The sequence below is a fragment of the Streptomyces sp. NPDC037421 genome (assembly GCF_055602105.1).
Map to the genome: position 1 here is coordinate 289819 of NZ_JBVJWV010000002.1, position 50664 is coordinate 340482.

Here is a 50664-nt window from a genome sequence, read left to right on the forward strand (position 1 = left end):
TGGCCCGAACCCCCCCCTGGCGTCATCGGGGGCGCTGCGTCCCCCACCCCCCCCCCCCCGCCCCCCCCCGCCCCCCCCCCCCCCCCGGGCGCGGCGGGCGGCCGGCTACGCCACCTCCGCGTCCTCCGTGTCGGGGATGCTGACCAGCCAGCGCGAGTCCTTGCGCGGCCGCAGGTACAGCGCCCAGTAGAGGGTGGCCACGGCGGTGATGCCGCCGGTCCACAGCAGGTACACGGTCTCCTGCTGGGTCAGGATGTACGCGAACACGAGGATCAGCGCGACCGGCACGGCCGGCCACAGCGGCATCCGCCAGGCGGCCTTCTCGCCGTGCGCCCCGCGCCGGCTGAACAGTGCGGCCACCGCGACCAGCAGGTACATGCCGGTCACCGACACGCCGGTCACCCCGTACAGGGTGTCGAGGTTGACGAAGCACATCGCTGCGCCCGGCAGGCCGACCAGCAGGGTGGCCACCCACGGCGAACCGAAGCGGCCCAGCCGCGACAGGCCGCGGTTGACCGGCTCGGGCCAGGCCTTGTCGCGGGCCGAGGCGAAGAGCACCCGGGAGTTCTGGATGACCATGACGATGCCGGCGTTGACGATGGCCAGGGCCACGCACAGGCTGACGAAGGTGCCGACGGCCGAGTTCGACCAGGCCGTCACCATCGCGCCGAGGTCGCCGGAGGTCAGGGCCTCCAGGTCCGGGGCGCCCATGGTGATCGCGATGACCGGGACCAGGATGACGGCGGAGGAGATCGCGAGGGTCGCGAGCACGGTCCGCGGGACGTTGCGGCGCGGCTGCTCCAGCTCCTCGGAGAGGTAGACGGCGGTGGAGAAGCCCTGGGTGACGAACAGCGCGATCGCCAGCCCGGAGACCACCATCATGGCCGTCACCGTGGAGACGCCGCCGCCCTCGGCGGCCACCGAGCCGTGCACCAGGGCGTCGGCGCCCCGCTCGCTGTGGGCGAAGCCGAGCACCGCGACCAGCGCGGCGGCGACCACCTCCAGCACGAGGAAGACGCCCGTGATCCAGGCGTTGGCCCGCAGGTCCAGCAGGCCGGCCAGGGTGGCGAGCAGCATCACGCCGGCGCCGGCCGCCGGAGCCGGTATGTCGATCACCGGGGAGAGGTAGTCGGCCGTGCCCATGGCGATCACGGGCGGCACGATCATCACCACGAGCAGGGACAGCACGAAGACGAGCCAGCCGGCGAGCCGGCCCGCGAGGGTGGAGACCATGGCGTACTCGCCGCCGGCGCTGGGGATGAGGGTGCCCAGCTCCGAGTAGCAGAACGCCACGCCGACGCAGAGCAGCGAGCCGATGGCGATGGTGAGCGCGGTCCAGGTGCCGAGACCGGAGAAGAGGTCGGGCACGACGACGAAGAGGGTCGAGGCGGGCGTCACGCACGACAGCGTGAGCAGGGTCCCGCCCACGACGCCGATGGAACGCTTGAGCTTCTGCGGGGTGGGACCGGTGGCCGGGGCGAGGGCCTGAGGTGCGCTGATCGTGTCAGTCATCGGTGCGGTGTTCCGATCGGCAGTGTGGTGAAGGAGTGCGGGAGCGGTATCGCCTCCGGGGCGGTGGTGGGCACTTCGTTCGCGGGGCTCCCGGGCCGCTATGCAAGCTCCACGAGATCCGCAGGTCAATAGCTGTTCACCTGCGGAATCCATCGTGGATCACGCCTCCGGCGCGCCGATCCGGGTGTTAAGACCGCGTAAATGTTGAGCGGGCGGGGGGTGCGGGAACCGCAGCGAGATCCAATGAATTTCCCTCCGCTTTGCCGTGCCCGACCGCGCACGGAGACCGCGCCCGCCCCCGTGCCCGTCCCGGAGCCGCTTCTCAGGAAGGTCCTGCGGGCGGTTCCGGCCGAGGGGCCGCAGGGGCCGGCGGGGCCGGATCCCGGGAGGCCAGCAGCAGGGCGATGTCGTCCGGGCGGTCCGGCGTGCGGGCCGCCTCGGCGACCAGCCGGTCGGCCGTCTCCGCCAGCGGGGACGGCCGGGCCGCGGCCAGCGCCGCCCGCAGCCGCTCCACACCGTCGTCGATGTCCGCCCCCGGCGTCTCCACCAGCCCGTCCGTGTACAGGGCCAGCACCTCGCCGGGTGCCAGCGCCAGTTCCGTCACCGGGTACCGCGCCCCGGGGTCGATGCCGAGCACCACCCCGCCCGCCAGGTCCAGCACCTCGGCCCGGCCGTCGGCGTGCCGCAGCAGCGGCTGCGGGTGCCCGGCGCGGGCGGCCAGGGCGCGGCCGGATCCCGGGTCCAGCAGGATGTAGCAGCAGCTGGCGAACTGACCCGGGTCCAGGTCGATCAGCAGCTGGTTCGTGCCCCGCACCACCTCGTCCGGGGCGTTCCCGCTGAGCGCGAAGGCCCGTACCGCGCTGCGCAGCTGGCCCATGGTCGCGGCGGCCGCCACCCCGTGCCCCTGGACGTCCCCGATGACCAGGGCCAGCCAGCCCGGGGCCGTCTCGATGACGTCGTACCAGTCGCCGCCGACCTCCATGCCGTCCGTCCCGGGCAGGTACCGGCCCACCGTGGTCACCTCCCCCCGCACCGGCAGCCGGTGCGGCAGCAGCGCCGCCTGGAGCCCCCGGGCCAGCGCCGCCTCGCTGTCGTAGCGCCGGGCCCGCTCCAGGGCCTGCGCGATCAGGCCGGCCAGCGCCGTGAGGACCGTGCGCTCCTCCGGGCTGAAGCCGCGCCGCTGGTCGAAGCCGAGGATGCAGGAGCCGACCGGGCGGCCGGAGGCGATCAGCGGCAGGAAGGCGCGGGCCCCGACCTCGGCGTCCAGCGGGATTCCCGGATAGGCCGCGGCCAGGTGCTCCATCGACTCGAAGAACAGCGGCCGGCCCGAGGTCAGGGTCTCCACCCCCGGCAGCCGCTCGTGGAGCGAGACCCCGTCGAAGCGGCGCAGGAACCCCTTGGGGAAACCGGTCTCCCAGGCGAGGTACAGGTGCCGCTCGTCGAGCATGTAGATGGCCAGCTGCCGGCCGCCGAACGCGGGCAGCAGCTCCTCGGTGACCACGGCCGACACCTGGCGCGCGGTGACCGCCTCGGTCAGCGCGATGGCCAGGGCCACCGGCCGGTACAGGGAGGAGGCCCGGTCCGCGGGCGAACCGAGGCCGGCGCCCGGCCGGGCCACCGACCCGGGCGCGTAGGCGGGCGGCTCGGCGGCCTCCAGGGTCACCGTCACCCCCGAGCGCCCCGGATACAGGCCCACCGACAGCCACTCGGCGGCCGGGCCGGCCCCGGAGCCCGCGTCGGCGGGCGCCCGCCGGGCCGCGAAGCGCACGGGCTCGCCGGAGATGAACACCCCGCGGAAGTGGTCCTCGTACGCGGAGTGGCCGAGCCAGGGCAGCACCTCCCACAGCACCCTTCCGAGCAGGAGGGGAGCGGGCCGCCCGAGCAGCTCCTCGGCGGCGGTGTTGGCGAAGGCGACGGCGCCCTGCCGGTCCACGGACAGCACCCCCGTCCCGAGCCGGTCCACGGCCTCCCGGGCCTCCTCCGCACCGGCCGCGGGCCAGGGCACGCACAGCGGGTCGCCGTCCCACAGGACCGCCTCCCCGGCGGCGCGCAGCGCGGCCAGCTCCCCGGCCAGCCCGGCGGCGGCCTCCCGCAGCCGCTCCCGCTCACCGGCCCCGAGCACCGCCCCCGGCGTCGCCGGCCGCAGCACCAGCAGCACCCCGAACCGCTCCGGCCCGGCGCCGACCGGCTCGTAGAACGACCCGAAGGGGAAGGGGAGCCCGGCCATCAGCTGGGGGAAGCGCCGCATCGCCGCCTCCGCGTCCGGCAGGTGCACCGACTGCCCGGTGCGGTACGCCTCGGCGACCGGGTACGGCCGGTTCACCTGCATCCGCCACCAGGGCCGGAACAGCCGCCCCGGCAGGCCCGTGAGCACCGCCATCCGCAGCAGCCCGTCCGTGCCCGAGCGCAGGTAGACCCCGCCCGCGTACCCGCCGACGGCCTCCACGGCGCCCACCGCCGCCCGCGCGAGCGCCAGGTCCCGGGCGACGGGGGTCTGGCCGAGGCTGTCCGCTCTCGCCGTCACACAGTCAGGATGCGCCCTCGCCCCCGGCGGCTGCACCCGTTCGCCCCGGGCCGCCCCCGCGGTACCCCCGGACCACCGCCGCGGAGGCGACGAGCAGTACGACCGCCACCGTGCGCAGTGCCACCCCCATGGCGTCGGTGAAGGCGGCCGCCTGCGCGGGATCCGCCGGGTTCCCGTGGAAGCGGGAGGCCAGTACCGTGCCGACCACCGCCACGCCCAGCGCCGCGCCGATCTCCCGGGCGGCGGTGTTCAGCCCCGAGCCCAGCCCCGCCTGGTGCGGCGGCAGCTGCGAGACCACCGTCAGGGTCAGCGAGGGCGCGCACAGCCCGGTCCCGACCGACAGCACCAGCAGGTAGCCGCCGTAGACGGCGTACGGGGTGCCCGCGTCGGCGGTGGACACCAGCAGCAGCCCGGCCGCGATCAGGAGCAGTCCGGCCCCGACCGGCAGCCGGGGTCCGGTCCGCTGGGCGAGCCGCGCGCCCAGCCTGGGCACCACCGCCATGCCGACGGTGAGCGGGACGATCGCCAGTCCCGCCAGGGCCGGTGAGAAGCCCTTGGCGTACTGGAGGTACTGGGCGTTGACGAAGAACAGGGAGAACAGCCCGAAGAAGGCGGCGCCGATGCCCAGCGTCCCCGCCCGCAGCCCGCGCGAGGCGAAGACCCGCGGATCCAGCAGCGGGCGGGCGGCGCGCAGCGCGTAGGCGGTGAAGGCGGCCAGCAGCACCGCCCCGGCCCCGAAGGAGCCCAGGACGCGGACCGAGGACCAGCCCTGCGAGGGCCCCTCGATGATCCCGTGGACCACCGCGAACAGCGCCCCGGCCAGGACCAGGGCCCCGAGCGGATCGACGGCCGCGTCGGCGCGCGCAGGGGTGCGCGGCACCGCGAGGGCCACGGCGAGGGCCAGCAGCGCGCCCAGCGGGACGACCGCCCAGAACAGGGCGCGCCAGGTCAGGAACTCCCCGGCCAGACCGCCGAACACGTTGCCCGCCAGGCCCCCGAGGCCGGCGGACAGCGTCCAGGTGGCCAGCGCCTGCCCGCGCCGCTCGGGCGGCGTCAGGTGGACCAGCACGGACATGGTGGCGGGCATGACCAGCGCCGCTCCGGCCCCGGACAGTCCGCGTCCGGCGATCAGCGCGGCGGGGCCGGCGGCGAGGGCGCTGAGGGCCGCGCCCGCGGCGGACAGGCCGAGCCCGGCCAGCAGGGCGCCCTTGCGCCCGTACCGGTCGCCGAGGGCCCCGGCCGGGATCAGCAGCGCGGCGAAGACGATCACGTACGCGTCGACCGTCCACAGCAGCTGGCCCGGGGTCGGGTGCAGGGCGGAGGCGGCGAGCTCGGGGATCAGCAGGTTCACGGCGGCGACCATGCCCTGCGCGACGAGCACGCAGGCGCACAGCACCAGCAGGGCGGGGCGGGACAGGCCGGGGGCGGGCGCGGCGGCACCGGCCGGCCGGGCCGGGGACGGTGTGCGGGCATGGCGGAGCACGGCTCCTCCTCGGAGTCGGTGAAGGGTGGGGGAAGGGGCGCGGGGAGGGCCGGTCCGGCCCGATCGCCCCGGAAACCACCGTAGGGTTGGCGTGACCTGCTTTCCAGTGCAAGTTCTGCAAGGGATGAATGCGTGTGACGCAATCCGGATCGGGGCTGGACCTCAACCTGCTCGTCGCCCTGGACGTCCTCCTGGAGGAGTCGAGCGTCTCCCGGGCCGCCGCCCGCCTGCACCTCTCCGAGCCCGCCATGAGCCGGACCCTGGGCCGGATCCGCAAGGCCCTCGGCGACCCCGTGCTCGTCCGCGCCGGACGCACGATGGTCCCCACCCCGCACGCCCTCTCCGTCCAGGGGGAGGTCCGGGCCGTGGTGGAACGCGCCCGCGCCCTGTTCCTCGCGGGCGGCCGGGTGGACCTGGAGACCCTGACCCGCACCTTCACCGTCCTGGCCCACGACTCCTTCGCCGCCGCGTTCGGCGCGGCCCTCTTCCGGCGGACGGCCCGCGAGGCGCCCGGGGTACGGCTACGGTTCCTCTCCGAGAGCCACGTCGACCTCCCGATGCTGCGCGAAGGGGTCGCGGACCTGGAGTTCGGCGTCATCGACACCCGTTCGCCCGAGGTGCGCACCGAGCACCTCTTCGACGACCGGGTGCTCGGCGTCGTACGCGGCGGGCACCCGCTGCTGCGCGGCCGGATCACCGCGCGCCGGTTCGCCGCGGGGGAGCACCTGACCGTGTCGCGGCGCGGCCGGCTGGAGGGGCCGGTGGACGACGCCCTCGCGGAACGCGGCCTGTCCCGCCGGGTGGTGGGCAGCATGGCCTCGTTCTCGGCCTCCCTCCTCGTGCTGCGGCAGACCGACCTGATCGGCCTGGCCGCCTCCCGGACCGTCCCGCAGACCGACGCGCTCGGCCTGGTCACCTTCGAGGTCCCCCTGGAGCTGCCGCCGCTGCCGATCGGGCTCGCCTGGCACCCCCGCCACGACGCGGACCCGGCGCACGTCTGGCTGCGCGCCTGCGCCCGCGAGCTGCTGCCCGCCTGACGGTGCGGGCCCCGGGCGGCGCTGCGCCGAACGCCTCCCCGAAGGGGGGACAGGCCGTCGTCCACGCCCTCGGCCGCGTCCCCGCCGGGGAGGCATCCGGCATGCGACACCAGTACGACGACACGCACCCGGCACCCCGCGCGGCCTTCACGGCGGCCGACGCCTTCACCCTCCGCACCGCCCTCGACGCCCTCGGCGGGGTCCGCGACCTCGACACCCTCGACGTGGCCTGCGGGCACGGCGGCACCGCCGCGCTGCTGGCGAGCGGCGGCGCCCGGCGCACCGTCGGCGTCGACAACTGCCCGGACCGGGTCCGCCGGGCGCGGGCGTCCGCACCCCCCTCCGCCCCCGTCGAGTACGTGGTCGCGGACGCCGCCGACATGCCGCAGCTCGGCCCCTTCGACCTGGCCACCGCCGTCTACCTGTTCAGCCACGCCCCCGACCGGGCGGCCCTGCACGCCATGTTCCGCGGCATCCGAGCCAACCTGCGCCCCGGCGGGCGGCTGCTGTCGCTCGTGCGCAACCCCGGGGCGTACCCGCGCGTGGACTGGTCCCCGTACGGGATGCGCATCCTCGACCGGCTCCCGGACGGCGACGCCCCGCTGCTGAAGGCGCAGTTCCTGACCGAGCCCCCGCAGCACTTCGAGTACCGGGAATGGGCGCACGCCGACTTCGCCGAAGCCGCCGTCGACGCCGGCTTCAGCACCGTCGGCTGGCAGCCCTCCCGCACCCCGCCCGCCGACGCCGCGCGAGACGAGGCGTACTGGACGGCGTACCGCGCCTGGCCGGTCAGCTCGCTCATGACGTGCACCGCCTAGCGTCAGTCCTGGTCGGCGGTCTCCCCGATCAGCTCGACGATCCTGTCCCGGGCCGCCCGCCCCTCCGGGACCGGCAGCAGCGGGTACGCGTGCGGCAGGCCCGGCTCCTCGTGCCACTCCACCTGCGCCCCGGCCGCCCCGGCACGCCGCCGCAGCTCACGGCTGTCGGTGGCCAGCACGTCCCGGGTGCCGGTGAACACCGTCAGCGGCGCCAGCCCCTCGAAGGAGCCGTGCAGCGGGCTCACCCGGGGGTCGTCCGCCGCGAGGGTCCCCGCGTACAGCCGCCCCGCCTCGGCCAGCCCCGCCCGGGCGAGCACCGGATCGGCCGCCTCCAGCGCGGCCTGGCCCGGGTGGCTCATGCTCAGGTCGAGCCAGGGGGAGATCAGCACGATCCGCGAGGGCTGCGCCCCGGTCCGCTCCCGCAGCCGCTGCGCGGCGGCCAGCGCCAGCCCGGCGCCCGCGGAGTCCCCGATCAGGACCGTCCCGCCGGCGCCGCCGCTCTCGATCAGGCCGCTCAGCAGATCGGCGGCCACGGGGACGTTCCGGTCGGCGGTCCCGCGCGGGGCGAGCACGTACGCCGGGACGACCACCCGGGCCCGGGCCCGGGTCACCAGGGTCCGGATCAGCGACCAGTGCGGCCGGACCAGCTCGTCGATGTACGCGCCGCCGTGCACGTACAGCACCCGCGCCACGGGCTCCTGCCCGCGCGGCGAGGCGTCGTACACCGGCCAGGCCCCGACGAAGGTCCGCGACAGTTCCGCGACCCGGCCCAGCGAGCGCGGCGGCAGATGCGAAGCGGGCCTGCGGGCCGCCTGCGCCACCGCCGCCCGGACCGCCTCGGCGGTCGCGAACCGTCTTCGCCGCCCCGTCGCCACCAGTGCGGCCGAAAGCGCCCTGCTGCGCAGACTCGGCACGCCCCTCACCTCCCCTTTTCCCCGGTGAGGGACCATAGCGCGGCTTCCGCCCCCGGGCCCCATCCCCGTCCAGGGAGGAGCATAGGCGTGAAGCTGCGCTGTCGACCCGCTTAAGAAAGTCTCGATGGACTGATCACCGCGCCGATCGGCAGATTGGTGCCCGTCACCAACGCCACCCGCGTCCCAGCGGGAGCGGCACCACCTTTCGCATGCCTGGAGCCACCGCCATGAAGGCACTCGTCAAGCACAAGGCCGAACCCGGGCTGTGGCTCATGGACGTCCCCGAGCCCGAGTACGGCCCCGGCGACGTGCTGATCAAGGTGCTGCGGACCGGTATCTGCGGCACCGACCTGCACATCCGTGCCTGGGACGGCTGGGCCCAGGGTGCCGTCAAGACCCCGCTCGTGCTCGGCCACGAGTTCGTCGGCGAGGTCGCGGCGGTCGGCGCGGACGTCCGCGACATCGAGACCGGCGCGCTGGTCAGCGGCGAGGGCCACCTGGTGTGCGGCAAGTGCCGCAACTGCCTGGCCGGCCGCCGCCACCTGTGCCGCTCCACCATCGGGCTCGGGGTCGGCCGCGACGGCGCCTTCGCCGAGTACGTGGTCCTCCCCGCGCAGAACGTGTGGGTGCACCGGACCGCCGTGGACCTCGACGTGGCGGCCATCTTCGACCCCTTCGGCAACGCGGTGCACACCGCGCTGTCCTTCCCGATGGTCGGCGAGGACGTGCTGATCACGGGCGCGGGCCCGATCGGCATCATGGCGGCGGCCGTCGCCAAGCACGCCGGCGCGCGCAACGTGGTCATCACCGACGTCAGCCCCGAGCGGCTGGAGATCGCCCGCAAGGCCGGCGCCACGCTCGCGGTGAACGTCGCCGAGTCCTCCATCGCCGAGGCGCAGACGCGGCTGGGGCTGCGCGAGGGCTTCGACGTCGGCCTGGAGATGTCGGGCCGCGCGGAGGCGATGCGCGACATGATCGACAACATGACGCACGGCGGCAAGATCGCGATGCTCGGCCTGCCGGCCCAGGAGTTCCCGGTGGACTGGGCGAAGGTCGTCACGTCGATGATCACCATCAAGGGGATCTACGGCCGGGAGATGTTCGAGACCTGGTACGCGATGACGGTGCTGCTGGAGGGCGGGCTCGACCTGTCCCCGGTCATCACCGGCCGCTACTCGCACCGCGACTTCCAGGCCGCCTTCGACGAGGCCGCGACCGCCCGCAGCGGCAAGATCATCCTCGACTGGACCGCGTAGGCACCCGGCGGCAGCCCGAACCGGGCCCCGCCCCGGACCCCGGATCCCGGCCCCTGGACGGGGCCGCGGTCCGGGCCCGGGCGTGACCCCGGCCCCGGTCCGGGGACCGGGGCGCCGGGCCGTCTGCCGCAGGCCGGCGCCGCGCGCCGGCCTGCTGCGGTCCGGCCGGCCGCCCGAGGCACCGGCAGCCGCTACCGTCGTCCCGGGCGGGAGCCGGCCGCCGCAACCACAAGACCATCTCCCTCCGGGCCGGGCCCCGCACACCCTCCCCCCTCCGCGGGGCCCGGCCCCTCCTCCCCGTCCGCCGGACGGCGATCCGCACAAGGAGAAACCGAAGCCCATGTTCGAGTCCGTACGCGAAGACCTCCGCACCACCCTCGACGAGATCCGCGCGGCGGGCCTGCACAAGCCCGAGCGCGTCATCGGCACCCCGCAGAACGCCGCCGTCGCCGTCACCGCGGGCGGTGCCCCCGGCGAGGTGCTGAACTTCTGCGCCAACAACTACCTCGGGCTGGCCGACCACCCCGAGGTGGTCGCCGCCGCCAAGGACGCCCTCGACCGCTGGGGCTACGGCATGGCCTCGGTCCGCTTCATCTGCGGCACCCAGGAGGTGCACAAGGAGCTGGAGGCGCGGCTGTCGGCCTTCCTCGGCCAGGAGGACACGATCCTGTACTCCTCCTGCTTCGACGCCAACGGCGGCGTCTTCGAGACCCTGCTCGGCGCCGAGGACGCGGTGATCTCCGACGCCCTCAACCACGCCTCGATCATCGACGGCATCCGCCTCTCCAAGGCCCGCCGCTTCCGCTACGCCAACCGTGACATGGCCGAGCTGGAGGCGCGCCTGAAGGAGGCCGCCGAGGGCGGCGCCCGCCGCAAGCTCATCGTCACCGACGGCGTCTTCTCCATGGACGGCTACGTCGCCCCCCTCCGGGAGATCTGCGACCTCGCCGACCGCTACGACGCCATGGTCATGGTCGACGACTCGCACGCCGTCGGCTTCGTCGGCCCCGGCGGCCGCGGCACCCCCGAGCTGCACGGGGTCATGGACCGCGTCGACATCATCACCGGCACCCTCGGCAAGGCCCTCGGCGGCGCCTCCGGCGGCTACGTCGCGGCCCGCGCCGAGATCGTCGAGCTGCTGCGCCAGCGCTCGCGCCCGTACCTCTTCTCCAACTCCCTCGCCCCGGTCATCGCCGCCGCCTCCCTCAAGGTCCTCGACCTGCTGGAGTCCGCCGGCGACCTGCGCGAGCGGCTCGCGGACAACACCAAGCTGTTCCGCACGAAGATGACCGAGGCCGGCTTCGAGATCCTGCCCGGCGACCACGCCATCGCCCCCGTCATGATCGGCGACGCCGCCGAGGCGGGCCGGATGGCGGAGCTGCTGCTGGAGCGCGGCGTGTACGTGATCGGCTTCTCGTACCCGGTCGTTCCGCTCGGCGCGGCCCGTATCCGCGTCCAGCTCTCGGCGGCCCACTCGACGGCCGACGTGGAGCGCGCGGTGGCCGCCTTCGTGGACGCCCGCGCGGCGCTTTCCGCTGCTCAGGGCTGACATCATGGGGGTGTGATCGACCCCCGCCGGCTGCGCATCCTGCGGGCCGTGGCGGACCACCGTACGGTGACCGCCGCGGCCGCAGCGCTGTACCTCACCCCCTCCGCCGTCTCCCAGCAGCTCGCCGCTCTGGAACAGGAGACCGGCCACGCGCTGCTGACCCGCAGCGGCCGGGGCGTACGGCTCACCGCGGCCGGGGAGATCCTGCTGGGCCACGCCCACGAGGTGCTGGCCCAGCTGGAGCGCGCCGAGGCGGAACTCGCCGCCTACGCGGGCGGTTCCGCCGGCGAGGTCACGGTGGCGGCCTTCGCCACCGGCATCGCCGAGGTGCTGGCCCCCGCCATCGCCCGCCTCGCCCTGGAGCACCCGGGCATCCGGCTCCGGGTCCGGGACGCGGAGGGCGACCAGAGCCTGCCGCTGCTGCTCGACGGGGAGGCCGACCTGGCCCTCGCGGTGGAGTACCGGGGCGCGCCGGGCGCCGACGACGGCCGGCTGTCGGTGCTCCCGCTGTACGCGGAGCCCTTCGACGCGGTGCTGCCCGCCGGGCACCCGCTCGCCGGCCTGCCCGCCGTGGCCCTGGCGGACCTCTGCGACGCGGACTGGGTCGGCCAGTACCCGGGCAACCCCTGCTACGACGTGACCCTGCTGGCGTGCGAACTGGCGGGTTTCCAGCCGCGCTTCGTGCACTCCTCCGACGACTTCCGGGCGGTGACCGCCCTGGTCGGCGCGGGCGCGGGGGTCGCGCTGGTGCCGCGTTCGGCGCTGCGCGGGATGGACCTCAAGGAGGTCCGGGTGCGTCCGGTCGCGGGCCCGGCCGCCACCCGCCGGGTCTTCGCCGCCACCCGCCGCGGCGCCGAGTCCCATCCGCTGATCGCCCCGGTCCTGGCGGCCCTGGCCCGCGAGGCCCGGCGGGTCCCGGCGCACTGAGCGGGCCGGAGCCGAAACCCGCTACCCGCCGGGCGGGCGGCCGCCCTACGGTGGCGCGATGACCATTCGGATGATCGTTCTCAACGGCGCGTCCAGCTCGGGGAAGTCCGGGATCGTGCGCTGCCTCCAGGCCGAACTGCCCGAGCCGTGGCTGGCGTACGGCTGCGACTCCTTCGTCGACTCCCTGCCCGCGAGGATGCGCGACTCGGACGGCGGGATCGTGTTCGCCGAGGACGGCCGGGTGAGCGTCGGCGCGGACTTCCGGGCGCTGGAGGCGGCCTGGACGGAGGGCATCGCGGCGATGGCCCGGGCCGGCGCGAGGATCGTCGTCGACGACGTCTTCCTCGGCGGGGCCGAGTCCCAGAAGCGCTGGCTGCGGGCCCTGGATGGCCTGGACGTGCTGTGGGTCGCCGTCCGGTGCGACCCGGAGACCGCCGCGGGCCGGGAGATCGCCCGCGGTGACCGCACGCCGGGCATGGCCGCGTCCCAGGCGGCCGTGGTCCACGAGGGCGTCTCCTACGACCTGGAGGTCGACACCACGCGCACCGAATCCCTGGCCTGCGCCCGCACGATCGCCGCCCGCCTCCGCCGGGACACGGCCTAACCGGCCCGGAGCGCCGCGAGCAGCCTGGACCGCAGGAGCCGTACGGCCGGGGAGTGCTGGTCGCCGCGGGCGACGAGCCCGAGCCGGGCGTGCGTGGCGGCGTCGGCGAGCGGGACCGCCCGCAGGCCGGCGCCCTGCGCGGAGGAGGCGCTGAGGACGGCGACGCCCGCGCCGCGCTCGGCGAGGCGGAGCAGGGCGGCGGGGGAGCTGGCGTCGAGGTCCACGCGGGGGTCGAGGCCGAGCCGGCGGCAGGAGTCCTCGTAGGCGGCGCGGATGCCGGTGCCCCGGGAGAGGCAGAGGACCTTCTCGTCCCGGAGGCCGGCGAGCCGCAGTTCCGGCCGGTCGAGCGGGTGCCCGGCCGGCACGACGGCGGCGATGGGCTCGTCGATGACGACGCTCACCTCCAGGCCCGGGGCGGCCTCGCCCGCGTAGCCGATCAGGGCCAGGTCGAGGGAGCCGGCGAGGACCTGGGCCTGGAGGTCGTCGGAATGGCCCTCGTGCAGGCTGAGTTCGATGCCGGGGTGGGTGCGGCCGAGGTCGGCGACGGTGTCCAGGAAAGGCGGGATCGAGCAGCCCGTGATCATGCCGAGCCGGACCCGGCCGCGGACGGCGTCGGCGAACTCGGCGGCGGTGTGCCGGATGGCGTCGAGGGTGGCGAGGGCGTTCTTCGCGAGGGGGAGGACGGCCTCGCCGGCCGGGGTGAGGCCGGCCCGGCGTCCACTGCGGTCGAGGAGCTGCTGGCCCAACTCGCGCTCCAGCTTGGCCACTTGGGTGCTGATGCCGGACTGGCTGACGTGCAGGCGACGGGCGGCACCGGTGAAGGTGCCCTCGTCCACGACGGCGGCGAAGTAGCGCAGCTGGTGCATCTCCATATCCCATGATGATAGATGGCATCGGATCCATCTGTTGGACGGATGGGCAAGCCCGTCGGGAGGATGGGGGCATGACGACGACGAAGACCGCGCGAGAGCTTGCCGAGACCTACTTCACCGCCTGGGAGGCGGGCGACTTCGAGACCATGCGGGGGTTGCTCGCCGAGGACGTCGACTTCGTCGGGGCGCTGGGAACGGCGTCGGGGGCCGAGGAGGAGCTGGCCGGACTGAGGGGGATGGGACGGGTGCTGGAGAAGATCGACGTGAAGGCGCGGGTGGCGGAAGGCGGCGAGGTGATCACCTGGTTCGACCTGTGCACCGGCATCGCGCCGCCGGCGCCCACGGCGAACTGGATGCACGTGGAGGACGGGAAGATCGCCCGGATCCGGGTCACCTTCGACCCGCGCGGGCTGCTGGCGGGGTTCGGGGAGCGGAGCTGAAAGGCGGCAGCCCCCTCGTGCCGCGTCAGACCCGTACGACCTCCACGCCCGCGTCCCGGAAGGGCCGGGCGGCCGCCTCCGTCAGGGCGGTGTCCGTCACCAGGACGTCCACGGCGGAGGTGGCGCAGATGCGGGCGAACGCGCGGACGCCCAGCTTCGTGGAGTCCGCCGCCACGACCAGGCGGCGGGCCCGCTCGCAGAGCAGGGCGTTGACGGCGGCCTCGTCCTCGTGGCGGGTCGCCGCCCCGTCGGCCGGGTCGAAGGCGTCCACGCCGAGCACGGCGGTGTCCATCGACAGCTGACCGAGCGTCTGCTGCGCCAGCGGGCCGGTCAGTTCGTACGACTGGGAGCGGGCCACCCCGCCCGTCAGGACGATCTTGAACTGCGGCCGGATCACCAGCTCGCCCGCGATGTTGAGGGCGTTGGTGACCACCGTGAGCGCGGGGGAACCGCCGGCCGGCGCGGCGAGGTCGGGGCGGGCCGCCAGGGCGCGGGCGACCTCCGTCGTGGTGGTGCCGCCCGTCAGGCCGATCACCTCGCCCGGCGCGATCAGGGCCGCGACCGCCTCGCTGATACGGCGCTTCTCGGCGGCCCGGCGGGAGGTGCGGTAGCGCAGGGGGAGCTCGTACGAGACCCCGTGCGGCACCGCACCGCCGCGCGTGCGGACCAGCAGCTGCTGCTCGGCGAGCTGGTCGAGGTCGCGGCGGATGGTCGCGGCCGAAACGCCGAGCGCCTCGGCGGCGGCCTCCACCTCCAGCCCGTCCCGCTCCACCAGCAGGTCCAGCAGTCTCTGCCAGCGCTCCTTGCGGGTCATGGCGCCCCTCCCTGTCGTCCCCCGGCGTGCCACCGGGCCCCGCTGTCGAGATTAACCCAGCGGATCACCCGGTAGATGCTTGAAGTTGCGCGAAACAGCCCGATACCTTGCAGGAACACGCAGGGAAGTCCGGTCGGTTCGCAGCCGGCGTACGCATCCAACGCGCAAGGAGCCCGCATGAGTCACGTCGCGTACGAATTGGCCACGCAGCCCGACAGCTGGGAACGCGCCGCCGAACTGGCCCCGGCCCACCGGGCGGTGCTGCCGGGTCCCGGCGAGCGTACCGCCGTCATCGGCTGCGGGACCTCGTACTACATGGCACAGGCCGCCGCCGCCCTGCGCGAGGAGGCCGGGCACGGGGAGACCGACGCCTTCCCCGCCTCGGAGTTCCCCCGCCACCGCCGCTACGACCGGGTGGTCGCCCTGACCCGGTCGGGGACCACCACCGAGGTGCTGGACCTCCTGGCCGGGCTGCGGGAGGCCGGGATCCCGACCACCGCCGTCATCGGGGACCCGGACACCCCGGTGACGGCCCTCGCGGACGACCTCGTCGTACTGGACTTCGCCGACGAGCGGTCCGTCGTCCAGACCCGCTTCGCCACCACCGCCCTCACCCTGCTGCGGGCCCACACCGGCGGCCACAGCCCGGCCGTGGTCGCCGACGCCCGCACCGCCCTCGACCTGCCGCTGCCCGTCGGGCTGGAGGCGCGCGGCCAGTTCACCTTCCTCGGGCGGGGCTGGAGCGTCGGACTGGCCCACGAGGCCGCCCTGAAGATGCGCGAGGCCTCCCTGTCGTGGGCCGAGGCCTACCCCGCGATGGAGTACCGGCACGGTCCCGTCAGCGTCACCGGCCCCGGCTCCGTCACCTGGTCGCTGGGCGGCACCCCCGAGGGGATCGCCGAGCAGGTCCTCGGGACCGGCGCGCAGTGGGTGGACGGGGAACTCGACCCGCTGGCCGAGCTCGTCCGGGTGCAGCGCCTCGCCGTCGCCGTCGCCGCGCACCGGGGGCTGAACCCGGACGCGCCCCGCAACCTCACCCGCTCGGTGATCCTCACCGCGGGCGAGGGGGCGGCCCGATGAGCCTCGCCCCCGCCGGGACCCTCGTCGCCGGGGCGGCCGCGGCCGGCGGCGCCGTCGCGGCCTTCAACATCATCACCCTGGAACACGCCGAAGCCGTGGTCGAGGGCGCCGAACGGGCCGGCCTGCCCGTCATCCTGCAACTCAGCGAGAACGCCGTGAAGTTCCGCCGCGGAGCCCTGCTGCCCATCGCCCGGGCCGCCGCCGCCTGCGCGGAGGCCGCCCGGGTGCCCGTCGGGCTCCACCTCGACCACGTCAAGAGCCCCGACCTGCTGCGGCAGGCCGCGGACGCCGGCTTCGGATCAGTGATGTACGACGCCGCTCACCTCCCCTACGCCGAGAACCTGGAGTCCACCCGGTCCGCCGCCGACTGGGCCCACGCCAACGGGCTGTGGATCGAAGCGGAGCTGGGCGAGGTCGGCGGGAAGAACGGGGCCGCGCCGCTCGACCCGCACGCACCGGGCGCCCGTACCGACCCGGACGAGGCGCGGCGGTTCGTCGCCGACTCCGGGGTCGACGCCCTGGCCGTGGCCATCGGCAGCAGTCACGCCATGACCACCCGGACGGCCTCCCTCGACCACGCCCTGCTGGCCCGGCTCGCGAAGACCCTGGACGTACCGCTGGTCCTGCACGGCTCCTCCGGCCTGCCCGACGGGGAACTCGCGGCGGCCGTGGCCGGCGGGATCCGCAAGGTCAACATCGGCACCGCCCTCAACCTGGCCATGACCGACGCCATCCGCACGCACCTCACCCCGGCCGACCCCCGCCCCTACCTCACCGCCGCCCGCACGGCGATGGCGGCGACGGCCGAGGCGATGATCGGGGTCCTGGCCCGGTCCTGACGCGGGAACCGGGGAGCAACCCGCCGAGCGCCCGCACCGAGGCGCTCGGCGGCGCACTGCTCGACGGCTGCGCCACCGCCGCCGGGCCGTGCGCCGCCGGACCGAGGAGGGGCTGCCCGCCTTCGGCCGCGCCGTCCCCGGCACCACCGGCGACGCCGTCGAACGCATCCGGCAACTCGCCGGGAGGACCGGCGGGTTCGGGCCCTTCCTGATCCTCCAGCCGGACACCGCCGAGCCCGCCGCCGCCCCGCGCGGCCGGGAGCCCATCGCCGGACGGGCCGCCCCCCGCCCCACCGGCACCACCGAGGCGCGCACGGCCGGCCTCGACTGGCCGCCCGTTGCCCGGAGGAGCACTCAAGGTGCTGATCCGGCCGGGCCTGGACGGGCTGGAGGCGCGGGGGAGGGGCCGGTGAACACCGGGGCCCAGCCGCTCCGCGAGCTACTTGCGAGTACCGCACTTGCCAGGAGAAGGCGCCACCGACCTGCGTACGGGCGCCTTCGGCGGGGCCGACCGGGTCCTCGTGGCCGGCACCACCGGCACCGGCCCCCGCACCGGACAGTGCCGCCGGTCCTGACCTGACGGCACCCCAAGGGCCGGGAGTTCCGCACGGAACTCCCGGCCCTTCCCAATTCCTGGAACGGGTTCTACTCTGACCGCCGCCACCACAGCGACCGGCAGTGCCGCCAGACCTCCGGAGGGGCCGTGCACCTCGAATACACGCCTGAGCAGCAGCAGTTGCGCGCCGAACTGCGCGCCTACTTCGCCGAGCTCGTGCCGGAGGACGTCTACGCCCGCTACGAGGACCCCGCCGCGCAGAAGCGCTTCTACCGCGAGACCATCCGCCGCCTCGGCGCGGACGGCTGGCTCGGCGTGGGCTGGCCGAAGGAGTACGGCGGCCGCGGCATGTCGGCCATGGACCAGTTCATCTTCTTCGACGAGGCCGCGCAGGCCGTCGTCCCGCTGCCGCTGATGGCGCTGAACACCGTCGGACCGACCATCATGCAGTTCGGCACGGACGAGCAGAAGGCGTACTTCCTCCCCAGGATCCTCTCCGGGGAGATCGACTTCGCCATCGGCTACAGCGAGCCCGACGCCGGCACCGACCTGGCCGCCCTCAAGTGCAAGGCCGTCCGCGAGGGCGACGAGGAGACCGGCACCTACGTGGTCAACGGCCAGAAGATCTGGACCACCAACGGCGACACCGCCGACTGGGTCTGGCTCGCCGTCCGCACCGACCCCGACGCCCCCGCGCACAAGGGCATCACCATGCTGCTCGTGCCGACCTCCGACCCCGGCTACTCCTGCACCCTGATCAACACCCTCGCCTCGCACGACACGACCGCCAGCTACTACGAGGACATCCGCGTCCCCGCGAGCCGCCGCGTCGGGCAGGAGAACAAGGGCTGGCGCCTGATCACCAACCAGCTCAACCACGAGCGCGTCACCCTCGCGGCCCACGGCACCATGGCCATCCGCGCCCTGCACGACGTACAGCGCTGGGCCGCCGCGACGAAGCTCGCCGACGGGCGCCGCGTCATCGACCTGTCCTGGGTGCGCGGCCGCCTCGCCCGCACCCACGCCCGCCTCGACGCCATGAAACTGCTCAACTGGCAGATGGTCAACGCCGTCCAGTCGGGCACCCTCACCCCGCAGGACGCGTCCGCCGTCAAGGTGTACGGCTCGGAGGCGCGCAGGGACGCGTACGCCTGGCTGATGGAGGTGGCCGGCGCGGCCGGTTCCCTCAAGGACGGCTCGGCGGGCGCGGTCCTGCACGGCGAGCTGGAACGCGGCTACCGCAGCGCGGTGATCTTCACCTTCGGCGGAGGCAACAACGAGATCCAGCGCGAGATCATCTCCTGGATCGGCCTGGGGATGCCGAGGGTCCGCCGCTGAGGTCTTTGTGACGAGGATCCTCGGCTGGCGCCGAGTTCGCCAGGCGGGCCGGCGCAGTCCCTGCGACTCTCCCGGCCGCGCCCGCGCCGGAGCGCCCCGCAGCGCGTGGCTGCGGGGCGCCTTGTGGGGTCAGTCGACCTGCTCCCCGTCGTACATACCGCCCTTGCAGTAGTTGCCCGCGTCATTGATCGCGGGTGTTCCGCCGCCCTGCCTGCACTCAGAAGGGGTGACGACGGATGGGGCACTCTGTGCGGTGGCGGTGGCGGCGCCTGTGAGACCGAGTCCGGCGAGGGCTGCCGTGGCGATGACGGCGGCGAAGATTCGTCGAATGCGCATGCGGTTCCCCTTTCACGGATTGCCTCTGTCGGGGCACTGTTCAGCTTCTCACCCATATGGGCGGCACGTCATGTCGGGCCGTGCGGGGGACAGACCGGGCCGGACGCTGGGCCGCCCGATCCGCCCGATCCGCCTGGTCGGCCGCACGGGCAGGCTGCCGCGCCTCGCGCAGTCGCAGTCACTCAGCGAGGCCGCCCCCGGTGCCCAGGACGGGAGGGGGGAGAGGATGCGACGCTGGAGTGAGGGCCGCGAGTGGAGGTCCGAGTGCTCTCATCCGGCCCACGGGCCCTCTCCTTCGGCCTGGCGACCACGTCCCGGTGCGGCTCAACGGATGCGACGCAGAACCGTGCGGTCAGTCCGTGAGCCCGCCGGCCGGGAGCACCACTCACCGACGTCGCCGGCCGGCCTTACCGCGTGGATCCGGCCGCCGGGGCCAGGACCGCGCGACCAACCCGGAAGGCAGGTGCGTCCCATGCGCACGTCGCCCCGTATCGCCGGTGCCCTCACCGGCCTGATCCTCATCCTCGGCGGCGCGGTCGCCGCTCCCGTGGCCCGGGCGGACATCCCCGCCTGCACACAGATGGCCGAACTGGCCGGTGCCACCGATTCCGACTCCGTCACGGCGGCCTGCAGCCGTGGCGTGGTCGGAGACCTGCAGGGTTGCGTGACCGGGCTGACCGGGGCCGGAGTGGCGGGCGGCGCCGCGACCGGCGCCTGCCGGGCGGCGGCCCACGAACCGCGTTAGGGGGCCGTGCGCGGCAGCCGCCCGCCGGTGGGCGGTCCCGACGCCGAGGACATCGATGTCGCCCCGCTTCCGCCGACGCGCACGCGGCGTACCGATGCGGGGCGTCGAGGTCGTGACGTCATGCCCCTCCGGGGCCGGGCGGTCACCGCCCGGGCGCGGCGCCCAGCCTCGCCTCGCGGGCCCCGTCCGGAGCGCCCATGCTGAGCAAGAGGGCGCCGTCGTCTTGAGACTTGTCCTTCCCGAAGGCCGAACGAAGGCGCCTGAGAGGAGGAGGAAGTCATGCGCGTACGAAGGATCCTGGGCCTCGCCCTGGCCGCGGCAACCCTTGCCGGCGTGAGCGCCGTCGGCGCTGTCAGTGCCGGTGCCGCCTCGTCTCCGAACATCTCCAGAGACGACTGCACGGCCGCCGGCGGACAGATCGTCGCACGCCCCTACGCCGGTTACACCTGCGAGCTGCCTGACGGGACCACGCAGACGATCACCTGACCGTTCGGCCCACGGCTGGGTAACCACTCCGGCCGGTGCACCCGGCGCGGTGCCTACGGGGTGACGGCCCCCGGTGGCACTCGCGATGGTGGACGCGGACCGTCTCGAAGCCGAGGACACCACCGCTTCGAGACGGTCCGCGCCGTCCTGAACGGCCTCGGCCATGGCGTCATGCGGTGACCGACGAGGTCGATCGCATTTCCCAGCCGTATCGACTTCGGATTTCCAGCTGTACTGACCACGAGCGTTGTTGACGCTCGGCAGGTCTCGAACAGACGCAGAAGAACGAGCCGACCCGCCGGCATCGCCAACCGGCACGCGGCCCACGGCCCTCTCCGGGGACCCAGGAGACGGCGCCGTAACAGCACGGCCGAAGAGCCGACCGGCACGGTGCACCCGCCGGTCGGCTCCGTCGTGCTCCTCGACGACCCCGGGGACGACTCCGGTAACGACTCCGTCGTTCGGCCCATCAAGGGCACCGGCCGCAACGCCGAAGACGACCAAGCGGAGTCGCCCCACCCTCGCGTTCCGGTACGCCTCCGTGCCCCGGGCCGCCCCGATGACGGCGGTCCTGTGCCCCAGCCGACAGGCCCGGAGGAGATCCCGGATGCGCGTCTTCCTGCCCCTCACCGCCGTCACCACCGCCGCGCTCCTGCTCGTCACGGTCACCGGCGCGACTCCCGCCGCGGCAGACCGGAACCCCGACGGCACACCACTGGTCAAGGTGTCCCACGGCGACCCGTACGCGAAGTGCACCATCGGAGCGAGATCCCCCGACAGCATCGTCTACCCGGCCACCGAGGTCGAGCCGTACCTGTCCGTCGATCCGCGCGACCCCAAGCGCGTGGTCACCGTGTTCCAGCAGGACCGCTGGAACGACGGCGGTGCCCGCGGCCTGGTGGCCGGCTGGACCACGGACGGCCACACCTTCCACCGGAGCACGCTGCCGTTCAGCCTCTGCGCCCCGGGCGGAGCGGACTTCGAACGGGCCACCGACCCCTGGGTGAGCACCGGACCGGACGGCACCGTCTACGCGAGCGGCGAGGGCGTCGACTTCACCAAGAGCACGCGCACCGGCCTCCTGACCGTCACCTCCCGCGACGGCGGCCGCACTTGGCAGAACCTCACCACCACGCACGTCGACGAGCAGCCGTTCTTCAACGACAAGCCCTCACTCACCGCCGACCCGGTCCGCAAGGGCACCGCCTACCAGGTATGGAACCGCCTCGACAACGACCCGCCCGGCCCCGGTTCCCTCGACGGTCCCGGCTACATCTCCCTCACCCGCGACGGCGGCCGCACGTGGAGCGAGGCCCGGCCGTTCGTCGACACCAGCACGGTGCCCAACACCCAGACCATCGGTCATCTGATCGTCGTCGACCGGCACACCGGCACCCTGTACGACTTCTTCGACCGGATCACCTACTCCGACGACCTGAGCACCGTCGTCGAAGCCCGCTACGAAATGGTCACCTCGACCGACGCCGGAGAGACCTGGAGCGCCCCGGTCACCGTGGCCAAGGACACCTCCGTACCGGAGGTCGACCCGAACGACCCCACCAAGCTGCTGCGCGCCGCGTCCACCCTGCCCAGCCCGGCCGTCGACCCGAAGACGGGCACCCTCTACATGGCGTACGAGGGCTCGGACTTCTCCGGCGGCGGGTTCGACTCCGTCCAGCTGGTGCGCTCCACCGACGGAGGACGCACCTGGGGAGCCCCGGAGCTGATCAGCCCGAAGGGCGTGCCGGCCTTCTCTCCGTCGATCGCGGTCGACGAGCGGGGCACGGTCGCACTCACCTACTACGACCTGCGCTTCCTCAAGCCGGGCGACACCACCACCCTGCCCACCGCCTACCAGCTGGCCACCCTGCCGCACGGGGACCCGAGGCGCCGGACCGAGCGACGCATCTCGCGGATCTTCGACTGGCTGCAGGCACCGTTCGCCGGGGGCTACTTCCTCGGCGACTACCAGGGCCTGGTGGCGGACGACAAGGGAGTACGGGCGGTGCTCACCGAGACCCACTCCGACGCACCACAGAACCGTACGGACGTGTACACCGGCAGTTTCCGCACCCGCTGACCACCGACTTGCCGATCTCGTGTCTCCGGTTGCCGGCGCTACCCGGCATCAGTGCGGGTGGCAGACGCTGCCCAGTGCCGGCTGCCGATCCCGGTCACAGCCCGGGCCAGGAAGTGGCCGGTGGCGGCGAGAGCGTCCCGGAGCAGGGCGACGCCGGTTCCGCGGGCACCGCGACCGCCGTCCGCCGTGCCGGGTCCGGCACTTCCCAGGACGATCAGTCCCTCGATCCCCGTGAGGTCCGCGGGCGGCGGCTCGTCGGCCCACAGCCGGATCGTACGACTGCTCAGTCCCGCCGTGGTGGCCGCGCCGTCGATGGCTGATGCCAGGTCACCCTGGAATCAAGCGGCATCCACGCAAGGATGCCCGCTTCGTCGGCGCATATGCGAGGTGCGTTCCAATGGGTGAGACCGTCCCGGAGTGAACGTGCCGCGGCTACGATCCGCAACCCGGAAGGGCCTGCTCGGCTGGCGTATGCGATGTGCCTGCGCAAGGGGGCGAACAGCCTGCCCTAGTGTCGGAGAAAGCCCGGGCCGCAGCAGGCCGACGGGGTCAGGACGATTCCTCTGTGAGGCGTTTTCCCATGAGCATGAGCATCCGCAACCAGATCCCCGGCACGGTCACGGCTGTCGCCACAGGTGAGGCGATGGCCACGGTGCGGGTACGCCTGGCGGGCGGTCAGGACATCACCGCCGCGATCACCGCCGACGCCGTCAAGGACCTCGGCCTCGCCGAGGGCTCCGCGGTGAAGGCGCTCGTGAAGGCCACCGAAGTGGCCCTCGCCACCGCCCCGGTGGAGAACATCTCGATCCGCAACCAGCTCGCGGGCACCGTCACGGAGGTCGCGACCGGCGGCGCCATGGGATCCGTCAAGGTCACCGTCGGCGGCGGTGAACTCACCGCCGCCATCACCAGGGACGCCGTCGACGCGCTCGGTCTGGCCGCCGGCAGCTCCGTCGTCGCGCTGATCAAGTCCACCGAGATCTCGCTCGCCGCCGCCTGATCAGCCCTCGGGCCGGCCTTGACCGGCGCTGACGTCCTGAGCCGTGTCCTTCTTGGAGCCGGCGACACCACGTCGGCAGCCGGTAGCTCCCGTCAGACCAGCTCGGGCGCCGGTTCGCGCCGCTGGGCCGGCACCCGGGCCGGCCCCGGCTGCCGGTCCCACAGCCTGGTGGTCCGTACGTAGCCGTAGACGACCGAGGCCGTGGCCAGGACGACCAGGGGCCCGAACACCCAGGGGTGTCCGGCCATCTCCACCGACAGGTAGCGGTACGACACCAGGAGCGCGGTGAACACCGCGGTGCCGTGGCCGACGAGCAGGGTCGCCCGCCGGTCCCAGCCCCGGGCGAGCGCGCGCAGCGCCGCCTCGATCGTGAGGGTGAACACCACGCCGGAGACGATGTCCGCCCCGTAGTGGTAGCCGAAGCCGAGCGTCGCCCCGAGCGTGGCGACCAGCCAGAACGCGCCGAGGAAGCGCAGGGCCCAGGGTCCCTTGCGGGAGTGGATGAAGATCGCGGTGGCCCAGGCCGTGTGCAGGCTGGGCATGCAGTTGCGCGGGGTGAACTCGTCGAAGGGCATCGGCTGCGGGATGCCGAGGGGCGGCGCGGTGTGCGGCCACAGGTTGGCCACCGCCCACTGCCCGCCGTCGACGCCGTAGGCGAGGATCGGCCCGACCACCGGGAAGACCATGTAGATGCCCGGCCCGAGCAGGCCGACGACCAGGAAGGTGCGCACCAGGTGGTGGGCCGGGAAGCGGCGCTCGGACGCCACGTTGCGCAGCTGGTACAGGGCGACGAGGACCGCGCCCACCGCGAGCTGGATGTAGACCCATTCGAGGACGTGGTGGCCGATCGGGCCGGTGGCCTCCACGATCCGGCCCGCCACCCACGAGGGGTTGCCCAGTGCGCGGTCGGCGGCGGCCACGTACTCGTCGAGCACCATCGGGCGGGTCTTCGACGTGATCATCAGCCAGGTGTAGCCGGTCTTGCGGCCGGCGACCAGCAGCAGGGCCAGGCCGACGCCCTTCAGGAGCAGGGCGCGCTCCGCTCCGGTGCGGCGCACGACGGCGAAGACGGCACAGCCCAGGGTCACCCACAGGGCGCCGCTGCCGGCCATGTTCTCGGCGCCGGCCGCCGACCGTACGAGCCAGAGGACCAGGTCGATGCCGATCGCGGCGCCGAGCGCGATGAACCGCTGCCGCCAGGTGAGCACGACCATCATCAGCGCCATGCTCGCGTACAGCACCGTCCCCGACCGGGGGGCGAAGACCACCTCCCGCGCCTGGCTGACGATCGGCCCCGCCACGCCGTAGTGGCGCGCGGCGATCTCCAGGGCGACGAGGAACCCGAGGCCCGTCACGCTCACAGCGGCCCACAGGAGGACGCGTGGCCGGCGCCAGTTCCAGGACGCGATTGCGCTGTTCGTGCGCGGAAGCGCTCGTGGTTCCTCAGGTATCAATTTTCAGCCGATGTTCATATTTCAACAGGTCGGTGTTGGCTCGAACATGTTAGCTGAGGGGGTCGCGTCGACCGGAAGGGTGCGGACCGCTGCCCTCAGCCCAGGCAGTCGGCCACCAGGCGGCGTGCGTACGCTCCGTCCAGGGCGCCCGGCCGGAAGAGGACGCGGTACACGACGGGCGCCACGACGGCGTCGAGGACCCGCTCGACGCCGGGGGCCGCTTCGCCCCGGGCGGCCGCCCTGCCCAGGATGACGCCGACCGCCTCGGCCGCGTACGCCGAGCACTGGCTCGCGTTGCGGCCCTCCGGGTCGCCGACGAGGGCGTCGCGGACGTAGGCGCGGCCGACCTCCGACGCCATCTCCTCGACGAACTGCTCGGCCCAGGCGCTCAGGTCGGACGCCAGGTCCCCCAGGTCCGCGGGATCGCCCTCGGGCCGCAGGTGCGCGACGGCGACGTCGGAGAGGAGGGCCTGGAGGTCGCCCCAGCGGCGGTAGACCGTCGACGGGGTCACCCCGGCACGTGCCGCGATCAGCGGGACGGTGAGCGCGTCGCGGCCCGACTCGGCTTCGAGCTCCTGGACGGCGGCGTGCACCGCCCGCTGGACTCGGGCACTGCGCCCCCCGGGGCGCACCATGGGTCTGGGCATGATCGTCACCTTAGTGCGAAGCCGGGGCGCGGGTTCCTCAGGCTGCCGGCGCGAGGCCGCGCGGGGGTTCGGCACGCTCGAAGGCGTGCCCGGTGCGCAGGAGGACCGCCTCGCCCAGCGGGCGGGCCATGAGCTGCATGCCGATCGGCAGCCCCGCCCGGTCGTGGCCCACCGGCACGGTGAGCGACGGAACCCCGGTGATGTTCGCCGGCGACGACAGGCGCACGTAGGCGTCCGGGACGGTCTCCACCGTGCCGTCGGCCCAGGTGACGGAGGACTGGTCCGCCCGTGCGGCGGTCATCGGCACGGTGGGGGCGGCGATCACGTCGACGGTGTCCAGCAGGTCCAGCCATGCCCGCCGCATCAGGGTGCGGGCCCGCTGGGCCCGCAGGTGGTCGCCCGCGGACAGGAGCTCGCCGGCCTCCAGGAGGACGCGCACGTCCGGCCCGTAGAGCTCGGGCGCGGTGCGCAGGGTCCGCTCGTGGTAGGCGGTCGCCTCGGGCACCATCAGGCCCCAGTGCGTCGCCTGGACGTAGCGGGTCATCGGGATCCCGACGCCGACGAGTTCCGCGCCCAGGGACTCCAGGCGGCCGATGGCCAGCCGGACCGCCGACTCGACCTCGGGGTCGACGTGGTCGAAGTAGTAGTTGACCGGCACGCCGACGCGCAGCCCGGCCAGGCGTTCGGCGGACCCCGGCCGGTAGTCGGCGGCCGGCACGGACAGGCTCGCGGGGTCGCGGCGGTCGTGCCCGGCGAGGGCCGTCAGCACGTGCGCCGCGTCCTCCACCGTCCTGGTGATGGGCCCGACGTGGTCCAGGGACCACGACAGGGCCGTCACGCCGTGTCGGGGGACCAGGCCGTAGGTGGGTTTGAGGCCGACCACTCCGTTGAGGGCCGCCGGCACCCGGATCGACCCGCCCGTGTCGGTTCCCAGCGCGAACGTCGCCGCCCCGGCCGCCACGGCCACGGCCGAGCCGCCGCTGGACCCGCCCGCGATCCGCTCCGCGTCCCAGGCGTTCCTCGTCCGGGGCGTGGTCAGGCCGTAGGCGAACTCGTGGGTGTGCGTCTGGCCCACCAGCACCGCACCCGCCGCGCCCAGCCGGGCGGAGACCGTGCTGTCGGCCTCCGCCAGGTGGCCGGCGCGTACCCGCGAGCCGGCGGTGTTCGGTACGCCGGCCGTGTCGATCAGGTCCTTGAGGCCCATCGGGATCCCCTGCAGCGGGCCCGTACGCCGGCCCGCCGCGATGTCCAGTCCGGCCCGGCGGGCGGCCCGCCGCGCACGGTCGGCCGTCACCGTCGCGTAGGCCCCCAGGCGCGGCTGCGTCCGCTCGATCCGCTCCAGTACGGAGTCCACCAGCTCGGCGGGGGACAGGCGCCGGGCCCGCAGCTCGCGGGCGGCGGCGGTCAGCGTGAGCTCATACGGAAGCATCGCGGTCGTCCTCCCCGGCACGGTAGGCGGCGGCCGGAGGCGTGTCGCCGAAGTCGAGCTCCCGCAGGACGGAGACGACGGAGCGTATGTGCTCGGCGATCGCCGCCACGCTCGCGTGGCGGTCATCGGGCAGCGGCAGCCCGGCGAGGGCGGCCCACCGGGCCGCCTCCGAGGGCGTGAGTTCGGGAGCGGGCACGGGGTTCTCTCCTCGTCGGACCGGCGCGGCACGGCGGAGGGCTGTTCCACCGCGACTCGCGAACCGCAAAAGCCAACCGTTTGCGTTAGTCGACCATAGGGGTTGCGGGCCCTTAAAGCAAAGCAATTGCCTTAAGGGGGAGCCTGATTCGGGATCCGGGATCGCCGGGCCGCCGTTTCCGTGCTGAGCTGGAGGGGTCCTCGGGCAACCGTTCCCCCGGGAGGCGCACCATGTCGCACCGCCGCCCCGCCGCCCCGGCGCCGGCCCGGCCCGGAGTCCTGCTGCCCCGGCGCGAGCTGGCGGCGGGCTGGACGCTGATGGTGCTGATCGCCGTACTCGCCTGGGCGGTCACCGTCGGCCAGTCCCGGCGGATGGCGATGGAGCCCGGCACCATGGGCCTGGCGCCACCGCTCTTCCTGGCGCTGTGGGTGGTCATGATGGCGGCGATGATGCTGCCCTCGGTGGCGCCCGTGGCCATCACCTGGGTCCGCGGGATCGGCCGCCACTCGGCGGGCCCCGCCCGGGTGCTGCGCATCGCCGGATTCGTGAGCGGGTACCTGCTGGCCTGGACCGCCTTCGGGCTGCTGGTCTACGGGGTGCTGACGGTGACCGGACACCTGGTCGAGGGCAGCCCCGGCGCGGCGCGCTGGATCGGCGCGGGGGCCTTCCTCCTCGCGGGGCTCCAGCAGTTCGGTCCGCTGAAGCGGGTCTGCCTGCGGCACTGCCGCAACCCGATGTTCCAACTCGCCCGGTACTCGCGCTACCGGCCGTGGGCCAAGGACCTGCGGGTCGGCGCCCACCACGGCCTGTACTGCGTCGGCTGCTGCTGGGGCCTGATGATCGTGCTGGTCCCGCTCGGAGTGATGAACGTCGCCGCGATGGCGGCCGTGGCCGTGGTGATCTTCCTGGAGAAGCTCTGGCGCCGGGGCCCCTGGCTGGCCCGGGCCGTCGGCATCGCCTTCCTCGTCCTCGCGGCCCTCGCCCCCTTCCAGGACTGGCTGCTCCCGGGCCTGCGGGACGCGCCGATGGGGGACATGGACCCGATGGGGGACATGGGCCCGGCGGGGTGAGCGCCGCCCCGGGGGTGACCGCTTTCGCCGGCGCGGCGGGGGGAGGAGAATCGAGCTGATGACCCGCGCCGCCGAACGCCCCCGGCGATGCCCGCCGGGGCAGTACCGGCCATGTTGCGTCCCGCCGCGCGGCGCGGGTTCACGTGGAGGCGATGAGATGTCCGAGACCACAGCCACCGTCCCGGCATGGCACGCGGCCGGGGACTGGTTCGACACGTGCAGGTGCGATGTTCCCTGCCCCTGCTCCTTCGCCCAGCGGCCCACCTACGGCGAATGCGACGGGGTCCTCGCCTGGCACATACGCGAGGGCGGCTACGGCGAGGTGGTGCTGGACGGCCTGAACGTCCTGATGCTCGCTTCCTTCGTCGGGAACGTGTGGGCGGAGCACAGCGACACCTACGCGGCGGTCTTCCTCGACGAGCGCGCCGACGACGCCCAGCGCCAGGCGCTACAGATGATCTTCGGGGGACAGGCGGGCGGCTGGCCGGCCGAGATGGTGGCCATGATGAACGGGGAGATGCGGGGCATGGACTTCGCCCCCATCCACATCGAGGTCGACGAGGACCTCGGCGGCTGGCGGGCCACCGTCCCCGGCCGGGTCGAGTCCAGCGCGGTGGCCCTCACCGGCCCCACGACCCCGGAGGGCGCGAGGGTCCAGTCGACGAACCTGCCCGGCTCCGAGACCGGGCCGGGGCAGGTCGCCACCTGGGGCCGCTCGACCGCGGACCGCGCCGACGCCTTCGGCTTCCACTGGAGCAGGGAAGGCCAGTCCAGCAAGCACATCACCTTCGACTGGACCGGACCCGACGGACAGGCCTGACCCCTGACGGGCCGCTGACACCCGCCCGCGCCGGGAGCGCCGGGCCCGCCGCGGGGCGGTCTGTGCCGCTATGCCCGTAATCAGGCCCGCTGCGCAAAGGTGAAACGCACGCTTATGAAGCCGCGCGGGGCCGCTGGAGGCCGAAAAACCACCCCTCCGTGGGACAGGATTCAGGTGCAGGAGCTGACGCCCTCCCAGCCGTAACACCCCGACTGACCAGGGGTTTCGGCGTAACTCTCCCTACCCGCAGCGGGCTTCGCGCTGCCCTGGCGCGGGCGGGGGAGAAGGGGACGGGCGGGCCCGAATCCGACCTTCCAGGAGACCTGACGTGTCCACCACCGCACCCGAAGCCTTCCTCGCCGACACCCACACCGGCCTGCCGATCCCGGCGGACCCGGTGTTCGCCTCCGCCGACGACGAGCGCCGCCACCGCAAGCAGCGACTGGCCGCCGCCATGCGGCTGTTCGGCAAGGCGGGCTACGCCGAGGGGATCTCCGGCCACATCTCGGTCCGCGACCCCGAGGACCTGGACACCTTCTGGGTCAACCCGTTCGGCGTCTCCTTCAACCGCGTCCGCGTGGCCGACCTGATCCGCGTCGACGCCAGCGGCCGTGTCGTCGACGGCACCGGCAAGGTCAACCCGAGCGCCTTCACCATCCACTCCAAGATCCACGAGCGCCCCGAGGCCAACGCCATCGCGCACGGCCACACCGTCCACGCCCGCGCCCTCGGCGCCCTGGAACGCCTCCTGGAGCCCTACGACCAGGAATCCGCCGCCTTCTACCAGGACCAGGTGCTGTACGGGGACTACGACGGCCCGGCCATCAAGATCGAGCACGGCCAGGACATCGCCGACCGCCTCGGCGCCAAGCGCGCCATGCTGCTGCGCCACCACGGCCTGATCACCGTGGGCGGCTCCCTGGAGGAGGCCGTCCACTGGTTCTTCACCTACGAGAGCTGCGCCCAGGTCCAGCTGCTGGCCCTCGCCGCCGGGCGGCCCGTCCCGATGTCCCACGACCAGGCCCTGCTGGCCCGGGACGGCTTCGGCGACGAACAGCTCGGCCGCTACAGCTTCCAGATCATGTGGGACGAGATCACGGCCGAACAGCCGGACCTGCTCGACGAGTAAGCCCCGCGCGCCCCCACGCCCCCGGCCGCACCGGATCCCAGGAAGCAATCATGAGCTCAACTGCCTCACCGCGCGCTGAAGCGCGCACCATCCTCGTCATCGTCGCGATCGTGCAGTTCGTGATCGGCGGCTGGTTCTCCTGGTCGGCGTCCCACGCCGCGCCCCGGGACCTGCCCGTGCTCGTCGTCTCCGCCCCCGGCGCCCCCCGGAGCGCCGAACAGCTCGCCGACCGGCTGCGCGAGGCCGCCCCCGGCGCCTACGCGATCGAGACCGCCGCCGGAGTGGAGGAGGCCGACGCCGCCCTGCGCGACCGCAAGGCGTACGGGGCCCTCCTGCCCACCGCCGGCGGGCTCGAACTGCGCCTGGCCTCCGCCGCCTCGCCCACCGTCGCCCAGACGCTGACCGGGCAGGCGCAGGAGCTCGCCGGCGGCCCGGTGCCCGTCACCGACGTGGTGCCCGCCGACGCCGACGACCCGCACGGAGCCGGCCTGTCCACGGGCTTCCTGCCCCTGCTGATCACCGCCGTGATCGCCGCCCTGCTCTTCGTCCTCAAGGTCCGCGCCGCCGGCGCCAAGTTCCTCGGCGTCATCGGCTTCGCCGTCGCCTCCGGACTCCTCAGCTCCCTCATGCTGACGCACCTCAGCGGGGTGGCACCCGGCAACTACTTCGTCAACGCCGGGATCGTGGCCCTGCTGGAGCTGGCCATGGTCTCCGTGATCACCGGGCTCGGCTCGCTGATCGGCCCGCCCGGCATAGCCGTCGGCGCCGTCCTGATGTTCGTCATCGGCAACCCGCTCTCCGGCCTGGCCTCGGCCCCCGAGATGCTGCCCCAGCCGCTCGGCGCCATCGGCCAGTTCCTCCCGGCCGGCGCCGCCGCGACCCTGCTGCGCACCGCGGGCCCCTTCGACGGCGCCGGCGCGGCCGGCCCGGTCCTGGTGCTCGCCGTCTGGGCGCTGATCGGCCTCGGCCTGCTCTACGCGAGCTCCCGCCGCCGTCCCGCCGCCGCCCCCACGGCCGCCTCCGCCGAGCCGCAGCCCGCCGCCGCGCACTGACGGGGCCGGCGCCTCCCGCCGATTCCTCTCCACGAAAGGCTGACCATGACCACCGACACGAACGACCGCCCGCCGACGCGCATCGGCCTGGTCGGCGGAGGGGCCGCGGCCGTCTGCCTGCTGGACCGGCTCTCCCGCACCCAGGGCCGGGGCCGGGGCTCGGTCACCGTCTTCGAACCCTCGGGGAACCTGTGGCGCGGCCGCGCCTACCAGCACGACGCCGACGCCGTCCTCGCCAACATCATCCCGGCGGAGATGAGCGCCCGGACCGGCGCCCCAGACGACTTCCTCGATTGGCTGCGTGACGCCGAACTCCCCTACGGACAGGGCGACTACGCCGCCGACGGGTACTTCCCGCCGCGCCGGGTGTTCGGCAGCTACCTGGAGCGCACCGCCGAGAACGCCGTCGGCGAACTCTCCCTCGGCGGCTGGCCCGTCGACATCGTCCGCGACGCCGTCGTCGCCGCCCGCGAGGCGGGGGAGGAGGTGGTGCTGACCACCCGCGACGGCCGTACGCACACCTTCGACTACGTGATCTGCGCGGTCGGCGCCGGCCGGCCCGCCGACCACTACGAACTCACCGGGAACGCCGGCTACTTCGGCGACCCGTACCCGCTGCGCGACACGGTCGCCGCGATCCCCGCGGACGCGGACGTCACCGTCCTCGGCACCGGCCTCGCGGCGGTGGACACCGTGGTCTCCCTCGCCGCCCGCGGTCACCGCGGCCGGATCACCATGGCCTCCCGCAACGGCGCCCTCCCGGCCGTGCGGCAGCGGCCCGTCTTCCCCGAGATCAGGCACTTCACCCCCGCCGCCCTGCACGCCCGCGCCGCCGCGGGCCGCGACGGCCGGCTCGCGCTGGACGACGTACTGGAGCTGCTGGAGCGGGAGTTGGCCGAGCACGGCGCCGACCCCTCGGCGGTGGTCGCCGAACTGACTTCCCTGGGCGGGGAATCCCCCCTGGAGCGGCTGCGCCGCCAGTACGACCGCATCGACGAGGCCGACACCGGCATGCGGGTCATGCAGCACGCCGTCCCCGAGAGCGGCCCCGACGCCTGGACCCTGCTGCGCACCGCCGACCAGGACTTCATCCGGGAGCACCACTACCGGGCCGTGATGAGCCTGTGCTGCCCGATGCCCCCGGCCAACGCCCGCAAGCTGCTGGAGCTGCACGAGGCGGGCGGGCTGCGCGTCCTGCGCGGCCTGTGGAACGTCAAGCCCCTGGCGGGGGCCGGGTTCCACATCGCGGCCGACGGAGGGGAGTACGAGAGCGACGTCGTCGTCAACGCCGTCAGCGCGCCCTCCCACCGGGTCCCCGCCCAGGCCCGCCCGTTCGTCGACTCCCTCGTCGAGGACGGCATCGGCGAGTACCACCCCTACGGCGGCCTGCACATCGAACCGTCCACCAGCCGGGCCGTGGGCGGCGGCCGGGCCCACCGCCGGATGCACGCGATCGGCGACATGGGCGCCGGGACGCTCTTCTTCACCTCCGGCATGCCCTCCGTCCTCGAACGGGCCGACGACATAGTCCGGGCGGTCGTCCAGGACATCACCGCCCCGGCCACCGCACCCCAGGAGCAGTCCGCGTGAACACGATCACCCGCCGGGACATGATGAGGGCCGCCCTGACCACGGCCGTCGTCGTCGGCACCAGCGCCGCCGTCGCCCCGATCGTCCTGGCCGACCCCGCCCGCCCCGAGGCCCCCGCCGGGACCGGAACCGCCTCCGCCGGGCAGGGCCCGCTCCCGGGCGGCTTCGACGAGGTCTACCGGGGCCGGCGCATCCAGGGAGGCCCCGTGGCCGTGCGCTACGCCTCCGCCCGGGGCGCCGCCGCCCCGGCCTCCGGGCCCGGCATCGAGATCAGCATCGACGGCCGCCCGCTGCACGTCATGCGCCGCGCCGACGGCAGCTACCTGAGCCTGGTCAACCACTACCAGTCCTTCCCCACGCCGCTGGAGGTGGCGCGGGCGGCCGTCGACGAGATCGGCACCGCCCAGCTCTCGACGGCCCGGCTGCACCACCACTGACCTCCTACAGGGCGTCGAAAAGGCGTCGACAAGGCGTCGACAAGGCGTCGACAAGGCTTCGACACGGCGCCGACAAGGCTTCGACAGAGCGAGGAACAAGCACACGTGTACACGCGCAAGAACCAGAAGGACCTGGACGCCGGCGAGCGCGCGAGGTTCGTGGCGGCCCTCCTGGAGGTCAAACGACGCGGCGTCTACGACGAGTTCGTCCGGCTGCACGGCCAGTACTTCGTCTCCGACGGCGAGGGCGGGCAGCGGGTGGGGCACATGTCCCCCTCCTTCTTCCCCTGGCACCGCCAGTACCTGCTGGAGTTCGAACGCGCCCTCCAGCAGGTCGACCCGAAGGTGACCCTGCCCTACTGGGACTGGACCACCGACCAGTCGCCCACGGCCGGCCCGTGGACCGACGACTTCCTCGGCGGGAACGGCCGCCCCGGCGACCACCGGGTGATGACCGGCCCGTTCGCCTTCGACCGGGGCGACTGGCCGGTGAACGTGGGCGTCACCGAGGAGAAGCACCTCATGCGCGACTTCGGCCGCCCCGCCGACCCGGTCGCCCTCCCCACGCCCGCCGAACTGGCCCGGGCCGTCGACGACCCGGTGTACGACTCCGCCCCCTGGGACTCCACCTCCACCACCGCGGGCTTCCGCAACAAGGTCGAGGGCTGGACCGTCGGGGAGAAGGAGGGCTGGCACAACCACAACCGGGTCCACCTGTGGGTCGGCGGCCAGATGACCGGCGGGACCTCGCCCAACGACCCGGTCTTCTGGCTCCACCACACCTTCATCGACCTCATCTGGGCCCGCTGGCAGCGCAAGCACCCCGGCTCGGTCTACGAGCCGAGCCGGCCCCTGCCCGCCTCCGACCCCCAGCACGGCCGCGTCATCAGCCTCGACGAGCCGATGTCCCCGTGGCAGGTGCGGCCCTCGGAGCTGCTCGACCACACCCGCTTCTACCAGTACGCGCAGTGACGCGCCCCGCGCGCCCGCTGCCCACACCCCGTCACCACCACCGAGAAGGAACCGCCATGCGCCTGCGCACCACCGTCCCGGCCCTCGCCGCCGCCCTGATCGCCCTCGCCGCCGCCCCCTCCGCCCAGGCGGCGGCCCCGGCCCCGGCTCCCGCCCCGGCCGCCACCTCCGTCGCCGCCGTCCCCGCGTTCGCGGGCCACACGTACGTCCTCACGCTCGACAACGGCGCCGTCCTGCGCAACTCCTACTCCGCCGACGGCACCACCCTCGACTGGACCGCCCTGGAAGGCCCGATGGCCGGCCGCGGCGGCCAGGAGCGGCTCTCCGTCCGCGCGGTGGGCGAGGGCCTCTACTTCGTCAACTGGGTCGAGGCCTCCGGCATGACCGTCAGCCACGTCATGGACCTCGGCCACGGCACCGTCAGCATCTACTGGACGTACGCCACCCCCGACGGCGGCCGCGCCGGCGAGCTGCACACCGCGACGCTCCAGCGCGTCTCTTCTTGACCTGCACGGTGACGCGGGGCCGGCGCCACGGACGCCGGCCCCGCCCACCTCTGTTTACGGGGGAACCGCACATGCCCGCTCCACTCACCCAGACACCACGAACGCCCGCGGCGCCCGCCCCGGCCGACGGGGAACTCGCGGGCGCCCTGCGCCCCCGCCACCTGACCATGCTGGCCCTCGGGGGCGTCATCGGAGCCGGGCTGTTCGTCGGCTCCGGGACCGGCCTGCGGATCGCGGGCCCGGCCATCATCCTGTCGTACGCGCTCGCCGCCGCCCTGGCCCTGCTGGTGATGCGGATGCTCGGCGAGATGGCCGCGGCCATGCCGGCCAGCGGCTCGTTCTCCGTCTACGCCGACCGGGCCCTCGGCCGGTGGGCCGGCTTCACCGCGGGCTGGCTGTACTGGGCGGTGACCGTCATCGCGATCGCCATCGAGCTGATCGCCGCCGCGACGATCCTGCACCAGTGGATGCCGGCCGTACCGCAGTGGGCGATCGCCCTCGTGGCACTGGCCGTCTTCACCCAGTCCAACATGCTCTCGGTCTCCTCCTTCGGGGAGGCCGAGTTCTGGTTCGCGGGCATCAAGGTCGCCGCCATCATCGCCTTCCTCGCCCTCGGCGTCGCCGCCCTGTGCGGGGCCGTGCCCGGGGTCGATCCGCCCGGCATGGACAACCTGACCGGCCGCGGCGGCTTCCTCCCGCAGGGCTGGGACAGCGTCGTCGCCGGCCTGCTGACGGTGGTCTTCGCCTTCGGCGGCATGGAGGTCGTCACCATGGCCGCCGCCGAGTCCGGCGACCCCGCCCGCTCCGTCACCAAGGCGGTGAGCAGCGCGATCTGGCGGATCAGCCTCTTCTACCTCGGCTCCATGGCCGTGATCGTCACCCTGCTGCCCTGGGACGCGGCCACACCCGGCCGCAGCCCGTACGTGGCCGTCCTCGACCGGCTCGGGATCCCGGGCGCCGGGCGGCTGATCGAGGTCGTCGTGCTCATCGCCCTGCTCTCCGCGATGAACGCCAACCTGTACGGCGCCTCCCGCATGGCCCACTCGCTCGCCGCGCGCGGCGAGGCCCCCGAGGTCCTGCTGCGCACCTCCGCCCGGGGAGCGCCGCGCCTGGCCGTCGCGGCGTCGGCGGCCTTCGGCTTCGTCGCGATCGCCCTCGACCACCGCTGGCCGGAGCGGATCCTGCCGTTCCTGGCGAAGGCCATGGGCGGCTCGATGCTGTACATGTGGCTGACCGTCGCGGCCGCCCATCTGGTGCTGCGCCGCCGGCTGGAGCGGGAGTCCCCGCACCTGCTGGTGGTGCGGATGCGAGGCTTCCCGTACCTGTCCTGGGTCGCGGCGGCCGGGATCGTGGCCGTGCTGGTGCTGATGGCCTTCGACCCCGGTGCGCGCGGCCAGCTGGGCTGGTCGACGCTGCTGGTCCTGGTGCTGCTGGCGGCGGCCGGCGTACGGGCGCTGCGCGCGCGCCGGAGCCCGGGCTGATGCACGGCGAGCCCGGCCGGGGAGGTTCCCGGCCGGGCGTTCAGGTGCTCGAAGGGGCGGTGGTCAGGCCGACAGCGGGCCGCAGTCCGTCTCGGTGTGCTCGTCCATGGGCAGCAGCCCGCTGGTGGCGATGAGGTAGCCGAGCTGGGCCCGGCTGCGGCTCCGCAGGGTGGCGGCGATCCGGCTCACGTGGGCGGCGACGGTCCGCCGGCTGGTGCCGAGCCGGCGGGCGATGGCCTCGTCCGTGTAGCCGGCCACCAGCAGGCGCATCACGGCCCGCTGGATCTCGTCGGCGATGTCGGGCTCCACGGTGCGCGAGGTACCGGGGTCGATGGTGGACCCCCGCTCCCAGGCCTCCTCGAAGACCTGCACGAGGAAGGAGACGATGGAGGGCTGCCTGATCTCCAGCACCGAGGTCCGGGCCTCGCCGGGGCCCGGGACGTAGGCGACGGCCCGGTCGATGACGATGAGGCGGTCGAAGACGTGGTCGAGGGTGCGGACCTCGCAGCCGGCCTCGGTGAGCCGCTCGATGTGGCGCAGCGTGGCCGCGTGGGTCCGGGCCGCGTGCGGGTAGAGGGTGCGGTGCCGGGCGGTACCGCGGACGTGGTCGAGCTCGTCCAGGTCGTAGGAGACGCGCGAGCCGCCGGGCTGCACCGTCATCAGCTCCTCCCGGCACTCGCGGACCGCGTGCGCCAGCGTGGAGTGGACGACCTTCTCCCCGTCGATCGCGGTGGCCCAGCCGGTGTGTTCGCGCTTGGCGGCGGTGTAGATGGCGGCCACCGGTACGAAGCTGCCGGCGATGGCGTGCGCGTCCAGCCGCTGCCGCTCCAGCGACTGCTCGATGGGCCGGACCAGTTCGGCCTTGGCCACGTCCGGTGCCACGGGCACGAGGACGGTCGGGTCGTCCGGCGGAGCGACGAGCAGCCCCATCCGCAGGAGACAGGCGGGTGCGCCCTCCCTGGGCGTACACCCCTTCACCACGGCCCGGCGGTAGACGGTCAGGCCCTCACCGCATACGCCGCCCCCCTTGTCTGCAGAGTCGTCACGTTCACAACATTCCCCCGGGTACTGCCTTGCATGATCCTGCATGGCCTAATTATGCACTTGGAAAAGTAGCCGGTATCGGTACGTAGGCTGCCAACATGGTGTCTTAACAAGGTATTGACCATGGAACCGGAGGTAACGGGCGCATGTCGAACGGATACGGGGTACTGGCGGACATCCTGGAGGAGTGGCGTGCGGCCTTCGACGGGCACCGCGTGGACGACGTCGTGGCCCTCTTCGCCGAGGACGCCCTCTTCCAGGGACTGTCCCCCCGGCTGCTGAACGGCCGCGCGGAGATACGGACCTACTACGAGAACGTCCCGCCCGGCACCACCGCCGCGGTGGAGGTCCTGCACTCCCGCCCCCTCGCGGCAGAGGCCCTCGCAGGGTTCGCCACCGTCACCTTCCGGACACCCGCCCCCGAGGACCCCGCCGGGACCCCGCTCCCCGTCCGCCTCTCGCTCATCGCCCAGCACACCGGAGCCGGCTGGCGGATCCGGCAGTACCACGTCTCACGGCTGAGCTGAGTCCCGCCGGGGTAGGTACCCCGGCGGGAGGCACCGATGAGCTACGAGGACGCCGACCCCGGGCTCTACGGCCCCGGGTCCGTCACCTGGCAGTGCCACGGCGACCCGGTCATGTGGATCGCCGGCGTCCGCGCGCTCTACCTCCAGGCCCTGCACCCGCGCGCCGTCCGGGCCGTCATGGAGAACTCCACTGCTTTCGGGAACAAGGGGGGCCGCGGCGACGCGTGGGCCCGCCTGCTGCGCACCGCCGACTTCGTCGGCACCCTCACCTACGGCACGTCCGAGGCCGCCGAACGGGCCGGGGCCCGGGTCCGCGCCATCCACGGGAGGCTGTCCGCCACCGACCCGGACACCGGGGAGCCCTTCCCCGTCGACGACCCCGCACTCCTGCTGTGGGTGCACTGCGCCCAGATCGACAGCTTCCTGCACATACTGCGCCGATCGGGTGTCCCTCTCACCCCCGCCCAGGCCGACCGGTACGTGGACGAGAACCGGACCAACGCCCGCCTCGTCGGCCTCGACCCGGCCGCCGTGCCCGCCACCGCCGGGGCCCTCGCCGCGTACTTCGACCGGGTCCGCCCCCGCCTCGCCGCCGGGCCCGACGCCCGCGCCGTCGAGGACTTCCTGCGCGCCCCGCCCGTGCCCCCGTACCTCGTCCCTGGCCGAAACCTGCTGTGGAGTCCCCTTGTCGGCCTCGCCTACGGATCCCTGCCGGGCTGGGCGCACCAGCTGTACGGACGCCCCGCACCGCCCCCGCGCGCGGTCACCCGCCGCCTGCGTCTCACGGGTCGCGTGCTGCGCACCATTCCCGCAGGTCTACGCTGGCAGCTGCCTCCAGGTCACATCTTGAAAGCGATGCGCCGACTGGGCCCCGGCAGCCGCCCTTCCGCGTACACACTGCGAAAATCAGCGGCCATACTGGACCGGCCGGGGAGGGCGCGGCACGACGACGGGGGCGGCTTTAAGACATGGCGGAGTCCAGACTGATCCAGGGCCGGTACCGGTCACTCGATCTGATCGGGCGCGGCGGCATGGGCGAGGTGTGGCGCGCCCGCGACGAGTCGCTGGGCCGTCAGGTCGCGGTGAAGTGCCTCAAGCCGGTCGGCGCCGAACAGGACGCCCACTTCACCCAGGTCCTGCGCGAGCGCTTCCGGCGGGAGGCACGGGTCGCCGCCTCGCTCCAGCACCGCGGCGTCACCGTCGTGCACGACTTCGGCGACGACAGCGCCTCCGGCGGCCCCCTCTACCTGGTCATGGAACTCCTGGAGGGCCGCAACCTCAGCCAGCTGATGGAGGAGAACGAGGCGCGCCCGCTCCCCGTCGACGTGGTCCTCGACATCGCCGAGCAGATGGCCGCCGCCCTCGGCTACACCCACGACCAGGGCGTCGTCCACCGGGACCTCAAGCCCGCCAACATCATGCGGCTCACCGACGGCACGGTGAAGATCTGCGACTTCGGGATCGCCCGCCTGGCCCACGACATCGGCTTCACCGCCAAGCTGACCGGCGGCGGCATGGCCATGGGCACCCCGCACTACATGTCGCCCGAGCAGATCGCTGGCGGCGAGGTCGACCACCGCAGCGACCTCTACTCCCTCGGCTGCGTCCTCTACGAGATCGCCACCGGAGCCCCGCCCTTCGACCTCGGCGACTCCTGGTCCGTGCTGGTCGGCCACCGGGACACCGCGCCCGTACCGCTGCGCGACCACCGGCCCGAGCTGCCCGGCTACTTCGAGCAGCTCGTGCTGGACCTGCTGGCCAAGCGCCCCGAGGACCGGCCCGGCGACGCCCGCCACCTGCACCGGCGCCTGGTCGAGGCCCGGTTCGGCCCCGGCGGGCGGCCCGCCGCGCAGCCCCCGCTGCCCGCCTGGGCCGAGGGGATGACCGCCGGGCGCAAGGCCGGCGTGGACGCCCGCCCCGCCAGCGGGGAGTGGGCCCTGCTCACCGGCTCCTGGACGGCGGCCCGCCCGGCCCCGGCCGCCCCGGGTTCCGTCCCCGCCCCGGCCTCCGGCGAACACCGCATCACCCGCCCCGCCGCCGCCGAGGACCCCCGGCTCACCGCCGCCTACGGGCTGGCGCTGCGCACCCCGGCCGCCGGGGAGCCCGACGCGCTCGCCGCCGGGCACACCCGCGCGTTCGCCCTCAGCCGCGCCGGCCGCCCCGAGGAGGCCCTCGCCGTGTACGTGGCCGTCGCGCAGGGGCGTGCCCGGGTGCTCGGCCCCGACCACGCCGAGACCCTCGCCGCCCGCCAGGAGGAGGCGTACGAACTGGGACGGCTGGGCCGGCACGGAGAGGCGTACGAGATGTACCGCGCGGTCCTCGCCGCCCGCGTCCGCACCACCGGCCCGCTCCACCCCGACACCCTGCGCTGCCGCCACAGCCTGGCCTGCGCGCTGAGCGCCCTCGGCCGGCACGCCGAGGCCCACGCCACCGCCGCCGAGGTGGCGGCCGACCGCGCCGCCGTGCTCGGGGCCGAGCACGCGGACACCCTGCAGAGCCGCTACGAGGCCGCGTACTCCCTCGGCCGGCTCGGCCGCTGGCAGGAGGCGCTGAGCGGCTTCCGGCAGGTCGCCGCCGCACGGGACCGCGTACTCGGCCGCGACCACCCCGACGCACTCGCCGCCCGCTACGAGACCGGCATCGCCCTGGGCCGCACCGGCCGCGCCGCCGAGGCCCTCGACCTGTTCCGGTCCCTGGTCCGCGACCGCACCCGGGCCTACGGCGCCGCCGACCCGGAGACCCTGCGCGCCCGGCACGTCCTCGGGGTCAACCTGGGCCGCCTCGAACGCTGGGAGGAGGCCGTCACCGAGGCCCGGGAGGTCGGCCGGCTCCGCGCCGGGGCCCTCGGCGCGGAACACCCCGACACCCTGGTCAGCCGCCGGGAACTCGCCGTCGGCCTGGGCCGGCTCGGCCGCTGGGACGAGGCGCTGCCCATATACCGGGACCTGTCCGGCATCCGCGAACGCTCCCTCGGCGACGAGCACCCCGACACGGTCCTCGCCCACGCCGACGAGGCGCACTGTCTGGAGCGGCTCGGCCAGGTGTGCTACCAAGAGCCATGACCGCCAACTCAGGCTCCCGGGGCTTCGCGCAGGACGTGTACGACGCGGTGATCGTGGGAGGCGGCCACAACGGCCTCGTCGCCGCCGCCTACCTGGCCCGCGCCGGCCGCTCGGTCCTGGTCCTCGAACGGCTCGGCCGCACCGGCGGGGCGGCCGTCTCCACCCGGCCCTTCGCCGGCGTCGACGCCCGCCTCTCGCGCTACTCCTACCTCGTCTCGCTGCTCCCCGCGAAGATCGTCCGCGACCTGGGGCTGCGGTTCCGGGTGCGGCGGCGCACGGTCTCCTCGTACACGCCCTTCGAGCGCGACGGCCGCCCCGGCGGACTCCTCGTCGGCGGCGGCGAGGACCGCACCCGCGAGTCCTTCGCGGAACTGACCGGCTCCGACCGGGAGTACGAGGCCTGGCGGGCCTTCTACGGGACCACCGGCCGGCTCGCCCGCAAGGTCTTCCCCACCCTCACCGAACCGCTGCCCACCCGTGCCGGACTGCGCGCCCGGATCGACGACGAGGCGGCCTGGCGGATGCTGTTCGAGGAGCCGCTCGGCCGGACGCTGGAGGAGCGCTTCGCCGACGACCTGGTCCGGGGCGTGGTCCTCACCGACGGCCTCATCGGCACCTTCGCCGACGCCGACGACCCCTCACTCGTACAGAACCGCTGCTTCCTCTACCACGTGATCGGCGGCGGCACCGGCGACTGGGACGTGCCCGTCGGCGGCATGGGGGCCCTCACCGACGCGCTCGCCGAGGCCGCCCGGGCGGCCGGCGCCGAGATCGCCACCGGGCACGAGGCACTGCGCATCCACACCGACGGCACCGCCCCCGCCGAGGTCACCTTCCGCACGGCGACGGGCGAGGGCGCCGTCGTCGGGCGCGACGTCCTGGTCAGCGCCTCCCCGCGGGCCCTGGCCGAACTCCTCGGCGAGGACCCCGGCGACGGCGGCCCGGCCCCCGAGGGGGCCCAGTTCAAGGTCAACATGCTGCTGAGCCGGCTGCCCAGGCTGCGCGACACCTCCGTCGACCCCCGCGAGGCCTTCGGCGGCACCTTCCACGTCGCCGAGGGCTACGAGCAGCTCAGGCGCGCCCACGGCGAGGCGGCCGCCGGTGAACTGCCGTCCGTCCCGCCCTCGGAGATCTACTGCCACTCGCTGGCCGACCCCTCGATCCTCGGGCCCGAACTCGCCGGGCAGGGCTACCAGACGCTGACCCTGTTCGGGCTGCACACCCCGGCCCGGCTCTTCGAGAAGGACAACCGGCAGGCCCGCGAGGTGCTGCTGACCGCCACCCTGGCCCAGCTGGACGCCCACCTGGCCGAGCCGCTCACCGACTGCCTGGCCTTCGACGGGGACGGCCGCCCCTGCATCGAGGCCAAGACCCCGCCGGACCTGGAACGCGAACTGCGGCTGCCCGGCGGGCACATCTTCCACCGGGACCTGTCCTGGCCGTACGCGGACGGGCAGGAGGCGGGGCGCTGGGGCGTGGAGACCGCCCACCGCAACGTCCTGCTGTGCGGTGCGGGGGCGGTCCGCGGCGGCGGGGTCAGCGGGATCCCGGGGCACAACGCGGCGATGGCGGTCCTGGAGCGGCGCTGAGCCGCGCCCCCGTCGGGCGGGTTCGATGACCGGCCTCAACGCCCCGGGCCGCGGCCCGTGTTCCCGGCCGGCTCGTCCGGAAGGGTGAAACCGTCGAAGAGGTCGTCCAGCGCGCGCCGCGTGGCGCTCGCGGGGGTGGCACGGAAGGCGAGGTCGCGGGCGGCCACGGCCAGCGGGTGGGTGAGGGCGGCCACCCGGCCCATCCGGCGGGCCCGGATCCGGATGGCGTCGGTACGGGCGAGCCTGGCCCGGGTGTAGGCGGCGAGCGCGGCCGGTACGTCCGGCCCGCGGAGCAGGTGGGCCAGTACGACGGCGTCCTCGACGGCCTGGCAGCCGCCCTGGCCGAGGTTGGGCGTCATGGCGTGCGCGGCGTCCCCGATCCACGCGGTGCGCCCGTCGTGCAGCCGGGGGAGCGGCGCGGCCAGGTCGTACAGGCCGTGCTGGAGCACCCGCTCCGGGGCGATCCGGTCCAGCAGGGCGGGGATCGGGTCGTGCCAGGTGCCGAACCGCCGCAGCAGTTCGGCGCGGACGTCCGCGGGCCGGTACCCCTCGGGGACGACGGCGGTGGCGTACAGGTAGACGCGCCCGTCGGCGAGCGGGACCGTACCGAAGCGTTCGCCCCGGCCCCAGGTCTCGGCCGCTTCGGCCGCCGGCCCGGACGGCAGCACGGTCCGCCAGGCGGTCTCCCCGCTGTAGCGCAGGCCCGGGTGGGCCGGGAAGCGGCGGCGGCGCAGCGGGCTGTGGATGCCGTCGGCGGCGACCACGGCGTCGGCGGCGAGGTCCCCGGCGGCGGTACGGGCCACCGCGCGGCCGCCGGTCCCGTCGACGGCGGTGACCTCGGCCCCGTACACCAGGGCGCCCTCGGGCAGCGCCGCGGCCAGCGCGGCGGTGAGGTCCGCGCGGTGGACGGCGAGCGGGGGCCGGCCGTAGCGGGCGGCGAGCGCGGCGGTGTCGGCGCGGGCCAGCCGGGCGCCGCCGGGCCGGCGCACGCCCATCGAGGCGGGGACGGCGCGCCCCGCGGCGCGGGTGGCGTCGAAGCCGATGGCGTCGAACGCGCGCAGGGCGTTGGGGGCGAGGACGATGCCCGCTCCGACGGCGGTCGGGGCGGCCGCCCGCTCGCACACCGTGACCCGCCACCCCTGGCGGTGCAGGGCCAGGGCGGCGGTCAGACCGCCGATCCCGGCACCGGCGACGACGGCGTGGCGCTGGGTCTGGGGCATGGCACGGCCTCCTGCGTTTCAGGGATCCTCTACAGCTGTAGAGGACGTGCTCTGCACTCTACAGCTGTAGAGTGGGGGCATGTCCACCCCGGAAACCCCGCCGCCGGCCGCCGACCGCCGGACGCTGATCGCGGACACGGCCATCGCCCTCGTCGCCGCCGGCGGTCTGCGGGGCCTGACGCACCGGGCCGTCGACGGCGCCGCCGCGCTCCCGGCGGGCAGCACCTCGTACTACTTCCGTACGCGGACCGCCCTGATCGGCGCCTGCTACCGGCGGCTGGCCGAGCTGGACCTCGCCGACCTCGACGGCGACGGCCCCCCGGCGGCCCCGGCGGACCGTGACGCCGCCGCGCGGATGCTCGGGGCGCTGCTGCACGAGTGGCTGACGCGGGGGCGCGAACGGCAGCTGGCCCGCTTCGAACTGAGCCTGGAGGCCGCCCGGAACCCGGAACTGGAGCCGGCGCTCCGGCAGGCGGGCCTCGCCGCCCGCGCCCGCGGGGCCGCGGTCCTCGCGGCCCTCGGCGCACCCCGGCCCGCGGAGTCCGCCGAACTCCTGGCCGCCTGGACCGACGGCCTGCTCTACGACCGCCTGGCGGGCGCCCTCGCCCACTCCCGCCCCGCGCCGGACCCGGCCGAACTGACCGCCGCCGCCCGCCGGATGCTCGACGCGGTGCTCGCTCCCGCCTAGGATCCCGGCATGATCGCCGAACTGCAGTGCGTGGTACTCGACTGTCCCGAACCGCTCAAGCTGGCGGAGTTCTACGGGGAGTTGCTCGGCGGCGAGGTCAACCGGCCCGACCGGCGCTGGACCCTGGACGAGCACTGGGCCACCCTCCACACCCCGTCCGGGGCCGTCCTCTGCTTCCAGCAGGTCACCGACCACCGCCCGCCGAAGTGGCCCGACCCCGCCCACCCCCAGCAGGCCCACCTGGACCTCGCCGTCGCCGACCTCGGCCGCGCCCAGGAGCAGGTGCTCGCCCTCGGCGCAGCCCTGCTCGACGACACCCGCGACGCCGAGGGCTGGCGCGTCTACGCGGACCCGGCGGGCCACCCGTTCTGCCTGATCCGGGAGGGGCAGTGAGCGGCGCGCCCCGGCTGACCCCGCTGATGCGGCAGTTCGAGTTCGCGTCCGCCCGGCTGTCCGGCCGCCTGGCGGGTCCCGTGACGGACAGCGGGGACGGTACGGACACCCGGGTGCTGCCCCTGACCGACGAGGAGTACCTCTGGGAGCCGGTGGCGGACTGCTGGTCGGTCCGGCGCCGCACGCAGGGTCCGGGGGCGCGCGCGACGCTCCTGGCCGGTGCCCGCACCGGCGAGTGGGGCCGCGACGCCGCCCCGTACCCGCACCCCTGGCCGCCGCCCTTCACCACCCTCGCCTGGCGCCTGAGCCACCTCACGGAGATGCTGACCCTGCGCGCCGACCACACGGCCGGCAGCCGCAGCCTCACCCGCGACGACCACCCCGTCACCGGCGACGCCGCCGGTGCCGTGGCGGCCTTCGCGAAGGCCGCCGACGCCTGGCGCGAGGCGCTGCTGAGCGTCGACGAAGCCGCGCTCGACACCGTGGGGTACTGCACCTACCCGCACGGCAGCGACGCGGAGGAGCCGTTCGTCGACATCGCGTGGTGGGTCAACCAGGAAGTCCTCCACCACGGCGCCGAGATCGCCCTGCTCCGCGACCTCTACCGGGACCGCCGCGCCCCGGACACGGACTGACCGGCGCCGGGCGCCCGGAAAACGGGTCGACCCGGCCCCCGCGAGGGCCTAGCGTCGACCCCCATGAGCATCCTGCAGACCATCCACGACGTGCCCGTTCTGATGTGCGACCCCGAGGGCGAGGCGATCGGGAGCGAACGGGACGTCCTGGACCTGGTGGGCAACGCCGCCTGGCAGGGCGCCCGGTGGGTGGTCGTGCCGGCCGGGCGGTTCGACGAGGGATTCTTCCGGCTGCGCACCCGGATCGCCGGGGACATCGTCCAGAAGTTCGTCACCTACCGCGTGGGCCTCGTCGTCCTCGGCGACGTCTCCCGCCACACGGACGGCAGCGAGGCGCTGCGGGACTTCGTCCGCGAGTGCAACCGCGGCCGCCAGACCTGGTTCCTCACCGACCTGGAGGAGCTGCGGGCGCGGCTGGAGGGCCAAGCCCCCTGAACCGGGGGCCCGTCAGTCCGCCGAGCGGGTCCAGCCCGCGGCCTCGATGCGGGACGCGTCCGCCGGGCGGTCCTCCGAGAAGAGGAGCCGGGCCGGTTCGGCGACCCGCAGGACGTCCACGTACACCCCGCGTCCCACGTACCGGCCGGCCGACGCGTGGCGGAAGCGCAGCCGGACCTCGCGGCCGGCCGACCAGGCGGGCAGCGGGGCTTCGAGCCGGTGCCAGATGCGGCCCGACCAGCCGCCGGCCGAGCCCGCCGGCCACTCCTCGGGGGTGCCGCCGGTGCTGCGCACCGTGCTGAACGGGACGGGCTCCCAGGCGCTTCCGTCCGCGGAGGCCTCCAGGTGGAAGGCCCCCGCGCCGGGCACCGTGTCCCACCACACCGCGCAGCGCAGCCGGGCGCGCGCCGTCGCGGGGGTCAGCGGGGGCAGGGTGAGGGTGCCCGAGCCGCCGGTCTCCATGCCGGAGAACCAGGCCGTGCCGCCGTGCTTCGTACGGACCGGCACGGCCCGGGCGAAGCGGTTGCCGGTGGCGACCCGGGGCGCGCTGCCGGCCCGCCAGGTCCGTACGGGGTGGACGGAGTTGCCGAGCAGGATCAGGAAGGAGTCGGTGGAGGGGTCCAGCACCAGGGAGGTACCGGTGAAGCCGGTGTGCCCGGCGGAGTGCGGGGTGGCCAGGGCGCCCATGTACCAGTGCTGGTAGAGCTCGAAGCCGAGGCCGTGGTCGTCGCCGGGGAACGCGGTGTTGTAGTCGGTGAAGAGCAGCTCGACGGAGGCGGGGCGCAGGATGCGCTTGCCCGCGTAGACCCCGCCGTCGAGCAGGGCGCGGGAGAGGACCGCGAGGTCCCAGGCGGTGCCGAACACCCCCGCGTGGCCCGCGACCCCGCCGAGGGCGTACGCGTTCTCGTCGTGGACCGAGCCCCACACCAGCCCCCGGTCCAGGCCCGACCAGGGCGGGCGCTGCACCTCGGTGGCGGCGGTGATCCGGCGCCAGGACAGCGGCGGGTTGTACCGAGTGCGGTGCATCCCGAGCGGAGCGGTGATCTCGTCGCGGAGCAGGACGTCCAAAGTGCGGCCGGTGATCCGTTCCAGGAGCAGCTGGAGCGCGATCAGGTTCAGGTCCGAGTACCGGTACACGGTCCCGGGGGTTTCCTGCGGCCGCACCGACCACAGCAGCCTCAACTGCCCCTCCCGGGTGGGCTCCTGGTAGAACGGCGCCCACGAGCGCAGCCCCGAGGTGTGCGTGAGCAGCTGGCGGACCGTGACGTCCTCCTTGCCGCCCCCGGTGAACTCCGGCAGGTACCGGTCCACCGGCGCCTCCAGCTCCAGCCGGCCCCGCTCCATCTGCTGAACCGCCAGGATGGAGGTGAACAGCTTGCTGAGGGAGGCCAGGTCGAAGACGGTGTCCTCGGCCATCGCGATCCGCTCGGCCGCCGGGAACTCCGTCGGCCGGTCGGTGCGGCCGTCGTGGTCCGCGTACCGCACCGCGTACCCCATCGCCCGGTGCAGGGCGACGGTCCGGCCGCGCCCCGCCAGCACCACGGCCCCGGCGTAGTACGGGTGCTCGGGGGAGGGCCCGAGGAAGCGCCGGGCCTCCTCCGCGACCCCCTCCAGGTGCCGCTCCAGCAGCCCGGCCTGCCGCGCCGATCCGTACCGCAGCCGCAGTCCCTGGAGGGCCCGCCGCTCGGCCGCGCCGGCCGGCGGCCCCGGAAGCGCCGCGTGCAGCACGAGCACCCCGCCCAGCGCCAGCAACCGCGCCCCGAGCCGTCTGCGGCTCGGCCCACCGCCCCCGCCGCCGGCCGCCGCCCCGCCGCCCCCGCCGCCGGCCGCCGCCCCGCCCACGGCCGGGCGCGCGGCCTGCTGCCGCAGCCCAAAGCGCCACCGGGGCCCGGCCTGCGGCCCGTGCGCCGCTCGCGCCCCCTGTTCGTCCGCCGCTGTCTGCGCCCCCGTCGCTTCCGCCATGACCGGCCCTCCTGTCCGCCCCGAACTGCCCGCCGCCCGCCGTCGCCTGCGGCCCGGACCGCTGCCCGATCCCGCTCCGGGAGAGCCCGGCCCCGGCCGGCGGGCCGCAGACGCTCCCGCCCGGGGGGAGCCCCCGGACCCGCTCAGCCCGCCGCAGGCGCTCCGCACGCTACTGGGTATCTGCCCGCCCGCCGGGGACCCTCCGCACCGGCCCGCCCGCAAGAATCTGACACTGCATCAGAAAATCTCTTCCCTCGGCCGCCGCCCTGCGGCATCCTCACGCCCATGGAGACGGAGCTGAGCAGGAAACTGGGAGTCGAGCACGCCATCTTCGGCTTCACCCCCTTCCCGGCGGTCGCCGCGGCCATCACCCGCGCGGGCGGATTCGGCGTGCTCGGCGCCGTCCGCTACACCGCTCCCGACGACCTCAGACGCGACCTCGACTGGATGCAGGAGCACACCGGCGGCAAGCCCTACGGCCTCGACGTCGTCATGCCCGCCAAGAAGGCCGTCGACGGCGTCAGCGAGGCCGACATCGAGGCGATGATCCCCGCCGGACACCGGGCCTTCGTCCGCGACACCCTCGCCAAGCACCACGTACCCGAACTCGCCGAGGGCGAGGCCTCCGGCTGGCGGATCACCGGCTGGATGGAGCAGGTCGCCCGGAACCAGCTCGACGTCGCCTTCGACTACCCCGTCAAACTCCTGGCGAACGCCCTCGGTTCCCCGCCCGCCGACGTCATCGCCCGCGCCCACGACAACGGCGTCCTCGTCGCCGCCCTCGCCGGCAGCGCCAAGCACGCCCGCCGCCACGCCGAAGCCGGCATCGACATCGTCGTCGCCCAGGGCTACGAGGCGGGCGGCCACACCGGCGACATCGCCACCATGGTCCTGGTCCCCGAGATCGCCGAGGCCGTCGCGCCGCTCCCCGTCCTCGCCGCCGGCGGCATCGGCAGCGGCGAGCAGATCGCCGCCGGACTCGCCCTCGGCGCCCAGGGCGTATGGCTCGGCTCCCTCTGGCTCACCACCACCGAGGCCGACCTGCACTCCCGCGCCCTCACCGAGAAGCTCCTCGCCGCCGGCTCCGGCGACACCGTCCGCTCCCGCGCCCTCACCGGCAAACCCGCCCGCCAGCTGCGCACCGAGTGGACCGACGCCTGGGACGACCCGGAGGGGCCCGGCGCCCTCCCCATGCCGCTCCAGGGCCTGCTCGTCGCCGAGGCCGTCTCCCGGATCCAGAAGTACGAGGTCCAGCCGCTGCTCGGCACCCCCGTGGGCCAGATCGTCGGCCGGATGAACAGCGAGCGCAGCGTCCAGGCCGTGTTCGACGAGCTCACCGGCGGCTTCGAGCGCGCCATCGACCGCATCGCCCGTATCGCCGGCCGGCCCTGAGGAGTGAGAAGCAGCATGACCGACACGCAGCAACCGCCATGGGGGTCCCCCCGGCCGTCTGGGGGAGGGTTCTGGGCGCAGGCCACCGCGGACCCCGCCCGCACCGTCCTGGTCACCCCCGAGGGCGAGGAGTGGTCCGCCGGCCGGCTGCACGCCGACGTCAACCGACTCGTCCACGGCCTGCGCGCCGCCGGGCTGGAGAAGGGGGACGCCTTCGCCGTCGTCCTGCCCAACGGCGTCGAGTTCTTCACCGCGTACCTGGCCGCCTCCCAGGCGGGCTTCTACCTGGTCCCCGTCAACCACCACCTCGTCGGCCCCGAGATCGCCTGGATCGTCTCCGACTCCGGCGCCAAGGTCCTCATCGCCCACGAACGCTTCGCCGACGCCGCCACCGCCGCCGCCGAGGAGGCCGGGCTCGCCCCCGGCCACCGCTACGCCGTCGGAGCGGCCCCCGGCTTCCGGCCGTACGCCGAACTCCTCGACGGGCAGAGCGGCGAACCGCCCGCCGGCCGCACCCTCGGCTGGGTCATGAACTACACCTCGGGCACCACCGGCCGTCCCCGCGGCATCCGCCGCCCGCTGCCCGGCAAGCTCCCGGAGGAGACGTACCTCGGCGGGTTCCTCGGCATCTTCGGCATCCGCCCCGCCGACGGCAACGTCCACCTGGTCTGCTCGCCGCTCTACCACACGGCCGTGCTCCAGTTCGCGGGCGCGTCCCTGCACATCGGGCACCCGCTGGTGCTGATGGACAAGTGGGGCCCGGAGGAGATGCTGCGCCTGATCGACCGCCACGCCTGCACCCACACGCACATGGTCCCCACCCAGTTCCACCGCCTCCTCGCGCTCCCGCAGGAGACGAAGGACGCCTACGACGTCTCCTCGATGCGGCACGCGATCCACGGCGCCGCCCCCTGCCCCGACCACGTCAAACGGGCGATGATCGACTGGTGGGGCCGGTGCGTGGAGGAGTACTACGCGGCCAGCGAGGGCGGCGGGGCCTTCGCCACCGCCGAGGACTGGCTGAAGAAGCCGGGCACGGTCGGCAAGGCCTGGCCGATCAGCGAGCTCGCGGTCTTCGACGACGACGGCAACCGGCTGCCCGCCGGGGAACTGGGCACCGTCTACATCAAGATGAACTCCGGCGGCTTCAGCTACCACAAGGACGAGGGCAAGACCCGCAAGAACCGCATCGGGGACTTCTTCACCGTCGGCGACCTCGGCCTGCTCGACGAGGAGGGGTACCTCTTCCTCCGCGACCGCAAGATAGACATGATCATCTCGGGCGGGGTGAACATCTACCCGGCCGAGATCGAGTCCACCCTGCTCACCCACCCGGCCGTCGCCGACGCCGCAGCCTTCGGCATCCCCCACGAATCCTGGGGCGAGGAGGTCAAGGCCGTCATCGAGCCCGCCGAGGGCTTCGAGGCGGGCGACGCGCTGGCCGCCGAGATCCTGCACCACTGCGAACGGCGGCTGGCCGGCTACAAGCGGCCGAAGTCGGTCGACTTCATCGAGACGATGCCCCGCGACCCCAACGGCAAGCTCTACAAACGCCGGCTGCGCGACCCCTACTGGGAGGGCCGCGAGCGCGCCGTGTGACGGCTCCGGCCCGGGGGGGGGGGGGGGGGGGGGGGGGGGGGGGGGGGGGGGGGGGGGGGGGGGGGGGGGGGGGGGGGCGGGGGTGGGGGGGGGGGGGGGGGGGGGTGAGGGAGGTGGGGCGAGGG

At 74.4% G+C, this 50664-nt stretch carries 47 protein-coding genes; 33 read left to right on the forward strand and 14 right to left on the reverse strand.

Going from position 1 to position 50664, the window contains the following annotated elements:
• Positions 1 to 105: 105 nt before the first annotated feature.
• From ACZ7IF_RS04795 to ACZ7IF_RS04805, 3 genes are all read right to left on the reverse strand, one after another.
• Positions 106 to 1512, reverse strand: a complete 1407-nt coding sequence (locus ACZ7IF_RS04795) for an APC family permease (RefSeq protein ID WP_470963033.1) — start codon at positions 1510 to 1512, stop codon at positions 106 to 108.
• Positions 1513 to 1834: 322 nt separating this feature from the next.
• The gene (locus tag ACZ7IF_RS04800) at positions 1835 to 4036 is read right to left on the reverse strand and encodes a PP2C family protein-serine/threonine phosphatase (RefSeq protein ID WP_470963036.1); all 2202 of its coding nucleotides are present in this window, start codon (positions 4034 to 4036) and stop codon (positions 1835 to 1837) included.
• A 4-nt stretch (positions 4037 to 4040) separates the two neighbouring features.
• On the reverse strand, positions 4041 to 5519 hold the full coding sequence (locus tag ACZ7IF_RS04805) for an MFS transporter (protein WP_470963039.1): 1479 nt from the start codon (positions 5517 to 5519) through the stop codon (positions 4041 to 4043).
• Positions 5520 to 5647: 128 nt separating this feature from the next.
• Between ACZ7IF_RS04805 and ACZ7IF_RS04810 the strand changes: the two genes are divergently transcribed.
• On the forward strand, positions 5648 to 6556 hold the full coding sequence (locus ACZ7IF_RS04810) for a LysR family transcriptional regulator (RefSeq protein WP_470963042.1): 909 nt from the start codon (positions 5648 to 5650) through the stop codon (positions 6554 to 6556).
• A gap of 101 nt (positions 6557 to 6657) precedes the next feature.
• Entirely contained in the window at positions 6658 to 7374 is a 717-nt protein-coding gene (locus ACZ7IF_RS04815) for a class I SAM-dependent methyltransferase (RefSeq protein ID WP_470963045.1), read from the forward strand.
• 2 nt (positions 7375 to 7376) lie between these two features.
• Here the strand turns inward: ACZ7IF_RS04815 and ACZ7IF_RS04820 are convergent, their stop codons facing one another.
• Positions 7377 to 8288 (reverse strand): alpha/beta hydrolase fold domain-containing protein, encoded by a 912-nt coding sequence (locus tag ACZ7IF_RS04820; RefSeq protein ID WP_470963048.1) that lies wholly within the window; start codon positions 8286 to 8288, stop codon positions 7377 to 7379.
• Between the two features lie 227 nt (positions 8289 to 8515).
• Here ACZ7IF_RS04820 and tdh point away from each other — a divergent pair, with 227 nt between their 5' ends.
• The 4 genes from tdh (at position 8516) to cpt (ending at position 12624) form a co-directional block, all read left to right on the forward strand.
• Entirely contained in the window at positions 8516 to 9544 is a 1029-nt protein-coding gene (gene tdh, locus ACZ7IF_RS04825; protein WP_470963490.1) for an L-threonine 3-dehydrogenase, read from the forward strand.
• Between the two features lie 340 nt (positions 9545 to 9884).
• Complete coding sequence (locus tag ACZ7IF_RS04830; protein WP_470963051.1) at positions 9885 to 11093, forward strand: glycine C-acetyltransferase; 1209 nt, start codon at positions 9885 to 9887, stop codon at positions 11091 to 11093.
• Positions 11094 to 11105: 12 nt separating this feature from the next.
• Positions 11106 to 12020, forward strand: a complete 915-nt coding sequence (locus ACZ7IF_RS04835) for a LysR family transcriptional regulator (RefSeq protein ID WP_470963054.1) — start codon at positions 11106 to 11108, stop codon at positions 12018 to 12020.
• Between the two features lie 58 nt (positions 12021 to 12078).
• Positions 12079 to 12624, forward strand: a complete 546-nt coding sequence (gene cpt, locus ACZ7IF_RS04840) for a chloramphenicol phosphotransferase CPT (RefSeq protein WP_470963057.1) — start codon at positions 12079 to 12081, stop codon at positions 12622 to 12624.
• Here cpt and ACZ7IF_RS04845 read toward each other — a convergent pair.
• On the reverse strand, positions 12621 to 13496 hold the full coding sequence (locus ACZ7IF_RS04845) for a LysR family transcriptional regulator (RefSeq protein WP_470963061.1): 876 nt from the start codon (positions 13494 to 13496) through the stop codon (positions 12621 to 12623). The two genes, cpt and ACZ7IF_RS04845, sit on opposite strands and share 4 nt — an antisense overlap.
• A gap of 71 nt (positions 13497 to 13567) precedes the next feature.
• On the opposite strand from ACZ7IF_RS04845, the gene ACZ7IF_RS04850 reads away from it, so the two are divergent.
• Positions 13568 to 13936 carry a nuclear transport factor 2 family protein gene (locus tag ACZ7IF_RS04850; protein ID WP_470963064.1) on the forward strand — a complete coding sequence of 123 codons (369 nt, stop codon included), beginning with the start codon at positions 13568 to 13570 and terminating at the stop codon, positions 13934 to 13936.
• 25 nt (positions 13937 to 13961) lie between these two features.
• On the opposite strand, the gene ACZ7IF_RS04855 is transcribed toward ACZ7IF_RS04850, so the two are convergent.
• Positions 13962 to 14750: a DeoR/GlpR family DNA-binding transcription regulator gene (locus ACZ7IF_RS04855; protein WP_470963067.1), complete on the reverse strand. Its 789-nt coding sequence runs from the start codon at positions 14748 to 14750 to the stop codon at positions 13962 to 13964.
• 177 nt (positions 14751 to 14927) lie between these two features.
• Between ACZ7IF_RS04855 and ACZ7IF_RS04860 the strand changes: the two genes are divergently transcribed.
• The 3 genes from ACZ7IF_RS04860 to ACZ7IF_RS04870 all read left to right on the forward strand — a co-directional run bounded on the left by ACZ7IF_RS04860 (position 14928) and on the right by ACZ7IF_RS04870 (position 18563).
• Positions 14928 to 15830 (forward strand): SIS domain-containing protein, encoded by a 903-nt coding sequence (locus tag ACZ7IF_RS04860; protein ID WP_470963070.1) that lies wholly within the window; start codon positions 14928 to 14930, stop codon positions 15828 to 15830.
• Entirely contained in the window at positions 15827 to 16669 is an 843-nt protein-coding gene (locus tag ACZ7IF_RS04865) for a class II fructose-bisphosphate aldolase (RefSeq protein ID WP_470963073.1), read from the forward strand. The genes ACZ7IF_RS04860 and ACZ7IF_RS04865 overlap by 4 nt, the downstream gene beginning before the upstream one ends.
• Before the next feature lie 703 nt (positions 16670 to 17372).
• Complete coding sequence (locus tag ACZ7IF_RS04870; protein WP_470963076.1) at positions 17373 to 18563, forward strand: acyl-CoA dehydrogenase family protein; 1191 nt, start codon at positions 17373 to 17375, stop codon at positions 18561 to 18563.
• Positions 18564 to 18692: 129 nt separating this feature from the next.
• Here the strand turns inward: ACZ7IF_RS04870 and ACZ7IF_RS04875 are convergent, their stop codons facing one another.
• Positions 18693 to 18899 (reverse strand): hypothetical protein, encoded by a 207-nt coding sequence (locus ACZ7IF_RS04875; protein ID WP_470963079.1) that lies wholly within the window; start codon positions 18897 to 18899, stop codon positions 18693 to 18695.
• A gap of 472 nt (positions 18900 to 19371) precedes the next feature.
• On the opposite strand from ACZ7IF_RS04875, the gene ACZ7IF_RS04880 reads away from it, so the two are divergent.
• The 4 genes from ACZ7IF_RS04880 (at position 19372) to ACZ7IF_RS04895 (ending at position 23210) form a co-directional block, all read left to right on the forward strand.
• Positions 19372 to 19644 (forward strand): hypothetical protein, encoded by a 273-nt coding sequence (locus ACZ7IF_RS04880; RefSeq protein ID WP_470963081.1) that lies wholly within the window; start codon positions 19372 to 19374, stop codon positions 19642 to 19644.
• A 279-nt stretch (positions 19645 to 19923) separates the two neighbouring features.
• Complete coding sequence (locus tag ACZ7IF_RS04885) at positions 19924 to 20130, forward strand: hypothetical protein (protein ID WP_470963084.1); 207 nt, start codon at positions 19924 to 19926, stop codon at positions 20128 to 20130.
• Positions 20131 to 20737: 607 nt separating this feature from the next.
• Positions 20738 to 22210, forward strand: coding sequence for a sialidase family protein (locus tag ACZ7IF_RS04890; protein ID WP_470963087.1), 1473 nt, complete (start codon positions 20738 to 20740; stop codon positions 22208 to 22210).
• A gap of 580 nt (positions 22211 to 22790) precedes the next feature.
• Positions 22791 to 23210: a TOBE domain-containing protein gene (locus ACZ7IF_RS04895; RefSeq protein WP_470963090.1), complete on the forward strand. Its 420-nt coding sequence runs from the start codon at positions 22791 to 22793 to the stop codon at positions 23208 to 23210.
• Between the two features lie 92 nt (positions 23211 to 23302).
• Here the strand turns inward: ACZ7IF_RS04895 and ACZ7IF_RS04900 are convergent, their stop codons facing one another.
• The 4 genes from ACZ7IF_RS04900 to ACZ7IF_RS04915 all read right to left on the reverse strand — a co-directional run bounded on the left by ACZ7IF_RS04900 (position 23303) and on the right by ACZ7IF_RS04915 (position 26936).
• Complete coding sequence (locus ACZ7IF_RS04900; RefSeq protein WP_470963093.1) at positions 23303 to 24664, reverse strand: phosphatase PAP2 family protein; 1362 nt, start codon at positions 24662 to 24664, stop codon at positions 23303 to 23305.
• Between the two features lie 95 nt (positions 24665 to 24759).
• A complete protein-coding gene (locus ACZ7IF_RS04905; RefSeq protein WP_470963096.1) occupies positions 24760 to 25311 on the reverse strand; it encodes a TetR/AcrR family transcriptional regulator in 552 nt (183 codons plus the stop codon).
• Between the two features lie 37 nt (positions 25312 to 25348).
• On the reverse strand, positions 25349 to 26740 hold the full coding sequence (locus tag ACZ7IF_RS04910; protein ID WP_470963099.1) for an amidase: 1392 nt from the start codon (positions 26738 to 26740) through the stop codon (positions 25349 to 25351).
• A complete protein-coding gene (locus ACZ7IF_RS04915) occupies positions 26727 to 26936 on the reverse strand; it encodes a hypothetical protein (protein WP_470963102.1) in 210 nt (69 codons plus the stop codon). Before ACZ7IF_RS04915 ends, ACZ7IF_RS04910 begins: the two co-directional genes overlap by 14 nt.
• Before the next feature lie 230 nt (positions 26937 to 27166).
• On the opposite strand from ACZ7IF_RS04915, the gene ACZ7IF_RS04920 reads away from it, so the two are divergent.
• From ACZ7IF_RS04920 to ACZ7IF_RS04960, 9 genes are all read left to right on the forward strand, one after another.
• The gene (locus tag ACZ7IF_RS04920) at positions 27167 to 28006 is read left to right on the forward strand and encodes a DUF2182 domain-containing protein (RefSeq protein ID WP_470963105.1); all 840 of its coding nucleotides are present in this window, start codon (positions 27167 to 27169) and stop codon (positions 28004 to 28006) included.
• Positions 28007 to 28163: 157 nt separating this feature from the next.
• A complete protein-coding gene (locus ACZ7IF_RS04925) occupies positions 28164 to 28826 on the forward strand; it encodes a DUF1326 domain-containing protein (protein ID WP_470963108.1) in 663 nt (220 codons plus the stop codon).
• A 328-nt stretch (positions 28827 to 29154) separates the two neighbouring features.
• Complete coding sequence (locus ACZ7IF_RS04930; protein WP_470963111.1) at positions 29155 to 29955, forward strand: class II aldolase/adducin family protein; 801 nt, start codon at positions 29155 to 29157, stop codon at positions 29953 to 29955.
• Between the two features lie 50 nt (positions 29956 to 30005).
• Positions 30006 to 31007, forward strand: coding sequence for an ABC transporter permease (locus ACZ7IF_RS04935; RefSeq protein ID WP_470963114.1), 1002 nt, complete (start codon positions 30006 to 30008; stop codon positions 31005 to 31007).
• 45 nt (positions 31008 to 31052) lie between these two features.
• The gene (locus ACZ7IF_RS04940) at positions 31053 to 32597 is read left to right on the forward strand and encodes an FAD/NAD(P)-binding protein (RefSeq protein ID WP_470963117.1); all 1545 of its coding nucleotides are present in this window, start codon (positions 31053 to 31055) and stop codon (positions 32595 to 32597) included.
• On the forward strand, positions 32594 to 33034 hold the full coding sequence (locus ACZ7IF_RS04945) for a tyrosinase family oxidase copper chaperone (RefSeq protein WP_470963120.1): 441 nt from the start codon (positions 32594 to 32596) through the stop codon (positions 33032 to 33034). The genes ACZ7IF_RS04940 and ACZ7IF_RS04945 overlap by 4 nt, the downstream gene beginning before the upstream one ends.
• A gap of 105 nt (positions 33035 to 33139) precedes the next feature.
• Positions 33140 to 34006 carry a tyrosinase family protein gene (locus ACZ7IF_RS04950; protein ID WP_470963123.1) on the forward strand — a complete coding sequence of 289 codons (867 nt, stop codon included), beginning with the start codon at positions 33140 to 33142 and terminating at the stop codon, positions 34004 to 34006.
• 56 nt (positions 34007 to 34062) lie between these two features.
• Positions 34063 to 34512: a MoaF-related domain-containing protein gene (locus ACZ7IF_RS04955; protein ID WP_470963126.1), complete on the forward strand. Its 450-nt coding sequence runs from the start codon at positions 34063 to 34065 to the stop codon at positions 34510 to 34512.
• A 71-nt stretch (positions 34513 to 34583) separates the two neighbouring features.
• The gene (locus ACZ7IF_RS04960) at positions 34584 to 35993 is read left to right on the forward strand and encodes an amino acid permease (RefSeq protein WP_470963129.1); all 1410 of its coding nucleotides are present in this window, start codon (positions 34584 to 34586) and stop codon (positions 35991 to 35993) included.
• Positions 35994 to 36056: 63 nt separating this feature from the next.
• On the opposite strand, the gene ACZ7IF_RS04965 is transcribed toward ACZ7IF_RS04960, so the two are convergent.
• Complete coding sequence (locus ACZ7IF_RS04965; protein WP_470963132.1) at positions 36057 to 36923, reverse strand: helix-turn-helix transcriptional regulator; 867 nt, start codon at positions 36921 to 36923, stop codon at positions 36057 to 36059.
• A 260-nt stretch (positions 36924 to 37183) separates the two neighbouring features.
• On the opposite strand from ACZ7IF_RS04965, the gene ACZ7IF_RS04970 reads away from it, so the two are divergent.
• Genes ACZ7IF_RS04970 through ACZ7IF_RS04985 form a run of 4 tightly spaced genes read left to right on the forward strand, consistent with a single transcriptional unit; the run spans position 37184 to position 42215 of the window.
• Positions 37184 to 37564, forward strand: coding sequence for an SgcJ/EcaC family oxidoreductase (locus ACZ7IF_RS04970; RefSeq protein WP_470963135.1), 381 nt, complete (start codon positions 37184 to 37186; stop codon positions 37562 to 37564).
• 36 nt (positions 37565 to 37600) lie between these two features.
• The gene (locus ACZ7IF_RS04975) at positions 37601 to 38551 is read left to right on the forward strand and encodes an oxygenase MpaB family protein (RefSeq protein WP_470963138.1); all 951 of its coding nucleotides are present in this window, start codon (positions 37601 to 37603) and stop codon (positions 38549 to 38551) included.
• On the forward strand, positions 38533 to 40626 hold the full coding sequence (locus ACZ7IF_RS04980) for a serine/threonine-protein kinase (RefSeq protein WP_470963141.1): 2094 nt from the start codon (positions 38533 to 38535) through the stop codon (positions 40624 to 40626). The genes ACZ7IF_RS04975 and ACZ7IF_RS04980 overlap by 19 nt, the downstream gene beginning before the upstream one ends.
• Positions 40623 to 42215 (forward strand): phytoene desaturase family protein, encoded by a 1593-nt coding sequence (locus tag ACZ7IF_RS04985; RefSeq protein ID WP_470963144.1) that lies wholly within the window; start codon positions 40623 to 40625, stop codon positions 42213 to 42215. The genes ACZ7IF_RS04980 and ACZ7IF_RS04985 overlap by 4 nt, the downstream gene beginning before the upstream one ends.
• Before the next feature lie 35 nt (positions 42216 to 42250).
• Here ACZ7IF_RS04985 and ACZ7IF_RS04990 read toward each other — a convergent pair whose 3' ends face one another.
• Complete coding sequence (locus tag ACZ7IF_RS04990; RefSeq protein ID WP_470963147.1) at positions 42251 to 43435, reverse strand: FAD-dependent monooxygenase; 1185 nt, start codon at positions 43433 to 43435, stop codon at positions 42251 to 42253.
• A 79-nt stretch (positions 43436 to 43514) separates the two neighbouring features.
• Between ACZ7IF_RS04990 and ACZ7IF_RS04995 the strand changes: the two genes are divergently transcribed.
• The 4 genes from ACZ7IF_RS04995 (at position 43515) to ACZ7IF_RS05010 (ending at position 45586) form a co-directional block, all read left to right on the forward strand.
• Complete coding sequence (locus ACZ7IF_RS04995) at positions 43515 to 44123, forward strand: TetR/AcrR family transcriptional regulator (RefSeq protein ID WP_470963150.1); 609 nt, start codon at positions 43515 to 43517, stop codon at positions 44121 to 44123.
• A 9-nt stretch (positions 44124 to 44132) separates the two neighbouring features.
• Positions 44133 to 44516, forward strand: a complete 384-nt coding sequence (locus ACZ7IF_RS05000) for a VOC family protein (protein ID WP_470963153.1) — start codon at positions 44133 to 44135, stop codon at positions 44514 to 44516.
• A complete protein-coding gene (locus ACZ7IF_RS05005; protein WP_470963156.1) occupies positions 44513 to 45151 on the forward strand; it encodes a DinB family protein in 639 nt (212 codons plus the stop codon). Before ACZ7IF_RS05000 ends, ACZ7IF_RS05005 begins: the two co-directional genes overlap by 4 nt.
• Positions 45152 to 45214: 63 nt before the next feature.
• A complete protein-coding gene (locus tag ACZ7IF_RS05010) occupies positions 45215 to 45586 on the forward strand; it encodes a DUF4180 domain-containing protein (RefSeq protein WP_470963159.1) in 372 nt (123 codons plus the stop codon).
• 12 nt (positions 45587 to 45598) lie between these two features.
• Here the strand turns inward: ACZ7IF_RS05010 and ACZ7IF_RS05015 are convergent, their stop codons facing one another.
• Positions 45599 to 47548: a serine hydrolase domain-containing protein gene (locus ACZ7IF_RS05015; RefSeq protein ID WP_470963162.1), complete on the reverse strand. Its 1950-nt coding sequence runs from the start codon at positions 47546 to 47548 to the stop codon at positions 45599 to 45601.
• Between the two features lie 285 nt (positions 47549 to 47833).
• Here ACZ7IF_RS05015 and ACZ7IF_RS05020 point away from each other — a divergent pair, with 285 nt between their 5' ends.
• Positions 47834 to 48940, forward strand: a complete 1107-nt coding sequence (locus ACZ7IF_RS05020) for an NAD(P)H-dependent flavin oxidoreductase (protein WP_470963165.1) — start codon at positions 47834 to 47836, stop codon at positions 48938 to 48940.
• A 15-nt stretch (positions 48941 to 48955) separates the two neighbouring features.
• A complete protein-coding gene (locus ACZ7IF_RS05025) occupies positions 48956 to 50539 on the forward strand; it encodes an acyl-CoA synthetase (protein WP_470963168.1) in 1584 nt (527 codons plus the stop codon).
• Positions 50540 to 50664 lie beyond the last annotated feature (125 nt).

Coding starts and splice junctions, on each gene's coding strand:
- ACZ7IF_RS04795 (WP_470963033.1), bottom strand. CDS start 1,512: ATGACTGACACGATCAGCGCACCTCAGGCCCTCGCCCCGGCCACCGGT.
- ACZ7IF_RS04810 (WP_470963042.1), top strand. CDS start 5,648: ATGCGTGTGACGCAATCCGGATCGGGGCTGGACCTCAACCTGCTCGTC.
- ACZ7IF_RS04815 (WP_470963045.1), top strand. CDS start 6,658: ATGCGACACCAGTACGACGACACGCACCCGGCACCCCGCGCGGCCTTC.
- tdh (WP_470963490.1), top strand. CDS start 8,516: ATGAAGGCACTCGTCAAGCACAAGGCCGAACCCGGGCTGTGGCTCATG.
- ACZ7IF_RS04830 (WP_470963051.1), top strand. CDS start 9,885: ATGTTCGAGTCCGTACGCGAAGACCTCCGCACCACCCTCGACGAGATC.
- cpt (WP_470963057.1), top strand. CDS start 12,079: ATGACCATTCGGATGATCGTTCTCAACGGCGCGTCCAGCTCGGGGAAG.
- ACZ7IF_RS04845 (WP_470963061.1), bottom strand. CDS start 13,496: ATGGAGATGCACCAGCTGCGCTACTTCGCCGCCGTCGTGGACGAGGGC.
- ACZ7IF_RS04850 (WP_470963064.1), top strand. CDS start 13,568: ATGACGACGACGAAGACCGCGCGAGAGCTTGCCGAGACCTACTTCACC.
- ACZ7IF_RS04855 (WP_470963067.1), bottom strand. CDS start 14,750: ATGACCCGCAAGGAGCGCTGGCAGAGACTGCTGGACCTGCTGGTGGAG.
- ACZ7IF_RS04860 (WP_470963070.1), top strand. CDS start 14,928: ATGAGTCACGTCGCGTACGAATTGGCCACGCAGCCCGACAGCTGGGAA.
- ACZ7IF_RS04865 (WP_470963073.1), top strand. CDS start 15,827: ATGAGCCTCGCCCCCGCCGGGACCCTCGTCGCCGGGGCGGCCGCGGCC.
- ACZ7IF_RS04875 (WP_470963079.1), bottom strand. CDS start 18,899: ATGCGCATTCGACGAATCTTCGCCGCCGTCATCGCCACGGCAGCCCTC.
- ACZ7IF_RS04880 (WP_470963081.1), top strand. CDS start 19,372: ATGCGCACGTCGCCCCGTATCGCCGGTGCCCTCACCGGCCTGATCCTC.
- ACZ7IF_RS04885 (WP_470963084.1), top strand. CDS start 19,924: ATGCGCGTACGAAGGATCCTGGGCCTCGCCCTGGCCGCGGCAACCCTT.
- ACZ7IF_RS04890 (WP_470963087.1), top strand. CDS start 20,738: ATGCGCGTCTTCCTGCCCCTCACCGCCGTCACCACCGCCGCGCTCCTG.
- ACZ7IF_RS04895 (WP_470963090.1), top strand. CDS start 22,791: ATGAGCATGAGCATCCGCAACCAGATCCCCGGCACGGTCACGGCTGTC.
- ACZ7IF_RS04905 (WP_470963096.1), bottom strand. CDS start 25,311: ATGCCCAGACCCATGGTGCGCCCCGGGGGGCGCAGTGCCCGAGTCCAG.
- ACZ7IF_RS04910 (WP_470963099.1), bottom strand. CDS start 26,740: ATGCTTCCGTATGAGCTCACGCTGACCGCCGCCGCCCGCGAGCTGCGG.
- ACZ7IF_RS04920 (WP_470963105.1), top strand. CDS start 27,167: ATGTCGCACCGCCGCCCCGCCGCCCCGGCGCCGGCCCGGCCCGGAGTC.
- ACZ7IF_RS04925 (WP_470963108.1), top strand. CDS start 28,164: ATGTCCGAGACCACAGCCACCGTCCCGGCATGGCACGCGGCCGGGGAC.
- ACZ7IF_RS04935 (WP_470963114.1), top strand. CDS start 30,006: ATGAGCTCAACTGCCTCACCGCGCGCTGAAGCGCGCACCATCCTCGTC.
- ACZ7IF_RS04940 (WP_470963117.1), top strand. CDS start 31,053: ATGACCACCGACACGAACGACCGCCCGCCGACGCGCATCGGCCTGGTC.
- ACZ7IF_RS04955 (WP_470963126.1), top strand. CDS start 34,063: ATGCGCCTGCGCACCACCGTCCCGGCCCTCGCCGCCGCCCTGATCGCC.
- ACZ7IF_RS04960 (WP_470963129.1), top strand. CDS start 34,584: ATGCCCGCTCCACTCACCCAGACACCACGAACGCCCGCGGCGCCCGCC.
- ACZ7IF_RS04965 (WP_470963132.1), bottom strand. CDS start 36,923: ATGGGGCTGCTCGTCGCTCCGCCGGACGACCCGACCGTCCTCGTGCCC.
- ACZ7IF_RS04970 (WP_470963135.1), top strand. CDS start 37,184: ATGTCGAACGGATACGGGGTACTGGCGGACATCCTGGAGGAGTGGCGT.
- ACZ7IF_RS04975 (WP_470963138.1), top strand. CDS start 37,601: ATGAGCTACGAGGACGCCGACCCCGGGCTCTACGGCCCCGGGTCCGTC.
- ACZ7IF_RS04980 (WP_470963141.1), top strand. CDS start 38,533: ATGGCGGAGTCCAGACTGATCCAGGGCCGGTACCGGTCACTCGATCTG.
- ACZ7IF_RS04985 (WP_470963144.1), top strand. CDS start 40,623: ATGACCGCCAACTCAGGCTCCCGGGGCTTCGCGCAGGACGTGTACGAC.
- ACZ7IF_RS04990 (WP_470963147.1), bottom strand. CDS start 43,435: ATGCCCCAGACCCAGCGCCACGCCGTCGTCGCCGGTGCCGGGATCGGC.
- ACZ7IF_RS04995 (WP_470963150.1), top strand. CDS start 43,515: ATGTCCACCCCGGAAACCCCGCCGCCGGCCGCCGACCGCCGGACGCTG.
- ACZ7IF_RS05000 (WP_470963153.1), top strand. CDS start 44,133: ATGATCGCCGAACTGCAGTGCGTGGTACTCGACTGTCCCGAACCGCTC.
- ACZ7IF_RS05010 (WP_470963159.1), top strand. CDS start 45,215: ATGAGCATCCTGCAGACCATCCACGACGTGCCCGTTCTGATGTGCGAC.
- ACZ7IF_RS05015 (WP_470963162.1), bottom strand. CDS start 47,548: ATGGCGGAAGCGACGGGGGCGCAGACAGCGGCGGACGAACAGGGGGCG.
- ACZ7IF_RS05020 (WP_470963165.1), top strand. CDS start 47,834: ATGGAGACGGAGCTGAGCAGGAAACTGGGAGTCGAGCACGCCATCTTC.
- ACZ7IF_RS05025 (WP_470963168.1), top strand. CDS start 48,956: ATGACCGACACGCAGCAACCGCCATGGGGGTCCCCCCGGCCGTCTGGG.